50 protein-coding genes, 4 tRNA genes and 3 rRNA genes (2 of these 57 only partly in view) are annotated in these 57671 nt (G+C 60.3%); 19 read left to right on the plus strand and 38 right to left on the minus strand.

Translation table 11 applies throughout. From position 1 onward, the window contains the following. From rpoB to tyrS, 19 genes are all read right to left on the minus strand, one after another. Positions 1–3740, minus strand: partial view of a DNA-directed RNA polymerase subunit beta gene (rpoB, locus tag J3A71_RS26590; protein ID WP_016484650.1) — the 5' portion only. The gene continues 334 nt to the left of window position 1, outside the view; 3740 of the gene's 4074 nt are visible here — the first part of the coding sequence; it begins with the start codon at positions 3738–3740; its stop codon lies off the left edge, out of view. Positions 3741–3960: 220 nt separating this feature from the next. Next, positions 3961–4326 (minus strand): 50S ribosomal protein L7/L12, encoded by a 366-nt coding sequence (gene rplL, locus J3A71_RS26595; protein ID WP_007957596.1) that lies wholly within the window; start codon positions 4324–4326, stop codon positions 3961–3963. A gap of 77 nt (positions 4327–4403) precedes the next feature. Then, positions 4404–4904 (minus strand): 50S ribosomal protein L10, encoded by a 501-nt coding sequence (rplJ, locus tag J3A71_RS26600; protein WP_016484649.1) that lies wholly within the window; start codon positions 4902–4904, stop codon positions 4404–4406. Between the two features lie 197 nt (positions 4905–5101). Beyond that, positions 5102–5797 carry a 50S ribosomal protein L1 gene (gene rplA / locus J3A71_RS26605; RefSeq protein ID WP_016392127.1) on the minus strand — a complete coding sequence of 232 codons (696 nt, stop codon included), beginning with the start codon at positions 5795–5797 and terminating at the stop codon, positions 5102–5104. After that, positions 5797–6228 (minus strand): 50S ribosomal protein L11, encoded by a 432-nt coding sequence (rplK, locus tag J3A71_RS26610; RefSeq protein WP_003255500.1) that lies wholly within the window; start codon positions 6226–6228, stop codon positions 5797–5799. Before rplK ends, rplA begins: the two co-directional genes overlap by 1 nt. Before the next feature lie 119 nt (positions 6229–6347). Continuing rightward, the gene (nusG, locus tag J3A71_RS26615) at positions 6348–6881 is read right to left on the minus strand and encodes a transcription termination/antitermination protein NusG (protein ID WP_003255501.1); all 534 of its coding nucleotides are present in this window, start codon (positions 6879–6881) and stop codon (positions 6348–6350) included. A 9-nt stretch (positions 6882–6890) separates the two neighbouring features. Next, positions 6891–7259 (minus strand): preprotein translocase subunit SecE, encoded by a 369-nt coding sequence (gene secE, locus J3A71_RS26620; RefSeq protein ID WP_016484648.1) that lies wholly within the window; start codon positions 7257–7259, stop codon positions 6891–6893. Positions 7260–7303: 44 nt separating this feature from the next. Continuing rightward, positions 7304–7379, minus strand: a tRNA-Trp gene (locus J3A71_RS26625). 54 nt (positions 7380–7433) lie between these two features. After that, positions 7434–8627 carry an elongation factor Tu gene (tuf, locus tag J3A71_RS26630; protein ID WP_016484647.1) on the minus strand — a complete coding sequence of 398 codons (1194 nt, stop codon included), beginning with the start codon at positions 8625–8627 and terminating at the stop codon, positions 7434–7436. Between the two features lie 78 nt (positions 8628–8705). Then, positions 8706–8781 (minus strand) — tRNA-Thr (locus J3A71_RS26635). 29 nt (positions 8782–8810) lie between these two features. Further along, positions 8811–8884 (minus strand) — tRNA-Gly (locus tag J3A71_RS26640). Positions 8885–8908: 24 nt separating this feature from the next. Continuing rightward, positions 8909–8992 (minus strand) — tRNA-Tyr (locus J3A71_RS26645). Positions 8993–9144: 152 nt separating this feature from the next. Continuing rightward, positions 9145–9570 (minus strand): hypothetical protein, encoded by a 426-nt coding sequence (locus tag J3A71_RS26650; RefSeq protein ID WP_016484646.1) that lies wholly within the window; start codon positions 9568–9570, stop codon positions 9145–9147. 7 nt (positions 9571–9577) lie between these two features. Beyond that, complete coding sequence (locus tag J3A71_RS26655; RefSeq protein WP_016484645.1) at positions 9578–10327, minus strand: pantothenate kinase; 750 nt, start codon at positions 10325–10327, stop codon at positions 9578–9580. Then, positions 10317–11276 carry a bifunctional biotin--[acetyl-CoA-carboxylase] ligase/biotin operon repressor BirA gene (gene birA / locus J3A71_RS26660; RefSeq protein ID WP_031312439.1) on the minus strand — a complete coding sequence of 320 codons (960 nt, stop codon included), beginning with the start codon at positions 11274–11276 and terminating at the stop codon, positions 10317–10319. The genes J3A71_RS26655 and birA overlap by 11 nt, the downstream gene beginning before the upstream one ends. A 260-nt stretch (positions 11277–11536) precedes the next feature. Further along, positions 11537–11652, minus strand: a 5S ribosomal RNA gene (gene rrf, locus J3A71_RS26665). 134 nt (positions 11653–11786) lie between these two features. Then, positions 11787–14678, minus strand: a 23S ribosomal RNA gene (locus J3A71_RS26670). Positions 14679–14995: 317 nt separating this feature from the next. After that, positions 14996–16532, minus strand: a 16S ribosomal RNA gene (locus J3A71_RS26675). Together the 16S, 23S and 5S rRNA genes form the textbook arrangement of a ribosomal RNA operon. A gap of 680 nt (positions 16533–17212) precedes the next feature. Beyond that, positions 17213–18412: a tyrosine--tRNA ligase gene (gene tyrS / locus J3A71_RS26680; protein ID WP_095116696.1), complete on the minus strand. Its 1200-nt coding sequence runs from the start codon at positions 18410–18412 to the stop codon at positions 17213–17215. 212 nt (positions 18413–18624) lie between these two features. Here tyrS and J3A71_RS26685 point away from each other — a divergent pair, with 212 nt between their 5' ends. Then, complete coding sequence (locus J3A71_RS26685; RefSeq protein WP_016484642.1) at positions 18625–20046, plus strand: peptidoglycan DD-metalloendopeptidase family protein; 1422 nt, start codon at positions 18625–18627, stop codon at positions 20044–20046. A gap of 4 nt (positions 20047–20050) precedes the next feature. Then, positions 20051–21142 (plus strand): anhydro-N-acetylmuramic acid kinase, encoded by a 1092-nt coding sequence (locus J3A71_RS26690; protein ID WP_060517955.1) that lies wholly within the window; start codon positions 20051–20053, stop codon positions 21140–21142. A 59-nt stretch (positions 21143–21201) separates the two neighbouring features. On the opposite strand, the gene erpA is transcribed toward J3A71_RS26690, so the two are convergent. Both erpA and argC read right to left on the minus strand, forming a co-directional pair. Further along, entirely contained in the window at positions 21202–21552 is a 351-nt protein-coding gene (erpA, locus tag J3A71_RS26695) for an iron-sulfur cluster insertion protein ErpA (protein ID WP_003255511.1), read from the minus strand. Positions 21553–21698: 146 nt separating this feature from the next. After that, positions 21699–22733 carry an N-acetyl-gamma-glutamyl-phosphate reductase gene (argC, locus tag J3A71_RS26700; protein WP_096425504.1) on the minus strand — a complete coding sequence of 345 codons (1035 nt, stop codon included), beginning with the start codon at positions 22731–22733 and terminating at the stop codon, positions 21699–21701. Positions 22734–22875: 142 nt separating this feature from the next. Between argC and hemJ the strand changes: the two genes are divergently transcribed. From hemJ to J3A71_RS26730, 6 genes are all read left to right on the plus strand, one after another. Further along, positions 22876–23301 carry a protoporphyrinogen oxidase HemJ gene (hemJ, locus tag J3A71_RS26705; protein ID WP_016484639.1) on the plus strand — a complete coding sequence of 142 codons (426 nt, stop codon included), beginning with the start codon at positions 22876–22878 and terminating at the stop codon, positions 23299–23301. Between the two features lie 28 nt (positions 23302–23329). Further along, positions 23330–24286 (plus strand): nitronate monooxygenase family protein, encoded by a 957-nt coding sequence (locus J3A71_RS26710; RefSeq protein ID WP_096425503.1) that lies wholly within the window; start codon positions 23330–23332, stop codon positions 24284–24286. 67 nt (positions 24287–24353) lie between these two features. Continuing rightward, positions 24354–25136 carry an SDR family oxidoreductase gene (locus tag J3A71_RS26715; RefSeq protein ID WP_016484637.1) on the plus strand — a complete coding sequence of 261 codons (783 nt, stop codon included), beginning with the start codon at positions 24354–24356 and terminating at the stop codon, positions 25134–25136. Between the two features lie 63 nt (positions 25137–25199). After that, positions 25200–25538, plus strand: a complete 339-nt coding sequence (locus J3A71_RS26720) for a histidine triad nucleotide-binding protein (protein ID WP_016484636.1) — start codon at positions 25200–25202, stop codon at positions 25536–25538. 65 nt (positions 25539–25603) lie between these two features. After that, positions 25604–26251 (plus strand): 2-polyprenyl-3-methyl-6-methoxy-1,4-benzoquinone monooxygenase, encoded by a 648-nt coding sequence (gene coq7 / locus J3A71_RS26725; protein WP_016484635.1) that lies wholly within the window; start codon positions 25604–25606, stop codon positions 26249–26251. A 10-nt stretch (positions 26252–26261) separates the two neighbouring features. Next, the gene (locus J3A71_RS26730; protein WP_096425502.1) at positions 26262–27302 is read left to right on the plus strand and encodes a DUF2157 domain-containing protein; all 1041 of its coding nucleotides are present in this window, start codon (positions 26262–26264) and stop codon (positions 27300–27302) included. A gap of 39 nt (positions 27303–27341) precedes the next feature. On the opposite strand, the gene J3A71_RS26735 is transcribed toward J3A71_RS26730, so the two are convergent. Then, positions 27342–27764 carry an OsmC family protein gene (locus tag J3A71_RS26735; RefSeq protein WP_004376171.1) on the minus strand — a complete coding sequence of 141 codons (423 nt, stop codon included), beginning with the start codon at positions 27762–27764 and terminating at the stop codon, positions 27342–27344. A 190-nt stretch (positions 27765–27954) separates the two neighbouring features. Between J3A71_RS26735 and crp the strand changes: the two genes are divergently transcribed. Next, positions 27955–28599 carry a cAMP-activated global transcriptional regulator CRP gene (gene crp, locus J3A71_RS26740; protein WP_024717954.1) on the plus strand — a complete coding sequence of 215 codons (645 nt, stop codon included), beginning with the start codon at positions 27955–27957 and terminating at the stop codon, positions 28597–28599. On the opposite strand, the gene J3A71_RS26745 is transcribed toward crp, so the two are convergent. From J3A71_RS26745 to J3A71_RS26760, 4 genes are all read right to left on the minus strand, one after another. Next, a complete protein-coding gene (locus J3A71_RS26745) occupies positions 28596–29300 on the minus strand; it encodes a lipoate--protein ligase family protein (RefSeq protein WP_096425501.1) in 705 nt (234 codons plus the stop codon). The genes crp and J3A71_RS26745 overlap by 4 nt on opposite strands. 149 nt (positions 29301–29449) lie before the next feature. Next, positions 29450–30283 (minus strand): indole-3-glycerol phosphate synthase TrpC, encoded by an 834-nt coding sequence (trpC, locus tag J3A71_RS26750; RefSeq protein ID WP_016484631.1) that lies wholly within the window; start codon positions 30281–30283, stop codon positions 29450–29452. Then, complete coding sequence (trpD, locus tag J3A71_RS26755; protein WP_023048031.1) at positions 30280–31329, minus strand: anthranilate phosphoribosyltransferase; 1050 nt, start codon at positions 31327–31329, stop codon at positions 30280–30282. Before trpD ends, trpC begins: the two co-directional genes overlap by 4 nt. Positions 31330–31338: 9 nt before the next feature. Then, positions 31339–31932, minus strand: a complete 594-nt coding sequence (locus J3A71_RS26760) for an aminodeoxychorismate/anthranilate synthase component II (RefSeq protein WP_016484629.1) — start codon at positions 31930–31932, stop codon at positions 31339–31341. A gap of 368 nt (positions 31933–32300) precedes the next feature. Here J3A71_RS26760 and estP point away from each other — a divergent pair, with 368 nt between their 5' ends. Beyond that, positions 32301–34190, plus strand: coding sequence for an esterase EstP (estP, locus tag J3A71_RS26765; RefSeq protein WP_096425500.1), 1890 nt, complete (start codon positions 32301–32303; stop codon positions 34188–34190). Between the two features lie 32 nt (positions 34191–34222). On the opposite strand, the gene trpE is transcribed toward estP, so the two are convergent. From trpE to J3A71_RS26810, 9 genes are all read right to left on the minus strand, one after another. Continuing rightward, a complete protein-coding gene (gene trpE, locus J3A71_RS26770; RefSeq protein WP_096425499.1) occupies positions 34223–35704 on the minus strand; it encodes an anthranilate synthase component I in 1482 nt (493 codons plus the stop codon). Between the two features lie 69 nt (positions 35705–35773). Beyond that, positions 35774–36592, minus strand: a complete 819-nt coding sequence (locus J3A71_RS26775) for a phosphoglycolate phosphatase (RefSeq protein WP_016484626.1) — start codon at positions 36590–36592, stop codon at positions 35774–35776. Continuing rightward, on the minus strand, positions 36589–37263 hold the full coding sequence (gene rpe, locus J3A71_RS26780) for a ribulose-phosphate 3-epimerase (RefSeq protein WP_016484625.1): 675 nt from the start codon (positions 37261–37263) through the stop codon (positions 36589–36591). The genes J3A71_RS26775 and rpe overlap by 4 nt, the downstream gene beginning before the upstream one ends. Before the next feature lie 240 nt (positions 37264–37503). Then, positions 37504–38331, minus strand: coding sequence for an ABC transporter permease (locus tag J3A71_RS26785; RefSeq protein WP_003260880.1), 828 nt, complete (start codon positions 38329–38331; stop codon positions 37504–37506). Between the two features lie 11 nt (positions 38332–38342). Continuing rightward, the gene (locus tag J3A71_RS26790; protein WP_016484624.1) at positions 38343–39590 is read right to left on the minus strand and encodes an ABC transporter permease; all 1248 of its coding nucleotides are present in this window, start codon (positions 39588–39590) and stop codon (positions 38343–38345) included. A gap of 202 nt (positions 39591–39792) precedes the next feature. After that, the gene (locus J3A71_RS26795) at positions 39793–40827 is read right to left on the minus strand and encodes an ABC transporter substrate-binding protein (RefSeq protein ID WP_016484623.1); all 1035 of its coding nucleotides are present in this window, start codon (positions 40825–40827) and stop codon (positions 39793–39795) included. A 40-nt stretch (positions 40828–40867) separates the two neighbouring features. Continuing rightward, entirely contained in the window at positions 40868–41992 is a 1125-nt protein-coding gene (locus J3A71_RS26800; RefSeq protein WP_016484622.1) for an ABC transporter ATP-binding protein, read from the minus strand. A gap of 295 nt (positions 41993–42287) precedes the next feature. Continuing rightward, complete coding sequence (locus J3A71_RS26805) at positions 42288–42920, minus strand: response regulator transcription factor (protein WP_172455960.1); 633 nt, start codon at positions 42918–42920, stop codon at positions 42288–42290. 7 nt (positions 42921–42927) lie between these two features. After that, a complete protein-coding gene (locus J3A71_RS26810; protein WP_096425498.1) occupies positions 42928–45315 on the minus strand; it encodes a sensor histidine kinase in 2388 nt (795 codons plus the stop codon). A 95-nt stretch (positions 45316–45410) separates the two neighbouring features. On the opposite strand from J3A71_RS26810, the gene J3A71_RS26815 reads away from it, so the two are divergent. Next, positions 45411–46406 carry an alpha/beta hydrolase family protein gene (locus tag J3A71_RS26815; protein ID WP_016484619.1) on the plus strand — a complete coding sequence of 332 codons (996 nt, stop codon included), beginning with the start codon at positions 45411–45413 and terminating at the stop codon, positions 46404–46406. A gap of 134 nt (positions 46407–46540) precedes the next feature. Here J3A71_RS26815 and J3A71_RS26820 read toward each other — a convergent pair whose 3' ends face one another. From J3A71_RS26820 to J3A71_RS26830, 3 genes are read right to left on the minus strand one after another with little or no spacing between them, the layout of a single operon-like run. Next, on the minus strand, positions 46541–47308 hold the full coding sequence (locus tag J3A71_RS26820) for a TerB family tellurite resistance protein (protein ID WP_016484618.1): 768 nt from the start codon (positions 47306–47308) through the stop codon (positions 46541–46543). 1 nt (position 47309) lies between these two features. Beyond that, positions 47310–47981: an N-acetylmuramate alpha-1-phosphate uridylyltransferase MurU gene (murU, locus tag J3A71_RS26825; RefSeq protein WP_016484617.1), complete on the minus strand. Its 672-nt coding sequence runs from the start codon at positions 47979–47981 to the stop codon at positions 47310–47312. Then, complete coding sequence (locus J3A71_RS26830) at positions 47978–48997, minus strand: phosphotransferase (RefSeq protein ID WP_016484616.1); 1020 nt, start codon at positions 48995–48997, stop codon at positions 47978–47980. The genes murU and J3A71_RS26830 overlap by 4 nt, the downstream gene beginning before the upstream one ends. 130 nt (positions 48998–49127) lie before the next feature. On the opposite strand from J3A71_RS26830, the gene J3A71_RS26835 reads away from it, so the two are divergent. The 8 genes from J3A71_RS26835 to J3A71_RS26870 all read left to right on the plus strand — a co-directional run. Beyond that, positions 49128–51935 carry an LPS-assembly protein LptD gene (locus J3A71_RS26835; RefSeq protein ID WP_024717956.1) on the plus strand — a complete coding sequence of 936 codons (2808 nt, stop codon included), beginning with the start codon at positions 49128–49130 and terminating at the stop codon, positions 51933–51935. Further along, positions 51916–53235: a peptidylprolyl isomerase SurA gene (surA, locus tag J3A71_RS26840; protein ID WP_033731906.1), complete on the plus strand. Its 1320-nt coding sequence runs from the start codon at positions 51916–51918 to the stop codon at positions 53233–53235. The genes J3A71_RS26835 and surA overlap by 20 nt, the downstream gene beginning before the upstream one ends. Then, the gene (gene pdxA, locus J3A71_RS26845) at positions 53232–54221 is read left to right on the plus strand and encodes a 4-hydroxythreonine-4-phosphate dehydrogenase PdxA (RefSeq protein ID WP_096425497.1); all 990 of its coding nucleotides are present in this window, start codon (positions 53232–53234) and stop codon (positions 54219–54221) included. The genes surA and pdxA overlap by 4 nt, the downstream gene beginning before the upstream one ends. Then, positions 54218–55018, plus strand: coding sequence for a 16S rRNA (adenine(1518)-N(6)/adenine(1519)-N(6))-dimethyltransferase RsmA (gene rsmA, locus J3A71_RS26850; RefSeq protein ID WP_016484612.1), 801 nt, complete (start codon positions 54218–54220; stop codon positions 55016–55018). The genes pdxA and rsmA overlap by 4 nt, the downstream gene beginning before the upstream one ends. A 205-nt stretch (positions 55019–55223) precedes the next feature. Continuing rightward, on the plus strand, positions 55224–55604 hold the full coding sequence (apaG, locus tag J3A71_RS26855; protein ID WP_016484611.1) for a Co2+/Mg2+ efflux protein ApaG: 381 nt from the start codon (positions 55224–55226) through the stop codon (positions 55602–55604). Continuing rightward, positions 55604–56470, plus strand: a complete 867-nt coding sequence (locus J3A71_RS26860; protein ID WP_096425496.1) for a symmetrical bis(5'-nucleosyl)-tetraphosphatase — start codon at positions 55604–55606, stop codon at positions 56468–56470. Before apaG ends, J3A71_RS26860 begins: the two co-directional genes overlap by 1 nt. A 14-nt stretch (positions 56471–56484) precedes the next feature. Further along, positions 56485–56817, plus strand: a complete 333-nt coding sequence (gene glpE / locus J3A71_RS26865) for a thiosulfate sulfurtransferase GlpE (protein ID WP_096425495.1) — start codon at positions 56485–56487, stop codon at positions 56815–56817. Between the two features lie 284 nt (positions 56818–57101). Further along, positions 57102–57671, plus strand: the start of a protein-coding gene (locus tag J3A71_RS26870) for a PrkA family serine protein kinase (RefSeq protein WP_016484608.1). Its footprint extends 1353 nt past the window's final position; only the first 570 of its 1923 coding nucleotides appear in the window; its start codon is at positions 57102–57104; its stop codon lies off the right edge, out of view.

The following is a 57671-nucleotide window of genomic DNA, read 5'->3' on the forward strand; positions in this document are numbered from 1 at the left end:
ATGTACATGTAACCAACGGTCACCGGACGCTCGAACTTGTTGCCGGTGCGGCCATCGAACAGCACCATCTGGCCGCTCTCTGGCAGATCAGCCAGCTTCAGCATGGCCTTGATCTCGCTTTCCTTGGCACCATCGAAGACCGGAGTAGCCATCGGCACGCCCTTCTTCAGGTTGTGTGCCAGGGCCAGGATCTCTTCGTCGGTGAACTCGGCGAGGTTTTCCTGACGACCGCCGATCTCGTTGTAGACCTCGGTCAGGAATACGCGCAGCTCAGCAGCCTTGCGTTGCTCTTCGATCATGCGGTCGATCTTTTCGCCCAGGCCCTTGGCCGCGAGGCCCAGGTGGGTTTCAAGGATCTGACCAACGTTCATACGCGAAGGTACACCCAGCGGGTTCAGTACGACGTCGACCGGAGTACCGTTGGCATCGTGCGGCATGTCTTCAACCGGCATGATGACCGAGACAACACCCTTGTTACCGTGACGACCAGCCATCTTGTCACCCGGCTGGATGCGACGGCGAATTGCCAGGTAGACCTTGACGATCTTCAGTACGCCCGGAGCCAGGTCATCGCCCTGCTGCAGCTTGCGCTTCTTGTCTTCGAACTTGTCGTCCAGCAGACGGCGACGGTCGACGATGTACTGTTGAGCCTTTTCCAGCTGCTCATTCAGTGCATCTTCAGCCATGCGCAGTTTGAACCACTGGCCGTGCTCCAGACCGTCCAGCACTTCGTCGGTGACCACGGTGCCTTTCTTCAGGCCCGCGCCACCGTCGACCACCTGGCCGTTCAGGGCAGAACGCAGACGCTCGAAGGTTGCACCTTCGACGATGCGGAACTCTTCGTTGAGGTCCTTGCGAATCTCGTCCAGCTGCATCTTCTCGATGGCCAGAGCGCGGCTATCGCGCTCGACGCCATCACGGGTGAAGACCTGTACGTCAATGACAGTGCCCTTGGTGCCAGTTGGCACGCGCAGGGAGGTGTCTTTAACGTCGCTCGCCTTCTCACCGAAGATTGCGCGCAGCAGTTTTTCTTCCGGAGTCAGCTGGGTTTCGCCTTTTGGCGTGACCTTGCCAACCAGGATGTCACCAGCGCCGACTTCAGCACCCACGTAGACAATACCGGCTTCGTCCAGTTTGTTCAGTGCAGCTTCACCCACGTTCGGGATGTCCGCAGTGATTTCCTCTGGGCCAAGCTTGGTGTCACGCGCCACACAGGTCAGTTCCTGAATGTGGATGGTGGTGAAGCGATCTTCCTGGACCACACGCTCGGACAGGCAGATGGAGTCTTCGAAGTTGAAGCCGTTCCACGCCATGAACGCGATGCGCATGTTCTGACCCAGTGCCAGCTCACCCATGTCGGTGGACGGGCCGTCGGCCATGATGTCGCTACGCTGAACCTTGTCACCCTTGCTGACCAGCGGACGCTGGTTGATGCAGGTGTTCTGGTTCGAGCGGGTGTACTTGGTCAGGTTGTAGATATCTACACCTGCTTCGCCGGTTTCCACCTCGTCGTCGTTGACGCGAACAACGATACGGCTGGCGTCGACCGAGTCGATCACGCCACCACGGCGAGCAACCACGCAGACACCGGAGTCACGGGCAACGTTGCGCTCCATGCCGGTACCTACCAGCGGCTTGTCAGCACGCAGGGTCGGTACAGCCTGACGCTGCATGTTCGAACCCATCAACGCACGGTTGGCGTCGTCGTGCTCGAGGAACGGAATCAGCGACGCAGCAACGGAAACTACCTGCTTCGGCGAAACGTCCATCAGGGTGACGTCTTCCGGCGCCTTGACGGTGAATTCGTTCAGGTGACGAACAGCTACCAGCTCATCGATCAGTTGCTTCTTGTCGTTCATCGCGGCCGAAGCCTGGGCGATGACGTGATCCGCTTCTTCGATTGCCGACAGGAACACGATGTCGTCGCTGACAACGCCTTCCTTCACCACACGGTACGGGCTTTCCAGGAAGCCGTACTGGTTGGTGCGGGCATAGGCCGCCAGGGAGTTGATCAGACCGATGTTCGGACCTTCAGGGGTCTCGATCGGGCACACACGGCCGTAGTGAGTCGGGTGTACGTCACGGACTTCGAAGCCAGCACGCTCACGGGTCAGACCGCCCGGGCCGAGCGCAGAGACGCGGCGCTTGTGGGTGATCTCGGAGAGCGGGTTGTTCTGGTCCATGAACTGGGACAGCTGGCTGGAACCGAAGAACTCTTTCACCGCCGCCGCAACCGGCTTGGCGTTGATCAGGTCCTGCGGCATCAAGCCTTCGCTTTCCGCCATCGACAGACGTTCCTTGACCGCGCGCTCTACACGCACCAGGCCAACGCGGAACTGGTTCTCGGCCATCTCGCCGACGCAACGTACGCGACGGTTACCCAGGTGGTCGATGTCGTCGACGATGCCTTTGCCGTTACGGATATCGACCAGGGTCTTGAGGACCTCGACGATGTCTTCCTTGCTCAGCACGCCTGAACCTTCGATCTCGGTACGACCGATACGACGGTTGAACTTCATGCGACCGACAGCGGACAGGTCGTAACGCTCGGCGCTGAAGAACAGGTTGTTGAACAGGGTCTCGGCGGCATCCTTGGTCGGCGGCTCGCCTGGACGCATCATGCGGTAGATCTCGACCAGGGCTTCCAGCTGGTTGCTGGTGGTGTCGATCTTCAGGGTGTCGGAGATGAACGGACCGCAATCAATGTCGTTGGTGTACAGGGTCTCGATACGGACGACCTGTGCCTTGGCGACTTTGATCAGCAGATCAGTGGTCAGCTCGGTATTGCACTCAGCCAGGATCTCGCCAGTAGCCGGGTGCACGATGGCCTTGGCAGTGGTGCGACCCAGGACGTATTCCATTGGAACGTCCAGCTGCTTGACGCCGGCCTTCTCGAGCTGGTTGATGTGGCGCGCAGTAATACGGCGGCCCTGCTCGACAATGACCTTGCCGGTTTCGTCATGGATGTCCATGACCGCAACTTCACCACGCAGACGCTGCGGCACGAGTTCCAGGCTGAGTTTTTCGCCGGAAATGTGGAACACGTTGGTGGTGTAGAAGGTGTTCAGCACTTCTTCAGTGCTGTAACCCAGGGCGCGCAACAGCACCGACGCCGGCAGTTTGCGGCGACGGTCGATACGTACGAACACGCAGTCTTTCGGGTCGAATTCGAAGTCCAGCCAGGAACCGCGGTAAGGGATGATGCGAGCGGAGTACAGCAGCTTGCCGGAGCTGTGAGTCTTGCCACGGTCGTGGTCGAAGAACACACCAGGCGAACGGTGCAGCTGGGAAACGATCACACGCTCGGTACCGTTGATAACGAAGGTACCGTTCTCAGTCATCAGGGGGATTTCACCCATGTAGACTTCTTGCTCTTTGATGTCCTTGATCGCTTTGTTCGACGATTCCTTGTCGAAGATGATCAGGCGCACCTTGACCCGCAGTGGGACCGCGAAGGTCACGCCACGCAGGACACATTCCTTCACATCGAAGGCAGGCTCGCCCAGGCGATAGCCTACATACTCCAGGGCAGCATTGCCGGAGTAGCTGATGATCGGGAATACCGATTTGAAGGCCGCGTGCAGGCCGACGTCGCGGAACTGATCCTTGGATGCTCCCGCTTGCAGGAATTCGCGATACGAATCCAGCTGGATGGCCAGGAGGTAAGGCACATCCATGACGTCCGGCAACTTGCTAAAGTCCTTGCGGATACGTTTTTTCTCAGTGTATGAGTAAGCCATCAGCGTTCCCCAGCTTGGTCACCTGCTTGTTTGGCTTCTCCCGGCGGGAGCAGCCAGAAAATCGTGCAAACCCCTTGGTTTGCGCCACCCACGTGGGTGTCTTGCAGCTTGTTATCGGGGCCGGCTTGACCGACCGCCAATAACGGAAAAAGGCCGGTGGCATAAGCCACCAGCCATCAGCCTTGTGCTCAACGCTCAGGCTGGCATCGCAAAGTCGAAATTACTTCAGCTCGACTTTAGCGCCTGCTTCTTCCAGCTTCTTCTTAGCGTCTTCAGCGGCTTCTTTCGAAACGCCTTCAGCTACAACCTGAGGAGCGCCATCGACTTTCTCTTTGGCTTCTTTCAGGCCCAGACCGGTCAGCTCGCGAACGGCTTTAATCACGTTCACTTTCTTCTCGCCGGCTTCAACCAGAACAACGTTGAACTCGGTCTGCTCTTCAACAACAGCGGCAGCAGCAGCTGGGCCAGCAGCGGCAACAGCAGCGGTCACGCCGAAGGTTTCTTCCATTGCTTTGATCAGCTCAACAACTTCCAGAACGGTTTTCTGGCCGATTGCTTCGATGATTTGCTCGTTAGTCAGGGACATGACTTAAATCCTGTATTGGGGTGAAGGCCTACGCAGCCATCAAATTAAACAAATGATTTTGAAAGAGTTCGCGTGCCTTAGGCAGCGGTAGCTTCTTTCTGGTCGCGAATGGCTGCCAGAGTACGAGCCAGCTTGCTGGTGGCGCCTTGAATAACGCTCATCAGTCGTGCAATAGCTTCGTCGCGGGTCGGCAGGGTAGCCAACACGTCGATCTGGTTCGCTGCAATGAAATTGCCGTCAAACGCAGCTGCCTTGATCTCGAACTTGTCCTGACCCTTGGCGAACTCTTTGAACAGACGAGCAGCAGCGCCCGGGTGTTCGTTGGAGAAAGCAATCAGGGTCGGGCCTTTGAACGCGTCGTTGAGGACCGAAAACTCGGTGCCTTCAACAGCGCGCTTGAGCAGGGTGTTACGTACGACACGTACGTAAACGCCAGCCTCGCGGGCCTCTTTACGGAGTCCGGTCATTGCGCTTACAGTCACACCACGGGCATCAGCCACAACAGCGGACAGAGCGACTTTGGCAGCCTCGTTGACTTCAGCGACGATGGCCTTCTTGTCTTCGAGTTTAATTGCCACGGGTTTACTCCTGGTTTTTACCGTTTCATCTGGCCGAAGCCGGATGTCGTTTTGGTGTCTGATTCGGTAACGAATCGGGAGCACCATCTGCGTGGGCTGGTGTTTTAAGGCTTGCGCCACCTACGGTCTTGGATAGCCCCCGCCAGGCAGGGACCCCAATTTTTGCTGGCGGCGAGACGAATCGCACCGCCATGTTCTTACACGTTCAGCGAGCTCTGATCGATGACCAGACCTGGGCCCATGGTGGTGCTCAGGGTAACGCGCTTGACGTAGATACCTTTCGACGAAGCTGGTTTGATACGCTTCAGATCAGCGATCAGGGCTTCAACGTTTTCCTTCAGCTTGCCAGCTTCAAAGCCGACCTTGCCAACGGAGGTGTGGATAATACCGTTTTTGTCGGTACGGTAGCGAACCTGACCAGCCTTGGCGTTTTTCACGGCAGTGGCTACGTCTGGGCTAACGGTACCAACTTTCGGGTTAGGCATCAGGCCGCGAGGACCCAGAACCTGACCCAGCTGACCTACAACGCGCATGGCATCAGGCGATGCGATGACGACGTCATAGTTCAGATCGCCGGCTTTCATTTCGGCAGCCAGATCGTCCATACCTACGCGGTCAGCGCCGGCAGCCAGAGCGGCTTCAGCAGCTGGACCCTGGGTGAAGACAGCAACGCGAACGGTCTTGCCAGTGCCGTGTGGCAGCACAGTAGCGCTACGAACGACCTGGTCGGATTTACGCGGGTCAACACCGAGGTTAACGGCGATGTCGTAGGACTCGACGAACTTGGCAGCAGGCAGCGAGGCCAGCAGAGTTGCCGCTTCTTCGAAGTTGTAGGCCTTGCCTGCTTCGATTTTTTCGGCGATTGCCTTTTGGCGTTTGGTCAGCTTAGCCATTACACACCCTCCACGTTCAGGCCCATGCTGCGGGCAGAGCCAGCGATGGTGCGTACAGCAGCGTCCAGGTCAGCAGCGGTCAGATCAGCCTGTTTTGCCTTGGCGATATCTTCCAGCTGAGCACGGGTAACGGTACCGACTTTAACGGTGTTCGGACGAGCCGAACCACTGGTCAGGCCAGCAGCTTTCTTCAGCAGAACCGAGGCAGGGGTGCTCTTGGTCTCGAAGGTGAAGCTACGGTCGCTGTAGACAGTGATGATCACAGGAGTCGGCAGGCCGGCTTCTTGACCCTGGGTACGGGCGTTGAAGGCCTTGCAGAATTCCATGATGTTCACACCGTGTTGGCCCAGTGCTGGACCAACGGGTGGGCTTGGGTTGGCCTGGCCGGCCTTAACTTGCAGCTTGATGTAAGCCTGAATCTTCTTAGCCATGAGCTACTCCAAAATCGGGTACGAACGCCTGATGGCTCCCCGGATGACTTGCGTTTTATCCCAGTGACGACAAAACCCCGCAACACACAGGGCTGCGGGGTTTGGGATGCTTCGTCCGCCTAGACCTTTTCGACCTGGCTGAACTCGAGCTCCACCGGAGTAGAGCGACCGAAAATGAGCACCGCCACCTGGAGGCGACTCTTTTCGTAGTTAACCTCTTCGACACTACCATTGAAGTCAGCGAACGGACCGTCAATGACACGAACCACTTCACCTGGCTCGAACAGTGTCTTCGGCTTCGGCTTGTCGCTACCGTCAGCAACGCGACGCAGGATAGCTTCAGCTTCTTTATCGGTGATCGGTGCAGGCTTGTCTGCGGTACCGCCAATAAAGCCCATCACACGAGGGGTGTCCTTGACCAAGTGCCAAGTCCCTTCGTTCATCTCCATCTGGACCAGTACATAGCCAGGGAAGAATTTACGCTCACTCTTGCGCTTCTGGCCGTTGCGCATTTCGACGACTTCTTCGGTCGGAACCAAGATCTCGCCGAAACCGTCTTCCATGCCAGCCAGCTTGACGCGCTCAATCAGGGAGCGCATTACATGCTTCTCGTAACCCGAGTAAGCATGCACAACATACCAACGCTTAGCCACGGGACACCTTTAGCCAACGATCAGGGAGACCGCCCAGCCGAGCAGGGAATCTAGACCCCACAGCAGCAGTGCCATAACCAGCACGACAGCCACGACAATCAGCGTGGTCTGGGTGGTTTCCTGGCGGGTCGGCCACACGACTTTACGGATTTCGGTACGAGCTTCCTTCGCCAACGCAAAGAACGACTTGCCCTTCGCAGTCTGCAGAGCTACAAAGCCTGCGACAGCAGCCAGGACGAGAAGTGCGAGAACGCGATACAGGATCGGAGAGGCGGAGTAATATTGATTACCCACAACAGCTACAACCACCAAAGCAACTACAGCCAGCCACTTGAACAGATCAAAACGCGATTCTTGGGCTTCAGTTTTGGGAGTCATCAAGGAGGATCCTGTGAGAAGAAAGCCATCACACCGAAGTGAAATGGCAGGTCAGGAGGGAATCGAACCCCCAACCTACGGTTTTGGAGACCGTCGCTCTGCCAATTGAGCTACTGACCTGTAACGCTGTATCAGGCCGGCCATTATACCGGCCTGATCAAGTAAATCAACTACTTATTCAATAATTTTTGCTACGACGCCGGCGCCGACGGTACGACCGCCTTCACGGATAGCGAAGCGCAGACCGTCTTCCATTGCGATGGTCTTGATCAGGGTAACAGTCATCTGAATGTTGTCACCTGGCATTACCATTTCAACGCCTTCCGGCAGTTCGCAGTTACCGGTCACGTCAGTGGTACGGAAGTAGAACTGAGGACGGTAGCCTTTGAAGAACGGAGTGTGACGACCGCCTTCTTCCTTCGACAGGACGTAGACTTCTGCGGTGAACTTGGTGTGCGGCTTGACCGAACCTGGCTTGACCAGAACCTGGCCACGCTCAACGTCGTCACGCTTGGTACCACGCAGCAGAACGCCGCAGTTCTCGCCAGCACGACCTTCGTCCAGCAGCTTGCGGAACATCTCAACACCGGTGCAGGTGGTGGTGGTGGTGTCACGCAGACCAACGATTTCCAGCGGATCCTGAACGCGGACGATACCACGCTCGATACGACCGGTAACAACGGTACCACGACCCGAAATCGAGAATACGTCTTCGATTGGCATCAGGAACGGCTTGTCGATAGCACGCTCTGGCTCTGGGATGTAGCTGTCCAGAGTTTCAACCAGCTTCTTGACGGCGGAGGTGCCCATCTCGTTGTCGTCTTTGCCTTCCAGCGCCATACGAGCCGAACCGATGATGATCGGGGTGTCGTCGCCTGGGAAGTCATAGGTGGACAGCAGGTCGCGAACTTCCATCTCAACCAGTTCCAGCAGCTCAGCGTCGTCTACCAGGTCAGCCTTGTTCAGGAAGACCACGATGTACGGAACGCCAACCTGACGGGACAGCAGGATGTGCTCACGGGTTTGTGGCATCGGACCATCGGCGGCCGAGCAAACCAGGATCGCGCCGTCCATCTGGGCAGCACCGGTGATCATGTTCTTCACGTAGTCAGCGTGACCTGGGCAGTCAACGTGAGCGTAGTGACGAATGTTCGAGTTGTACTCGACGTGAGCGGTGTTGATGGTGATACCGCGCGCTTTTTCTTCCGGAGCCGAGTCGATCTTGTCGAACTCAACGACTGCCGAACCGAAAACTTCGGAGCAGACGCGAGTCAGAGCTGCGGTCAGAGTGGTCTTACCGTGGTCAACGTGGCCGATAGTGCCGACGTTAACGTGGGGAAGGGAACGATCAAACTTTTCCTTAGCCATCGATACAATCCTCCGCAGAAGAAATAGTCTTGCGCTGATAAAACAAAGGCAGATATTTTCATATCTGCCTTGTTTATATGGAGCTCTTGAGCGGACTTGAACCGCTGACCTCACCCTTACCAAGGGTGTGCTCTACCAACTGAGCTACAAGAGCGAAACACTTTGCGCAAAATCCAGCAAACTTGGAGCGGGTAGCGGGAATCGAACCCGCATCATCAGCTTGGAAGGCTGAGGTTCTACCACTAAACTATACCCGCGGAGCTTGCGGCTCTCGCTAAAACTGGTGGAGGGAGAAGGATTCGAACCTTCGAAGCTCTCGCAACGGATTTACAGTCCGTCCCCTTTGACCGCTCGGGAATCCCTCCAGATGTGGCCGGCATTCTATTTGTCTGCCGTCCCAGTGTCAAGCGTTTTTTCAAATTTTTTCAATCAAATCTGAAACTTAGCTGCTTTGACACCGCTTCCAGTTCTACCACCTGAGTGGTGTTCCCTGTGAAGCGGGCGCCATTCTATCAAGCTATTCACCAGTTGCAATACCCTGGCAGAAAATAATTTTATGTTTTAAGTCTTTGAAATCATTGGAAAGAGCCGAAAGCACCGTTTGGTCCAGCAAACGCTCGCTTTCCGGGGCAACCTTGAGCCAGCGCCCATCTGCTCCAGGCAACTGCCCCACCACTGGCAAAGTGGCAATATCTAGGCTCAGCAAGCGCTGACGCAGTGCATCCAGCTGCTCCTGCCCTGTTACCCCCCCCACCACCAGGCACTCATCACGGCGCCTGGGTGGCGCCGACAGACCCGTTTCACGCAACAGACGGATTTCTTGCTGATTCCCCTTGTACAACGACAGGGGAGCGACTTCCTTGACCTTCAGCGGTGCTTCCTGCTGATGCCAAACGTAATAGAAGACGTTGAGCACCAGTAACAACAGAAACAACCAACGCATAGGCACCTCAATCCAATGGGCAGGCCATGGCCAGACCAACAAAAACCAGGTCAGGGACGACACGCGCCTGCGGCACGGCCTCCCTCACCAGCGGCGCATCGCCCCCGGTGAGGAACACCGTGAATTCATCCCCCCACAGCGCACGCGCCTGCTCGAGCTGCGTACGTGCAAAGCCCTGAAGCATCAACACGCAGCCACGCTCGACCGCTTCGACAGTAGAGCGGCCCGGCGACAAACTGGTCAATGCGCGCTCGGCAGAGTCATCGTCATAACGGATTCGCCGGGTGTGGGTACGCAACTGACTGCGCATCAATGGCATGCCCGGGCAGATGTAGCCACCCAGGTGTTCGCCGTCTGCGGCCACAAAGTCCGCTTTAGCAGCGGTACCAAGGTCGATCACCAGGCACGCGCCCTTGGCCAGGTGAAATGCACCCAGCGCTGCCAGCCAACGGTCCATGCCCAGACGCTGATAGTCATCATAACCGTTGCGCACACCGGCCATGCGCTGGGCCGGATGCGCAACATGCGCCTGCACGGTAAATGCCTGGGCTATCAACGCACAAAGCGCATCGGTTTCTTCCTCGCTGCGCACACTGACGATGCGGCACCCGGTCAGACGTACCGATGCCAGCGCAGCCACTTCAGCCAGCAGCGCTTGATCGGAATCGACGATCCCGCCACCTTCAATCACTGCATCAGCGGTATGGATTACGCGCCACTTGATGAAGCTATTACCGCAGTCGAGCTCAAGAATCATCACGCAACCTCAAACTGAGCTCACCACCACTGAAGCTCTTTTCAACTCCGTCCACCTCAAGGCGCAAGCCGCCCTGCCCGTCGACGCCAAGAACCACGCCATCAATACGCGTGCTACCGGCAACCAGTGAAACAGTGCGCCCCTGCCACAGGTGCGCCTGCTCCCATTCCTCCTGGAATGCGGCAAAACCGTAACGACGATGGCGTGCCAATTCGTGCTGCAATTGCTGATTGAGCGACGCCACCAGGTGGTTGCGGTCTATCGCCGCACCCAGCTCACGCCGCATTGAGGTCCACTCCTGGTCGACTTGGCCATTGACCTGCATGTTCACATTGATACCAATACCCAGTACCACATGACAGACATCGGCCGGGTCACCCACCAGCTCCAGGAGAATGCCAGTTATCTTCTGCCCGCGAACCAGCACGTCATTGGGCCATTTGAGCCCTACATCCTTTACGCCGAATGCCTGCAGAGTACGCATCACTGCAACACCCACCACCAGGCTCAAGCCTTCGAGCTGGCGCATGCCGCCATCCACACGCAAGACAAGGCTGTAATAGAGGTTTTCGGCAAATGGGCTGACCCATTGCCTGCCACGTCGCCCGCGGCCTGCGCTTTGCCGCTCAGCCAAGACGATAAATGGCGCTACCTGCCCTTGATTGGCAAGCCTCAAGCCTTCGGCGTTGGTCGAGTCGATGATTTCGTGGATGAAAACCGGCCACTGCTCGCCTTCGGCAAACCCGGCGATAGCCTGTGCCTCGAGCAAAGCCAGCGGCGCCGCCAGCTGGTAGCCGCGCCCACGAACCTTGTGAATGGTGAGGTTCAGCTCGCTCTCCAGGTGCTGCAGCTGCTTCCAAACGGCGCTGCGACTCACCCCGAGGGCTGCCCCCAGAGCTTCTCCGGAATGGAACCGGCCATCCTTGAGGAGGTTCAACAACTTCAGCATGCCAGTCTCGACTTGGAATAAGGCAGGCATGATAGCCATGGGCTGTTGGCTTGCATAGGAAAAGGGCCTGCATACCTGGCGTGCGCCCTGCCTTGTGGCAGCGGGCGTGCCCGCGAAACAGGCTGCGCGGTGGATGCCACGGGCTTCGCCGTGTTCGCGGGGCAAGCCCGCTCCCACAGGGATTCGAGCTGGGCTGAATTTTTTGCCCACAAAGACAAAACCCCTACCTGCATGCGCAGATAGGGGTTTTGCGAAATGAATCTTGACGATGACCTACTCTCACATGGGGAAACCCCACACTACCATCGGCGATGCATCGTTTCACTGCTGAGTTCGGGATGGGATCAGGTGGTTCCAATGCTCTATGGTCGTCAAGAAATTCTGTAGCCAGAATGTCCAGATGGACAGCCCAGCGAATTCGGATATGTGATGTTTGTGGTTCGTTGCGAACTTTCGGTTCGTATCATCTTCACCACCGCAATCTGCGTCAGCAAATTGCTTGGGTGTTATATGGTCAAGCCTCACGGGCAATTAGTATTGGTTAGCTCAACGCCTCACAGCGCTTACACACCCAACCTATCAACGTCGTAGTCTTCGACGGCCCTTTAGGGGATTCAAGATCCCAGTGAGATCTCATCTTGAGGCAAGTTTCCCGCTTAGATGCTTTCAGCGGTTATCTCTTCCGAACATAGCTACCCGGCAATGCCACTGGCGTGACAACCGGAACACCAGAGGTTCGTCCACTCCGGTCCTCTCGTACTAGGAGCAGCCCCTCTCAAATCTCAAACGTCCACGGCAGATAGGGACCGAACTGTCTCACGACGTTCTAAACCCAGCTCGCGTACCACTTTAAATGGCGAACAGCCATACCCTTGGGACCGGCTTCAGCCCCAGGATGTGATGAGCCGACATCGAGGTGCCAAACACCGCCGTCGATATGAACTCTTGGGCGGTATCAGCCTGTTATCCCCGGAGTACCTTTTATCCGTTGAGCGATGGCCCTTCCATACAGAACCACCGGATCACTAAGACCTACTTTCGTACCTGCTCGACGTGTGTGTCTCGCAGTCAAGCGCGCTTTTGCCTTTATACTCTACGACCGATTTCCGACCGGTCTGAGCGCACCTTCGTACTCCTCCGTTACTCTTTGGGAGGAGACCGCCCCAGTCAAACTACCCACCATACACTGTCCTCGATCCGGATAACGGACCTGAGTTAGAACCTCAAAGTTGCCAGGGTGGTATTTCAAGGATGGCTCCATGAGAACTGGCGTCCCCACTTCAAAGCCTCCCACCTATCCTACACAAGCAAATTCAAAGTCCAGTGCAAAGCTATAGTAAAGGTTCACGGGGTCTTTCCGTCTAGCCGCGGATACACTGCATCTTCACAGCGATTTCAATTTCACTGAGTCTCGGGTGGAGACAGCGCCGCCATCGTTACGCCATTCGTGCAGGTCGGAACTTACCCGACAAGGAATTTCGCTACCTTAGGACCGTTATAGTTACGGCCGCCGTTTACCGGGGCTTCGATCAAGAGCTTCGCTTGCGCTAACCCCATCAATTAACCTTCCGGCACCGGGCAGGCGTCACACCCTATACGTCCACTTTCGTGTTTGCAGAGTGCTGTGTTTTTAATAAACAGTCGCAGCGGCCTGGTATCTTCGACCGGCATGGGCTTACGGAGCAAGTCCTTGACCCTCGCCGGCGCACCTTCTCCCGAAGTTACGGTGCCATTTTGCCTAGTTCCTTCACCCGAGTTCTCTCAAGCGCCTTGGTATTCTCTACCTAACCACCTGTGTCGGTTTGGGGTACGGTTCCCAGTTATCTGAAGCTTAGGAGCTTTTCTTGGAAGCATGGTATCAACCACTTCGTCGCCTAAAGGCAACTCGTCATCAGCTCTCGGCCTTGAAATCCCGGATTTGCCTAAGATTTCAGCCTACCACCTTAAACCTGGACAACCAACGCCAGGCTGGCCTAACCTTCTCCGTCCCTCCATCGCAATAACTGGAAGTACAGGAATATTAACCTGTTTTCCATCGACTACGCTTTTCAGCCTCGCCTTAGGGACCGACTAACCCTGCGTCGATTAACGTTGCGCAGGAAACCTTGGTCTTTCGGCGTGCGAGTTTTTCACTCGCATTGTCGTTACTCATGTCAGCATTCGCACTTCTGATACCTCCAGCAAGCTTCTCAACTCACCTTCACAGGCTTACAGAACGCTCCTCTACCGCATCATCATAAGATGATACCCGTAGCTTCGGTGCATGGTTTGAGCCCCGTTACATCTTCCGCGCAGGCCGACTCGACTAGTGAGCTATTACGCTTTCTTTAAAGGGTGGCTGCTTCTAAGCCAACCTCCTAGCTGTCTAAGCCTTCCCACATCGTTTCCCACTTAACCATGACTTTGGGACCTTAGCTGACGGTCTGGGTTGTTTCCCTTTTCACGACGGACGTTAGCACCCGCCGTGTGTCTCCCATGCTCGGCACTTGTAGGTATTCGGAGTTTGCATCGGTTTGGTAAGTCGGGATGACCCCCTAGCCGAAACAGTGCTCTACCCCCTACAGTGATACATGAGGCGCTACCTAAATAGCTTTCGAGGAGAACCAGCTATCTCCGAGCTTGATTAGCCTTTCACTCCGATCCACAGGTCATCCGCTAACTTTTCAACGGTAGTCGGTTCGGTCCTCCAGTCAGTGTTACCTAACCTTCAACCTGCCCATGGATAGATCGCCCGGTTTCGGGTCTATACCCAGCGACTAAACGCCCTATTAAGACTCGCTTTCGCTACGCCTCCCCTATTCGGTTAAGCTCGCCACTGAATATAAGTCGCTGACCCATTATACAAAAGGTACGCAGTCACCTAACAAGTAGGCTCCCACTGCTTGTACGCATACGGTTTCAGGATCTATTTCACTCCCCTCTCCGGGGTTCTTTTCGCCTTTCCCTCACGGTACTAGTTCACTATCGGTCAGTCAGTAGTATTTAGCCTTGGAGGATGGTCCCCCCATATTCAGACAAAGTTTCTCGTGCTCCGTCCTACTCGATTTCATTGATAAGAGATTTTCGTGTACGGGGCTATCACCCACTATGGCCGCACTTTCCAGAGCGTTCCACTAATCTCAAACCAACTTAAGGGCTGGTCCCCGTTCGCTCGCCACTACTAAGGGAATCTCGGTTGATTTCTTTTCCTCAGGGTACTTAGATGTTTCAGTTCCCCTGGTTCGCCTCTTGCACCTATGTATTCAGTACAAGATAACCAGCTTATGCTGGCTGGGTTCCCCCATTCAGAGATCTCTGGATCACAGTCTGTTTGCCGACTCCCCAAAGCTTTTCGCAGGCTACCACGTCTTTCATCGCCTCTGACTGCCAAGGCATCCACCGTATGCGCTTCTTCACTTGACCATATAACCCCAAGCAATCTGGTTATACTGTGAAGACGACATTCGCCGAAAATTCGCACGTCGCTCTTTCGAGCAGAACTCACAAATTTTACCTTAGCCTGATCCACCAGCAGTGAAACTGGTGTTCAGTCTATTTCTATCACATATCCGAATTTTTAAAGAACGATCTGACAAAAGTCAGAAATCAACATTCGATACAAATGTTCATTTCCAAGTTCTGACCAGGAAAAACGCTAGACCGATACAGGTCTTAATCGCCTTTTTACAATGAATCAAGCAATTCGTGTGGGAGCTCATCAGCAGGCTGATGTCGTCGATTAAGGAGGTGATCCAGCCGCAGGTTCCCCTACGGCTACCTTGTTACGACTTCACCCCAGTCATGAATCACACCGTGGTAACCGTCCTCCCGAAGGTTAGACTAGCTACTTCTGGTGCAACCCACTCCCATGGTGTGACGGGCGGTGTGTACAAGGCCCGGGAACGTATTCACCGCGACATTCTGATTCGCGATTACTAGCGATTCCGACTTCACGCAGTCGAGTTGCAGACTGCGATCCGGACTACGATCGGTTTTGTGAGATTAGCTCCACCTCGCGGCTTGGCAACCCTCTGTACCGACCATTGTAGCACGTGTGTAGCCCAGGCCGTAAGGGCCATGATGACTTGACGTCATCCCCACCTTCCTCCGGTTTGTCACCGGCAGTCTCCTTAGAGTGCCCACCATAACGTGCTGGTAACTAAGGACAAGGGTTGCGCTCGTTACGGGACTTAACCCAACATCTCACGACACGAGCTGACGACAGCCATGCAGCACCTGTGTCAGAGTTCCCGAAGGCACCAATCCATCTCTGGAAAGTTCTCTGCATGTCAAGGCCTGGTAAGGTTCTTCGCGTTGCTTCGAATTAAACCACATGCTCCACCGCTTGTGCGGGCCCCCGTCAATTCATTTGAGTTTTAACCTTGCGGCCGTACTCCCCAGGCGGTCAACTTAATGCGTTAGCTGCGCCACTAAAATCTCAAGGATTCCAACGGCTAGTTGACATCGTTTACGGCGTGGACTACCAGGGTATCTAATCCTGTTTGCTCCCCACGCTTTCGCACCTCAGTGTCAGTATCAGTCCAGGTGGTCGCCTTCGCCACTGGTGTTCCTTCCTATATCTACGCATTTCACCGCTACACAGGAAATTCCACCACCCTCTACCGTACTCTAGCTTGCCAGTTTTGGATGCAGTTCCCAGGTTGAGCCCGGGGCTTTCACATCCAACTTAACAAACCACCTACGCGCGCTTTACGCCCAGTAATTCCGATTAACGCTTGCACCCTCTGTATTACCGCGGCTGCTGGCACAGAGTTAGCCGGTGCTTATTCTGTCGGTAACGTCAAAACACTAACGTATTAGGTTAATGCCCTTCCTCCCAACTTAAAGTGCTTTACAATCCGAAGACCTTCTTCACACACGCGGCATGGCTGGATCAGGCTTTCGCCCATTGTCCAATATTCCCCACTGCTGCCTCCCGTAGGAGTCTGGACCGTGTCTCAGTTCCAGTGTGACTGATCATCCTCTCAGACCAGTTACGGATCGTCGCCTTGGTGAGCCATTACCTCACCAACTAGCTAATCCGACCTAGGCTCATCTGATAGCGCAAGGCCCGAAGGTCCCCTGCTTTCTCCCGTAGGACGTATGCGGTATTAGCGTTCCTTTCGAAACGTTGTCCCCCACTACCAGGCAGATTCCTAGGCATTACTCACCCGTCCGCCGCTGAATCGAAGAGCAAGCTCTTCTCATCCGCTCGACTTGCATGTGTTAGGCCTGCCGCCAGCGTTCAATCTGAGCCATGATCAAACTCTTCAGTTCAATACTGCTTGGGTTTTTAAGAAACCCTAAACTTGGCTCAGCAATCTCAAATGACTATGTGATTTCTCGCATGGTCACTTGTGATGCTGATAATCTTTTTGACTATCAGTCCATACTCACAAGCACCCACACGAATTGCTTGATTCGATTTGTTAAAGAGCGTTTGGTTAAGAGTTTTTCGTCTCAATCGAGGCGCGCATTCTACGCTTTCCTCAGAGCCTGTCAAGCGTTTATTTTGAAGTTTTTTGCGAGAAACTCGTTTAGCTTCAAACACTTGGCTCGCTGCGATCTCTCGCAGCGGGAGGCGAATCATACAGCGTTTAGAAGCGCTGTCAACCACCATTTCAACCGCTTGCGATCATTCGATCGTAGCCCTTTCAACGCCACCTTAACTACCTAACTCATTGAATCTCAAGGAGTTTGTCGTTCCGATGTCGCTGGAAGTGGGGCGCATTATAAGGGGATTCAGAAGGGCGTCAACCCTTAATTTCAAGAAATCGAAATATGAGGGGAAAGACCCTATGAAGGCCACCAGATGTCCGCCACAACACATTCAGCGCCTATGAGATCAAGCGCCCCCGATCTTGCAGCCGCTGAAGACCCCAAGGCGAACACCCAAAAAAACAAAGCGGGGAGGCCTTTCGGCCTCCCCGCTTCTATATAGCTACACCTGCAATCGCTCACTCAGCCTTGAGGGTAACCCGTGCAAACGACTTCTTGCCCGCTTGGCACACATGGGTCGCGCCCAGCGCAAACACGAAGTCACGATCCACGGCCGCACCGTCGACTTTAACAGCGCCGCCACTCAGCAGGTCCCGCGCCTGAGCCGAGTTCTTTACCAGGCCAGCCCGGTTCAGCACGGCAGCAATCGGCAAGTTTTCCGCTGCAACCACTTCGACTTCCGGCAGGTCTTCCGGCAACTCACCTTCTTTCATGCGGTTACCAGCACCACGGTGAGCGTTGGCCGCTGCCTCCTCACCATGGAAACGCGCAACGATCTCTTCGGCCAGCTTGATCTTGATGTCGCGCGGGTTGGCACCCTTGGTGACATCGGCACGGAACTGCTCGATCTCTTCCATCGAACGGAAGCTCAGCAGCTCGAAGTAACGCCACATCAAAGTATCCGGGATAGATACCAGCTTGCTGTACATCACCCCCGGCGCTTCCTGAATACCTACATAGTTGCCCAGCGACTTGGACATTTTCTTCACACCGTCGAGGCCTTCGAGCAACGGCATGGTCACGATGTTCTGCGCTTCCTGACCATAGGCGCGTTGCAGCTCGCGCCCCATCAGCAGGTTGAACTTCTGATCGGTACCACCCAGCTCGACGTCCGCCTTCAGCGCCACCGAGTCATAGCCCTGCACCAGGGGGTAGAGGAACTCGTGAATAGCGATCGGCTGGTTGGTGGTGTAACGCTTGTCGAAGTCATCGCGCTCAAGCATGCGCGCCACGGTGTACTGCGACGCCAGGCGAATGAAGTCGGCCGGGGTCAGCTTGTCCATCCAGGTGGAGTTGAACGCGACCTCGGTCTTGGCCGGGTCGAGAATCTTGAACACCTGCTGCTTATAGGTCTCGGCGTTGTCCAGCACTTGCTCACGGGTCAGCGGTGGGCGCGTGGCGCTCTTGCCGCTGGGGTCACCGATCATGCCGGTGAAGTCACCGATCAGGAAGATGACTTGATGGCCCAGCTCCTGGAACTGACGCAGCTTGTTGATCAGCACCGTGTGACCCAGGTGCAGGTCAGGCGCAGTCGGGTCAAAGCCGGCCTTGATGCGCAGAGGCTGGCCGCGCTTGAGCTTCTCTACCAGTTCCGACTCGACCAGTACTTCTTCCGCGCCGCGCTTTATAAGCGCCAGCTGCTCTTCAACCGACTTCATAGACAAACCCGCAAGGCTCAGATTCAGGGGGAGCCAACCATACAAGATCGGCCGTCAAATACAAGTTTCGCAAAGGAATGTGACCCGGGCACGGGCTTGCGGCGTCTACGCGCCCTTGCGTGAAAATGGATTTGGTTATATTTTATACAGTTATTTCATCTTCATCATGTCATTCATCTTTTCCATTTCACTTTTTCAAAGTCACCTTACCCATGACCAACGAACCGCCTAAAGCGCCCCCGCTTTATCCGAAAAGCCATCTGTTGGCCGCCAGCGGCATTGCCGCCCTGCTCAGTCTGGCTCTGCTGGTATTCCCCTCCAGCGAAGTGGAAGCCAAGAAAACCACCCTCAACCTCGAGCTGGAGAGCCCGGCCGAGCAGCTGAAAGACGAATCCCGTGCTGCCCCCCTGGTGCAGGCAGAAAGTGAGCAAGGCTCGCCCTTCGCCCAGATCGAAGAGGCAGCCCCCAAGACCCAAACGGCCGAGCAGCCAGCCCCTGCCACCGAACCCGTCGCCGAAGCAGCCAAGCAGCCTGGCCACCGCGAAGTCACCGTGGCACGTGGCGACACCCTGTCCACCCTGTTCGCCAAGGTCGGCCTGCCGGCCAATGCGGTACACGACCTGCTGGCCAGTAACAAGCAGGCCAAGCAGTTCAGCCAGCTCAAACACGGCCAGGTACTGCAGTTCGAGCTCGACAAGGATGGCCAGCTCGCCAGCCTGCACAGCAAGGTCAGCAATCTCGAGACCATTCGGCTGACGAAGTCCGCCAAGGGCTACACCTTCAACCGTGAAATCAGCAAACCCGTAGTTCGTACTGCCTATGCCCACGGCGTGATCAAGAGCTCGCTATCGGCTTCGGCCCAGCGCGCCGGTCTCTCCCACAGCATGACCATGGACATGGCCCGGGTGCTGGGTTACGACATCGACTTCGCTCAGGATATTCGCCCAGGCGACGAGTTCGATGTGGTCTACGAGCAGAAGGTCATGGACGGCAAGGTGGTCGGCACCGGCAACATCCTGTCCGCCCGCTTCACCAACCGCGGCAAGACCTACACCGCCGTGCGCTACACCAACAAGCAGGGCAACACCACTTACTACACTGCCGACGGCAACAGCCTGCGCAAGGCCTTCATCCGTACGCCGGTGGACTTTGCCCGTATCAGTTCGCGCTTTTCCGCCGGCCGCAAGCACCCCATCCTGAACAAGATCCGCGCGCACAAAGGCGTCGACTACGCCGCCCCGCGCGGTACGCCAATCAAGGCTGCCGGTGACGGCCGCATCGAACTGGCTGGGCGCCGTGGCGGTTACGGCAACACCGTGATCATCCAGCACGGCAACCGCTACAAGACGCTGTACGGGCACATGCAGGGCTTTGCCAAAGGCATCAAGACTGGCAGTTCGGTAAAGCAGGGCCAGATCATCGGTTACATCGGCACCACCGGCCTGTCTACCGGGCCCCACCTGCACTATGAGTTCCAGGTCAACGGTGTGCACGTCGATCCGCTGAGCCAGAAAGTGCCAATGGCTGATCCAATCGCCAAGAACGAGCGCCAGCGCTTCCTGCAGCAGAGCCAGCCCCTGATTGCCCGTATGGATCAGGAAAAGGCCACCCTGCTCGCAGCGAACAAGCGCTAAGCCCATGGCGCTCTACCTGGGGGTAATGTCCGGCACCAGCCTTGATGGCCTTGACATTGCCTTGATCGAACAAGGCGAGCAGCTTGAACTGCTCGCCACCCATTACCTGCCCATGCCCGGCGACCTGCGCCAGGAACTGCTTGCCCTGTGCAGCAGCGGCCCTGACGAAATAGCCCGCGCGGCGCTGGCCGAAAACCGCTGGGCCAGCCTGGCAGGCGAAGGTATACGCCAACTGCTTGCCCGCCAAGGACTGGGGGCCGAGGCCATCCGCGCCATCGGCAGCCACGGCCAGACTATCCGCCACGAGCCCGCACGCGGTTTTACCGTGCAAATCGGCAACCCGGCGCTGCTCGCCGAGCTAACGGGTATCAGCGTGGTTGCCGATTTCCGCCGGCGCGATGTGGCTGCCGGAGGCCAAGGTGCGCCGCTGGTTCCGGCCTTCCACGAAACCCTGTTCGGCCACCTGGGCCAGCGTCTGGCAATCCTGAATGTGGGCGGCTTCAGCAACCTCAGCCTGATCGAGCAGGACAAGCCGGTCCACGGCTTCGACTGCGGTCCGGGTAACGTGCTGCTGGATGCCTGGATAGAGCGCAAGCGCGGCCAGGCCTACGATGCCGATGGTGCCTGGGCGGCCTCGGGCGTGGTACAGGGGGGCTTGCTGAGTGCGATGCTGGCCGACCCGTTCTTTGCGGGTAACGGCCCGAAGAGCACAGGCCGCGAAGTGTTCAACCTGCCTTGGCTGGATGGCCACCTGGCAGGCCTGCCCGCTTACCCGGACGAGGATGTACAGGCGACATTGCTTGAGCTTACCGCTCGCAGCATCATCGACTCGCTGAGCAATGCCCAGCAAGGCACCGAAGCGTTGCTGGTGTGCGGTGGCGGCGCACGTAACGGTGCCCTCATGGCCCGCCTCGGCCAACTGCTGCCCAAGGCCCGTGTCACCAGTACCGGCGCCCATGGCGTAGACCCTGACTGGGTCGAGGCCATGGCCTTTGCCTGGCTGGCCCACTGCTGCCTCGAAGGCATCAGCGCCAACCGGCCAAGCGTGACGGCGGCCAAGGGTTTGCGGGTACTGGGCGCAATCTACCCGGCCTAACTGCTACACCAGAAAGCAAAACGCCGCGCAATTGCGCGGCGTTTTCGTAGAGCCAGATCTCAGATCGAGAACGAGGACCCGCAACCGCACGTAGTGGCAGCGTTCGGGTTCTTGATCACAAAGCGCGACCCCTCCAGGCCTTCCTGATAGTCCACCTCAGCGCCAGCCAGATACTGGAAGCTCATCGGGTCGACCACCAGCGACACGCCTTCGCGCTCGACGATGGTGTCATCTTCGGCCACATCTTCATCGAAAGTGAAACCGTACTGGAAGCCCGAGCAGCCGCCACCGGTCACGAACACCCGCAGTTTCAGACGTTCATTGCCTTCCTCATTGACCAGGTTCTTCACTTTCTGGGCCGCCCCATGGGTGAATTCCAGACCGGTAGGGGTGAAGGTTTCGACGCTCATGTTGACTCTCCCGGCGCAGTTGCCGCCTTAAAACTCGATGACGCGCATTATCCGCTTTCCCGAGAAAATTGGTCAAGAATTGTGCGGCTTTAGTCGCGACTGACAAAATGGCCCGCGCAAGGCGGGCCATTTCGATCGCAGTTCGCTTACGGTAGCAAGCCTGCGTGGGACAGGCCCATCCGCTCATCCAGGCCGAACAGGATGTTCAGGTTCTGTACCGCCTGGCCGGAGGCTCCCTTGACCAGGTTGTCGATCACCGACAGCACCACCACCAAGTCACCACCCTGCGGACGATGAACGGCAATGCGGCAGACGTTGGCGCCGCGCACACTGCGGGTTTCCGGGTGGCTGCCAGCTGGCATCACATCGACGAACGGTTCTTCGGCGTAGCGCTTCTCGAACAGCGCCTGCAGGTCAACCGAGGTGTCGACAACATTCGCGTACAGGGTGGCGTGGATGCCACGGATCATTGGCGTCAGGTGCGGCACGAAGGTCAGGCCGATGTCCTTGCCAGCAGCCAGGCGCAGGCCCTGGCTGATTTCCGGCAGGTGACGATGGCCCTTGACCGCATAGGCCTTCATGCTTTCGCCGGCCTCGCAGAACAGCGAACCCACTGCCGCACCACGACCGGCACCGCTGACACCCGACTTGCAGTCGGCAATCAGGCGCGACGGGTCGGCCAGGCCCGCCTCCAGCAGCGGCAGGAAGCCTAGCTGGGTGGCGGTAGGGTAGCAACCCGGTACGGCGATCAGGCGCGCCTGGCGTATCTTCTCGCGGTTGACTTCAGGCAGGCCATACACGGCGTCCTTGAGCAGCTCTGGCGCACCGTGCGGCTGACCATACCACTTGCCCCACTCGGTGGCATCCTGCAGGCGGAAGTCGGCCGAGAGGTCGATCACCTTGGTGCCGGCCGCCAGCAGTTCACCGGCCAAGGCATGGGCAACACCGTGCGGGGTAGCGAAGAACACCACATCACAGGCAGCCAGCGCCTTGCTGTCCGGCACGCTGAACGCCAGCCCGTCATAGTGGCCGCGCAGGTTCGGGTACATGTCCGCCACCGCCACGCCCGCCTCGGAGCGCGAAGTGATGACCGCCACTTCGGCCTGTGGATGCTGTGCCAGCAGACGCAACAGTTCGACGCCGGTGTAACCCGTGCCGCCGACGATACCGACCTTGATCATAACGCTTGCCCCTTATCAACGAGCCGTCTGGAAAGCGCACGATGATAGGGGCGTGAAGCGCCTGTAACAACTCTTCGGGTGACCCTTCGGGCGCTTGACCACTACTATCTGACGACCGTGAATACCTGAAGGAACTCCCTCCATGCTTTACCTATGGATCAAAGCGCTGCATATCGTCAGCGTGGTCTGCTGGTTCGCCGGCCTGTTCTACCTGCCGCGGCTGTTCGTCTACCACGCCCAGAGCCAGGACAGCATCAGCCAGGAACGTTTCGTGACCATGGAACGCAAGCTGTACCGCGGCATCATGAACCCGGCGATGATCGCCACCTACGTGTTCGGCGCATGGATGCTCTATCTCACGCCCGGCTGGCTGAGCCAGGGCTGGCTGCATGCCAAGTTGACCCTGGTCATCCTGCTGACCGGCTACCATCACATGTGCGGTGCCCAACGCAAACGCTTCGCCAGCGGCAACAACACCCGCAGCCACGTCTACTATCGCTGGTTCAACGAAGTGCCCGTGCTGTTCCTGCTGGGCATCGTAATTCTGGTGGTGGTCAAACCGTTCTGACATAGCCACCCGCTCAAGGAGCCTTGCCATGTCGCTACCTGCCTCGCTCGAACAACGCCTGCGCTTGCCTGTTGTCGCAGCGCCGATGTTCTTGATCTCCAACCCCAAACTGGTACTGGCGTGCTGCGCCAGCGGCGTAGTGGGTAGTTTCCCGGCCCTGAACCAGCGCGACAGCGCCGGCTTCAAGGCCTGGCTGGAGGAAATCGAGGCAAGCCTGGCGCTATTGGAGGCGCCAGCCCCCTATGCGGTCAACCTGATCGTCCATCCGACCAACCCACGCCTGCAGGCCGACCTGGCTTTGTGCGTGGAGCATCGCGTGCCGATCGTCATCACCAGCCTGGGGGCGGTCAAGGAAGTGGTCGATGCCGTGCATGGCTACGGCGGCCTGGTGTTCCACGATGTCACCACGCGCCGCCATGCCGAGAAGGCCGCGCAAGCGGGTGCCGATGGCTTGATCGCCGTGGCTGCCGGCGCGGGCGGCCATGCAGGCACCTGGAGCCCTTTCGCCCTGGCCGCAGAGATTCGCCAGTTCTTCGACAAGACCCTGCTGCTGGCCGGCTGCCTCAACCATGGCCACGAAATCCTCGCCGCACAATTGCTGGGCGCCGACCTGGCCTACATGGGTACGCGCTTCATCGCCACCGCAGAAAGCCAGGCCCAGGATGCCTACAAGCAGATGCTACTCAATGCCCACGCCGCCGACATCATTCACACCCCGGCAGTGTCCGGCATACCTGCCAGCTTCCTGCGTTCAAGCCTGGAGCAGGCTGGCTACGACATGAACGCCCTCAAGGGCGGCCACGAGCAAGGCAAGCTCAAACCTATCGACGACGAAGCGAAGGCCTGGAAGACCGTATGGTCGGCGGGCCAGGGTGTCGGCGAAATCCATGATCTGCCCAGCGCCAGTGCATTGATCGAACGGCTCCACAGTGAGTACCGGGAAGCCCTGGATCGCTGCCAGATTCTGCGCGCCCGCACCTTGTAGCAAAACGCAACACCTTACCCGGCCAAGCTGTACACTAGGCGCCCTCTTTCGCCCCCAGGAGCCTTGCATGACCCGTTACGCCATGATCACTGGTGCTTCCAGCGGCTTGGGCCTGGCCCTGGCGGAAGCGCTGGCACGGCGCGGGCGCAACCTGATCCTGGTGGCACGTCAGCGGGAAACGCTGGAACCCGTGGCCCTTGAGTTGACCCAACGCTTTGGTGTCGAGGTGCTGTTCCGCGCCTGCGACCTCAGCCAGCCGCTGCGTCTTTCTGGCTTCGTACTGGAACTGGAAGAAGGCGAACGGCGTATCGACCTGCTGGTCAACTGTGCCGGCTTGCGTACCTACGGGCCGTTCCTGGCCCATGAGTGGGCCGACGAGCAGGATCTGCTGGAGGTCAACGTTCTGGCCCTGAGCCGCCTGTGCCACGCCATCGGCAACCTGATGGCCGTGCAGGGTGGCGGCCAGATCCTCAACGTCGCTGGCCTTGCCGGGGTGGCACCCGGCCCGTGGATGGCGGCCTATGCCGCCAGCAAGGCGTACGTGCTGAGTTTTTCCCAGGCCCTGCGCGAAGAACTCAAGCGTACCGGTATCAAGGTCTCGGTATTGTGCCCAGGCCCTGTACGCTCCTCGCGCCGGCGCATTGCGCGGCTCGATGGCAAACCCCGCTGCCTCAGCCCCGAAGAAGTAGCGCTGTATACCGTGCGTGCACTGGACAAGAACCGTGCGCTGATCATGCCAGGCCGACGCAACCGCTGGCTGGCATTGGCCCCGCGCCTGCTGCCGCGCTGGCTGGTGTGCAAACTGGCCGGCGCCATCCACCGCCGCTATTGCCCGGCCGGCATGGAATAGCCACTGGGCGAGCGGCGCTCGGCTGAGTACACTCGGCCCGACCCTCACCATGGAGCAAGTGCTGTGGACGATCTATTCCTCAAAATCATCAACCGGGAAATCCCGGCGGATATCATCTACGAAGACGACCAGGTCCTGGCCTTCAAGGACATTGCACCCGCGGCACCGGTACATTTTCTGGTCATCCCGAAAAAACACATCCGCACGCTCAATGACCTGACCGAAGAAGACAAGGCCCTGGCGGGCCACATCCTGTTCACCGCCCAGCGCCTGGCTGTCGAGCAGGGCTGCGAGGAAGGTTTCCGCGTGGTCATGAACTGCAACCCGAAGGGCGGCCAGACTGTCTACCACATCCATATGCACGTGCTGGGCCAGCGCCAGATGAACTGGCCACCGGGCTGATCCACGGCAAGCGACCCCGCCGCTATTGCGGTAAACTGTCGGGCACATTCTTGCGGAGGTGCCCGATGGCTACCGAACGTCACTACTCGCCGCTCGACCGCTTGTTGCTGCAGGCCGATACCGCCATGCGCACCTTGCTGCCCTTCAGCGGCCAACCCGCCCGGCCATCGCCGGCCATTGTCCAGCCGGACGTCGACCTGGACGAGCAGCAGACCCGCCACATCGCCGGGCTGATGCGTATCAACCACACCGGTGAAGTGTGCGCCCAGGCGCTGTACCAGGGCCAGGCCCTGACCGCCAAGCTGCCCGAAGTACGCAAGGCCATGGAGCATGCCGCCGAGGAAGAGGTGGACCACCTGGCCTGGTGCGAACAGCGCATTCGCCAGTTGAACAGCCACCCAAGCGTGCTCAACCCCTTGTTCTACGGCATGTCGTTCGGCATCGGCGCACTTGCCGGCCTGGTCAGCGACAAGGTCAGCCTGGGCTTCGTCGCCGCCACCGAGCACCAGGTGTGCAAGCACCTCGACGAGCACCTGGAGCAGATCCCGCACGAAGACGAAAAGTCCCGGGCCATTCTCGAACAGATGCGCATCGACGAGGAGCAGCACGCCGAGTCCGCCCTGGAAGCCGGTGGTTATCGCTTCCCGGCCCCTGTCCGCTTTGGCATGAGCTTGCTGGCCAAGGTCATGACCAAGAGCACCTACCGCATCTGAAGGCATCGCCATGACGGACCGTTTCGACGCCAAGGACCTGGCGCGTGCCGTGCAGGCCGGGATTCTCCAGCCGGGCCAGGACCAAAGCCTGTTGGCATTCCTGCGCCAGCAACCGGCGGCACGTGGCAGCTTTCAGCTGGCCCATGTTGCGTTCTACTTCGGCGCCATGCTGATCATGGCAGCCATGGGCTGGTTGCTCACCGAAGCCTGGATGAGCATTGGTGACGGCGCGCTATTGATCATCGCCAGCCTCTATATCCTGCTGATCACCTTGTTCGCCCTCAACCTGCAGCGCCGCGCCCAGCCCGTTGCTGCCGGGGTACTGGCGGCGGTAGCGGTCAGTATCGTGCCACTGGCGGTGTTTGCCATTGAGCGCCTGGCAGGCTGGTGGCCACTGGACGACGCGCAAGCCGAGTATCACCAGTACTACACCTACGTGCAGGGCGGCTGGCTGGCGATGGAAGCGGCCACGGTGCTTGCCGGTTTGCTGATGCTGAGGCTGATCCCCTACCCGTTCGTCGTCATGCCTCTAGCCGTGGCCCTGTGGTTCATGTCGATGGACCTGAGCGAGTGGTTCTTCGGCTCGCCGTTCAGTTGGGAGCAGCGCCGCGAAGTTTCGCTGTGGTTCGGGTTGGGTTTGCTGGTGGTGTGCCTGTTGATAGACGGCCGCACGCAAGAGGACTACGCCCGCTGGGGCTACCTGGCCGGGCTGGCGGCATTCTGGGGCGGCTTGACGCTGCTGGACAGCGGCAGTGAGTTGGGCAAGGCCATGTACTGCCTGACCAACATAGCGCTGATGGGCATGGCCGTGCTGCTGCGCCGGCCGGTGTTCATGGTGTTTGGTGCACTGGGGGTGGCGGCTTACCTGGGGTACCTGTCGTACGAGGTATTTGCCGAATCGCTGCTGTTCCCGGTGGTGGTGACCTTGATCGGGCTGGCGGTTATCTGGCTGGGGCTGGTTTACCAGAAGCGGCGGGAGCGGTTGAGCCAAGTGATGCGGGGATGGTTGCCACGGTGGGTGCAAGCTGCACTGCCCGCACTTCGGAGCTGATAGTGCCGGGGCCGCTTTGCGGCCCCCAACAACGTTGCGTTAACCGAGCTCTACGATTTCATACCCGTGGGTAATCTCAACCCCCGCGCGTTCGAGCATGATCGAAGCCGAGCAGTACTTCTCTGCCGACAGCTCCACTGCCCGCTTGACCTGCGCTTCTTTCAGCCCACGCCCTTTCACCACAAAGTTCATGTGAATCTTGGTAAACACCTTCGGATCTTCGCTGGCACGCTCGGCTTCCAGGAACGCCTCGCAGCTTTCTACCGCTTGGCGCGATTTCTTCAGAATGCTCACCACGTCAAAGCTGCTGCAGCCACCCAGGCCCAACAGCAACATTTCCATCGGGCGCACACCCAGGTTGCGGCCGCCGGCCTCAGGCGGGCCGTCCATCACGACGACATGGCCACTCCCCGATTCGCCGAGGAACATGGCCTCACCGGCCCACTGGATACGTGCCTTCATCTACCCGGACTCCTGATATTCGGAAAAGGGTGTCAGCTTAGACCTTGTAAGGCCGTGCGAAAAGCACGAGACGTATCGGTTTAATACCGAAACATCCGGAGACGTCTGATAAGCTGGCGCCAAATGAATGGCGCTCGCCGCCAGACAACCTTATAAAAAGCCTATGCGGCGCATCGAACAGGATTTCGTGATGGTTGCCTCCGCCCTACCCGCCAAGATCAAGAACATCGACAAACTGTTGGTACACTGCCAGCGCCGCCGCTACACCGCCAAAAGCAACATCATCTGCGCCGGCGACCGCGCCGAGACACTGTCATTCATCATCAAGGGCTCGGTGACCATCCTCATCGAAGACGAGGATGGCCGCGAAATGATTATTGCCTATCTCAACAATGGCGATTTCTTCGGCGAGCTCGGGCTGTTCGAACCGGTTGACGGCGAACAGCAGCGCAGTGCCTGGGTGCGAGCCAAGACCGAGTGCGAAGTGGCGGAAATCAGCTACGACAAGTTTCGCGAACTGGCGCGCCAAGACCCGGAAATCCTCTATGCCCTGGGCGGCCAGATGGCCCAGCGCCTGCGCAACACCACACGCAAGGTCGGTGACCTGGCGTTTTTCGACGTCACCGGCCGGGTTGCCCGTTGCCTGCTGGAATTGTGTAAACAACCCGACGCCATGACCCACCCCGACGGCATGCAGATCAAGATCACCCGTCAGGAAATCGGCCGAATCGTCGGTTGTTCCAGGGAAATGGTCGGCCGCGTCCTCAAGGACCTTGAGGAACGCAGCCTGGTGCAGGTCAAAGGCAAGACCATGGTGGTCTACGGTACCCGCTAGTCCCTGGGCAGGTCTGCAAGCACCTTGGCGTAGGCCTGCGACAAGCGCTCAAACCAGGGTGCTGCGGGCGCCACTTCATGCAAGGCGATATGTGCATCAGCGCGGCAGCGTTGCTCAAGCTCGCAGCACTCATTAAAGCGGTTGACCGCTGCCACCATCGACTCCCGCTCGTTGTCCAGCAGCAACGCACCGTGTACCAGTACCACCGGGCGCTTGCCGCCCAGGCCCTGGCGCCAGCGCTGGGCGGTGCCCACCAGCTTGCGGCCATTGAGGTTGACGTTGTAGCGACCATCGCAGAACGCCCCGTCTATCTCCCCCACCGACGCCACCCCGCCCCACTCGCGCAGTACATCGCACAGCGGCAGGCACAGGCGCTCGTAGGCGCTTTCGATACGGCCGTGATCACCTTCGCTGCGCGGGGCAACGTAGACCAGGGCAACGTTGACAGTGGAATGGGACTGAGGCACCGGCTCACCGCCAGTCTCGCGCAGCAGCACCGGCCAGCCGGCAATCGCCAGCTCCGCACAGGCGGCCTCGAAGTTTTCCAGACGGCTCATGCGCCGGGGCATGACCAGCGCATGGTCGGTGGGTCGCCAGAACAGCACACCGTTTTCGCGTTCGCCGCGGCAAACGGCGGCCAGCAGTTCCTGTTCGGTGTGCAGGCCTTGTTCGACGGTCAGGGCCAGGGGTTGATCGGTCATTGATCCACCTTTGATGTTGTTTTTGATGGCCTCTTCGCGGGCTAGCCCGCTCCTACAGAGGGAGCACACCCACTGTAGGCGCGGGTTTACCCGCGAAGCGGCCCTGGCAGGCATACAAAAAAGCCGGCAAAAAAGCCGGCTTCATTTGATCAGTCAAGATGCTGAACAGTCTTCTTCACCTGTTCCGGGAAGAACAACCGCTGCAACTCCAGCCCAGGCTGCTCGGCGCGCATGAACGCTTCGCCCACCAGGAACGAGTAAACCTCGTTGATTGCCATCAGCTCGACATCGGCCCGGTTGAGAATACCGCTCTCGGTAATCGCCAGGCGATCACGCGGAATGCGCGGCAGCAGGTCAAGGGTGGTTTCCAGGCTGACCTCGAAGGTGTGCAGGTTGCGGTTATTCACCCCCACCAGCGGCGTATCCAGGGTTTTCAGCGCGCGCTCCAGCTCATCGCCATCGTGCACTTCCACCAGCACGTCCAGGCCGACGTCTTTTGCAGTCGCGGCCAGCTCGGCCATCTTCACGTCATCCAGTGCCGAGACGATCAGCAGCACGCAATCCGCGCCCAAGGCCCGGGCTTCGACGATCTGGTAAGGGTCGACCATGAAGTCTTTGCGGATCACCGGCAGCGAAACTGCCGCGCGGGCCTGCTGCAGGTACTCATCGGCACCCTGGAAGTAATCGACATCGGTCAGCACCGACAGGCAGGTAGCACCGCCCTTCTCGTAGCTGACAGCGATTTCCGCCGGCACGAAGTGCTCGCGGATCACGCCCTTGCTCGGCGAAGCCTTCTTGATCTCGGCGATCACCGCTGGCTGCTTGCGCCTGGCCTGTTCGATCAGCGCGTTGGCGAAACCACGCGGGGCATCGGCGGCCTTGGCCAGGCCTTCCAGCTCGGCGAGGCTGACGCGCGCGCTGCGCTCGGCCACTTCCTGGAACTTGCGGGCAATGATCCTTTCCAGCACCGTCGGCACACTCATGCTTCGTTCTCCACCTTGAATACTGCAGTAAAGGCACCCAGTTCCTGCAGCTTCTCCCAGGCCAGCCCGGTGTGCAGTACGTCGTGGGCCAGTTCCACACCTTGAGCCAGGCTCATCGCATGATCGGCGGCATACAGTGCCGCGCCCGCATTGAGCACGATCATTTCCGCAGCCTTCTGGCCGTTTTCGGTCTTGCGACGGCCCAGAGCATCGCGAATCAGCTCCAGCGAAGCCTGTGGGTTTTCGACGGCAAGGCCATGCAAGCTCTGGCTTTTCATGCCGAGGTCTTCCGGTTCGACCCAGTATTCAGTAATTGTGTCGTTCTTCAGTTCGGCAACAAAGGTGGGGGCAGCCAGGCTGAACTCATCCAGGCCGTCCTTCGAATGCACCACCAGCACATGCTTGCTACCCAGGCGTTGCAGCACCTCGGCCAACGGGCGGCACAAGGTCTGGGCGAAAACGCCAACCACCTGATGCTTCACTCCGGCCGGATTCGTAAGCGGGCCGAGCATGTTGAACAGGGTACGCAACCCCAGCTCACGACGCGGACCGGCGGCATGCTTCATGGCGGAGTGATGGCTTTGCGCGAACATGAAGCCGATGCCCAGGCTGTCAATGCAGCGAGCCACCTGGGTTGGCGTCAGGTTAAGATAGATGCCGGCAGCTTCCAGCAGGTCGGCACTGCCGCTCTTGCCGGAAACCGCGCGGTTACCATGCTTGGCAACAGTACAGCCCGCCGCCGCCAGGACGAACGACGACGCGGTGGACACGTTGAATATATTGGCGCCATCACCGCCGGTGCCGACGATATCGACCACGCCATCCAGGCTTTTCAGCTCAACCTTGTCGGCCAGCTCACGCATCACCGACACCGCGCCGACGATTTCGTCGATGCTTTCACTCTTCATGCGCATGCCCATCAGAAAGGCGCCGATCTGCGCCTCGCTGCACTGGCCGGTCATGATCTGGCGCATGACATCGCGCATTTCTTCGGTAGACAGGTCCAGGTGGCCGACGATACGGCTCAATGCGCTCTTGATATCCATGTTCGATCCTTAGCGGCGGCCGCCGGTCTGCTGGAGAAAGTTGGCGAACAGCTCGTGGCCCTGCTCGGTCAGGATCGACTCGGGGTGGAACTGCACCCCTTCGATATTCAGGGTTTTGTGGCGAAGGCCCATGATTTCGTCCACCGAGCCGTCTTCATGGGCGGTCCAGGCAGTCACTTCCAGGCAATCGGGCAAGGTTTCGCGCTTGACCACCAGCGAGTGGTAGCGGGTAACGGTCAGCGGGTTGTTGAGGCCGGTGAACACGCCCAGGTCGCGGTGGTGTACCGGGCTGGTCTTGCCGTGCATCACCTGGCGGGCGCGCACCACGTCACCGCCAAAGGCCTGGCCGATGGACTGATGCCCCAGGCACACGCCCAGAATCGGCAGCTTGCCAGCAAAATGCAGGATGGCCTCGATGGACACACCCGCCTCGCTCGGCGTGCAAGGGCCTGGGGATACCACGATCCGCTCGGGGTTGAGGGCTTCAATCTGGGCAATGGTCATTTCGTCATTGCGAATGACCTTGACCTCGGCACCCAGCTCGCCAAGGTACTGGACGACGTTGTAAGTGAATGAGTCGTAATTGTCGATCATCAGTAACATGGTGTTAAACCTCTTGAATTTACTGACTTCAGAATTCGAACCTTCTTGCCACCGCCACAGGCACGGCTTCGCCACACAGGGCAGTAAAGAAGAAGGCAAACGGGGGCGAGCCGGGCGGGCCGGCAGGGGATAAAGTCAGGCGCGCCAACGCCAACGGGCGTGGGCCTTGATTACGCGCATCAAGAGTTTACTGACGATCAACACAGGATAGGTCTCGCTCATACGTTCCGGCACAGTAGCCTACCGGGGCGGCGGGCGCAATATGCCTGCAAACACGGGGAAACGAATGGACTTGGGAGGGATGCACTGCGATTTGCTAAGGTCGATCAGGCAGTCCTTGATAAAAACAAAGAAAAGGATGTTCCCTGATGCGAAAAGCCCCGTTAATGCGCTTTACCCTCGCTTCATTGGCCTTGGCCTGCAGCCAGGTATTCGCAGGTCCCTCACCTTATTCCACGCTGATCGTGTTTGGCGACAGCCTCGCCGACGCCGGGCAATTTCCCGATTTGACTGGCGGTACCCCAGGCGCCCGGTTTACCAACCGCGATGCCGACGGTAACTTTGCCCCGGTGTCACCGATGATCCTCGGTGGCCGACTGGGCGTTGCACCCGATGACCTGAACCCGTCGACATCGACAGGCATCCGGCCCGATGGCAACAACTGGGCTGTCGGTGGCTATACCACCCAGCAGATCCTGGATTCGATCACGACAACTTCCGAGACCGTCATCCCGCCAGGAAACCCCGGCGCCGGCCTGGTGCTGCGTGAAAAGGCGGGCTACCTGGCCAACGGCCTGCGTGCCGACCCCAACGCGCTTTACTACCTGACGGGCGGCGGCAACGACTTCCTCCAAGGCCTGGTAAACAGCCCGGCCGACGCCGTGGCCGCCGGCGCCCGCCTTGCGGCCAGCGCCCAGGCACTGCAACAAGGTGGCGCCCGATACATCATGGTCTGGCTGCTGCCCGACCTCGGCCAAACGCCCAACTTCAGCGGCACGCCGCAACAAAACCCGCTGTCACTGCTGTCTGGCGCATTCAACCAGTCGCTGCTCAGCCAACTGCGGCAGATCGATGCCGAGATCATCCCGCTGAACATCCCTGTGCTGCTGAGCGAGGCACTGGCCAGCCCCAACCAGTTCGGCCTGGCCAGCGACCAGAACCTGGTCGGCACCTGCTACAGCGGCAACAGCTGCGTGGAAAACCCGGTGTACGGTATCAATGGCACAACCCCGGACCCGACTAAACTGCTGTTCAACGACTCGGTGCACCCGACCATCGCCGGCCAGCAACTGATTGCCGACTACGCCTATTCGATCATCTCCGCCCCCTGGGAACTTACCCTGCTCCCCGAAATGGCACATGCCAGCCTGCGCGCCCATCAGGATGAACTGCGCAACCAATGGCAGACACCCTGGCAAGCAGTTGGCCAATGGCAGGCCTTCGTCGCCACCGGTGCCCAGGACCTGGACTTCGACGGCCAGCACAGCGCGGCCAGCGGCGATGGCCGCGGCTATAACCTGACACTGGGCGGCAGCTACCGTTTGAACGACGCCTGGCGCCTGGGCCTGGCCGGCGGCGCGTACCGGCAAAAGCTGGAGGGCGGCGCCAATGATTCGGACTACAAACTAAACAGCTACTTGGCCAGCGCCTTCGCCCAATACCGCCAGGACCGCTGGTGGGCCGATGCTGCGCTGACCGCCGGGCATCTGGACTACAGCGACCTCAAGCGCACCTTCGCCCTTGGCGTGAACGAGCGCAGCGAAAAGGGCGACACCGACGGCGAGGCCTGGGCGATGTCCGGGCGGCTGGGCTACAACCTGGCGGCAGAAAGCAGCAATTGGCAGCTGGCGCCATTCATCAGTGCCGACTATGCGCGCGTGAAAGTGGATGGGTACAACGAGAAGAGCGGGCGCTCGACAGCACTGGGCTTCGATGACCAGGAACGCACGTCACGCCGCTTGGGCCTGGGGTTGCTGGGCAGCGTGCAGGTGCTGCCAGGTACCCGGCTGTTCGCCGAGGTGGCGCAGGAGCATGAGTTCGAGGATGACCAGCAGGATGTGACCATGCACCTGACCAGCTTGCCCGCCAATGACTTCACCCTGACCGGTTATACGCCGCACAGCGACCTGACCCGTGCGAGCCTGGGGGTGAGCCATGAAGTGGTCGCAGGGGTGCATTTGCGCGGGAACTACAACTGGCGCAAGAGTGATGAGTTGACGCAGCAGGGGGTGAGCCTGGGGGTGAGCGTGGACTTCTGAATTGATGGGGCTGCTTGGCAGCCCCAATCTGTTTATTTAGCCAACGTCTGCTCTGCAAGCGCCACGGCACGGAACATCGCCCGGCGCTTGTTGATGGTTTCTTCCCACTCCAGCGCCGGCACCGAGTCGGCAACGATGCCACCACCGGCCTGCACATGCAGTTCACCGTCCTTGATCACGGCAGTACGGATGGCGATCGCGGTATCCATGTTGCCGTTCCAGGCAAAATAGCCGACTGCACCACCGTAGACCCCACGTTTGACCGGCTCCAGTTCGTCGATGATTTCCATTGCACGGATCTTCGGCGCACCCGACAGGGTGCCAGCCGGCAGGATCGCCCGCAGCGCATCCATCGCCGTCAGCCCTTCACGCAGCTGGCCGGTGACGTTGGAGACAATGTGCATCACGTTGGAGTAACGCTCGATCACCATCTTCTCGGTCAGGCGCACGCTGCCGGTCGAGGACACACGGCCAACGTCGTTGCGGCCCAGGTCGATCAGCATCAGGTGTTCGGCGATTTCCTTGTCGTCCGACAGCAGGTCGTCTTCCAGCGCGCGGTCGGCTTCTTCAGTCGCGCCACGCGGGCGGGTACCGGCAATCGGGCGCACGGTGACCAGGTTGTCCTCGACCCGCACCAGCACCTCGGGCGAGCTGCCGACCACATGGAAGTCGCCGAAGTTGAAGAAGTACATGTACGGCGTCGGGTTGAAGCAGCGCAGCGCACGATACAGGTCGATGGGCGCAGCCTTAAAGTCGATCGACATGCGTTGCGACGGCACCACCTGCATGCAGTCGCCGGCCAGGATGTACTCCTTGATACGGCCGACCGCGTTCTCGTAGTCGTCGCGGGTATAGCTGGAGCGGAATTCCGGCTCGGCGGCCTGCGGGCCACTCAGGTCCAGGCCTCGGCGCGGGGTGATCGGCTGGCGCAGCGTTTCCAGCAGGCCTTGCAGGCGTGCCTGGCCCTGTTCAAAGGCCTGATCTTCAGCCGGGTCGACCAGCACAATCGCGTGCATCTTGCCTGCCAGGTTGTCGAACACCACCACCGCATCGGACACCATCAGCAGGATATCCGGCACGCCCAACGGGTCTGGGTTGGGGCTGGCGCCAAGGCGCTTTTCCACGTAACGCACACAATCATAGCCAAAGTAGCCGACCAGGCCGCCGTTGAAGCGCGGCAGACCAGGGATGTCAGCGACCTTGTAACGGTCCTTGAAACTTTCGACAAAGGCCAGCGGGTCTTCGACATCATAGCTTTCCACCTCGACGCCATCCTGCAGGATACTGACGTGATAGCCGTGCACCCGCATCACCGTGCGCGATGGCAGGCCGATCATCGAGTAGCGGCCCCACTTCTCGCCGCCTTGCACCGATTCGAGCAGGTACGAGTTGGGCTGGTCAGCCAGTTTCAGGTAGATCGACAGCGGCGTGTCGAAGTCGGCCAGGGTTTCGCAGGCCAGTGGAATGCGGTTGTAGCCGGCAGCGGCCAGGCGCAGGAATTCTTCGCGGTTCATGAGTAGCCTCGTGGCAAGCAGCAATAGGTCAGGCAAACGGACGGGCCGGCACGCGCCGGCAGGCTGAAGTCAGGCGCGCCAACGCCAACGGGCCAGGGCCTTGATGACTTTCATCCAGAATTTGCCAGTAACCACCACGGTGGGCTCTCTGTCTTGTGAGGCTTGAAGGTTGGCCAACGTTATCCCAGTGGCCGGGTCTGCGCAACCGGGCAGCAGTGCGCGCAGGTCGTCGATCACCAGGTTGGGAGATTCGTCCTGGATCGGCCGGCCATGGTTGTAGCCATAGGTCAGCCCTACGCACTGCACGCCAGCCGCCTTGGCCGCCAGCACGTCGCTGCGCGAATCGCCGACAAACAGCGACTGCTGCGGGGTAACGCTGGCCATCTGCATGACGAAGAGCAAAGCCGCCGGGTCGGGCTTTTTCTGCGGCAGGGTGTCGCCGCCAATGATCCAGCGGAAGTAGCGGCCGATTTTCATCTGGTCCAGCAGCGGGCCGACGAAGCGCTCGGGCTTGTTGGTGATCAGCGCCATTTCCACGCCCTGCTTGCGCAGCCAGCGCAGGGTGTCCTGCACACCGGGATAGACCACCGTCAGCTCGTGGCTTTCAGCATAAGCGTCCATGAACAGCGCCAGCGCCTGGTCGGCCAGCGCATCGTCCACCGCGGCGTGGTCGATGCCACCTGCAAGCGCCCGGCGCACCAGCACCTGGGCGCCGTTGCCGACCCAGTGGCGGACTGCCTCAAGGCCTGCGGGCGGGCGCCCCAGTTCGAGCAGCATGCGGTCCACGGCGGCAGCCAGGTCTGGCACGGAATCGATCAGGGTACCGTCCAGATCGAACATCACCAGCCTGGGCAGCGTCCCCGGGAACAGCTGCTCGAAGCCACTCATGGGCGGGCCTGAGCCAGTTCGGCGCGCATCTTGGCGATGACTTCCTGGTAGTCCGGGGCGTTGAAGATCGCCGAACCGGCCACGAAGGTGTCAGCGCCAGCGGCAGCGATTTCGCGGATGTTATTGACGTTGACGCCACCGTCGATTTCCAGGCGGATATCACGGCCGCTGGCGTCGATCAGCGCACGCGCCTCGCGCAGCTTGTCGAGGGTGCCAGGGATGAACTTCTGCCCGCCAAAGCCTGGGTTGACGCTCATCAGCAGCACCATGTCGATCTTGTCCATCACGTACTTCAGGGCATCCAGGCTGGTGGCCGGGTTGAACACGAGGCCGGCCTTGCAACCGCCGTCCTTGATCAGTTGCAACGAACGGTCGATGTGCTGCGTGGCTTCCGGGTGAAACGTGATGTAAGTGGCGCCGGCTTCGATGAAGTCGCCGATGATGCGGTCGACCGGGCTGACCATCAGGTGCACGTCGATCGGTGCGGTAACACCGTACTTGCGCAGGGCGGTGCAGACCATCGGGCCAATGGTCAGGTTGGGAACGTAGTGGTTGTCCATGACATCGAAGTGGACGATGTCGGCACCCGCAGCCAATACCTTGTCGACGTCTTCACCCAGGCGGGCGAAATCGGCAGAGAGGATGGAGGGGGCAATAGCGTAGGGCTGCATGGCGCACCTGTTGGCAGAATCACGGTGGCGCGCATTGTAACCCAGGCGAACGGATGAGGGCTGATTGGTATCACATGATCCCGACCGATACCCAAGAGCCTTGCACTGCCTGAGCTGGCCTCATCGCCGGCAAGCCAGCTCCCACAGGGTTCTCCACAGGCCTTATGAGATGCAGGGTCCTGTAGAGATCTCTGTGGGAGCTGGCTTGCCGGCGATGAGGCCAGCGCAGACGCCTGAAAATCAGGCCGGCTGCTGAGTTCTCAGCTTCTCGCTGCGCCCACGCAACCACTCCAGGGTCAGCAGCAACACCACCGAGAAAGCAATCAGCAAGGTCGCCGCCGCAGCAATGGTCGGGCTCAGGTTTTCGCGGATACCACTGAACATCTGCCTCGGTAGGGTTGCCTGCTCCGGCCCGGCCAGGAACAGCGTCACCACCACCTCGTCAAACGACGTCGCAAAGGCGAACAGCGCCCCTGAGATCACCCCGGGTGCAATCAGCGGCAAGGTCACGCGGCGGAAGGTCAACAGCGGCGACGCACCCAGGCTGGCAGCCGCCCGCACCAGGTTGTAGTTGAAGCCCTGCAAGGTTGCCGACACGGTAATGATGACAAACGGCACACCCAGCACCGCATGCACCAGAATCAGCGAGGTAAAGCTGTTGCCCATGCCCAGCGGGGCGAAGAACAGGTAGCTGGCCACACCGATGATCACCACCGGCACCACCATCGGTGAAATCACCAGCGCCATCACCAGCGACTTGCCGGGAAAATCACCACGGGTCAGGCCAATGGCTGCCAGGGTGCCAAACACCATGGCCAAGACCGTGGCCGCCGGGGCGACGATGATGCTGTTCTTCAGCGCCCGCATCCACTCGGCCGAGCCGAAGAAGTCCTGGTACCACTGCAGCGAAAAGCCCTGCAGCGGGTACACCAGGAAGCTGCCACTGTTGAACGACAGCGGCACGATCACCAGCACTGGCAAGATGAGGAACAGCAGGATCAGACCGCAAAGAATGCGCAGGCTGTAGAACCAGACCCGCTCCACGGGCGACATGTATGGGCTCAGCATGACAAGGCTCCTCAGCTCAGGCGCAGGCGGCTGGCGCCGACCAGCCAGCTATAGATCAGGTACAACAGCACGGTAGCCAGCAGCAACAGCCCGCCCAGTGCGGTGGCCATGCCCCAGTTGATGCTGGTGTTGGTGTAGAAGGCAACGAAGTAGCTGACCATCTGGTCGTTCGGGCTACCCAGCAGCGCCGGGGTGATGTAGTAGCCGATTGCCAGGATGAACACCAGCAGGCAACCCGCGCCAACACCGGCATAGGTCTGCGGGAAGTACACCCGCCAGAAGCTGGCGAACGGGTGGCAGCCCAGCGAGATCGCGGCACGCATGTAGCTCGGCGAAATGCCCTTCATCACGCTGTACAGCGGCAGGATCATGAATGGCAGCAGAATGTGCACCATGGAGATGTACACACCGGTGCGGTTGAACACCAGTTCCAGCGGCTGATCGATGATACCCATGGCCATCAGTGCACTGTTGATCAGGCCACCCGATTGCAACAGCACGATCCACGCCGCCACCCGCACCAGGATCGAGGTCCAGAAGGGCAGCAGCACCAGAATCATCAGCAGGTTGCTTTGCCGGGTCGGCAGGTTGGCCAGGAGGTAGGCCAGCGGGTAAGCCAGCACCAGGCAGATGGCGGTAATCACCACACCCATCCACAGGGTGCGGGCAAAGATATCCAGGTAAATGGCCTGGTCCGGGGTGGCCTTGGCCAGCTCGCCCAGGTCGTCGATGCGATGGTCCACCGAAGCCAGCAGGTAGAAGGAGGTCACGGTACTGGTGTTGCGGCGTATCGCCTGCCAATAGGCCGGGTCGCCCCAACGTTCGTCGACGGCCTGCAAAGCGTCTTTATAAGAGGCAGGTTCTGCCTTGAATGGCAGTGCCCGGGCTGTCTTGGTCAACAAGCTGCGGTAGCCGGCCAGTTCCATGTTCAAGCGTTTGGACAGGTCGCCAAGGGTCTGGTTCTTGCGTGACTCGGCCAGGTCCTGGCTCAGCGCCTTGTACACATCCTCGCCCGGCAGGCTCTTGCCATCCCACTGGGTGATGATGTCTACCGTGCGTGGCAGGCCGCCCACCACTTCCGGGTTGCCGACACTCTTGTACAGCAGCGCCGCAATCGGCACCAGGAACACCAGCAGAAGAAACAGCGCCAGCGGCGCGATCAACGCCTGCGCCTTCCAGCGGTTGACCCGCTCGGCGTGTTTCAGGCGCTGCTTGAGACTTGGACCTGCGCCTTCGTTGAGGGGCACTGCAATGGCCATGGCGAACTCCGCGATACGAACTGAAAATGGGGCTGCTGTGCAGCCCATCGCCGGCAAGCCAGCGCCCACAGGTACTGCACCGGCTTCAAGACTTCTGATCCCTGTCCCTTACAGGCACTGCACCGGCTTGGGGGATTACACGTTCCCTGTGGGAGCTGGCTTGCCGGCGATGGGCCGCATGGCGGCCCTGCTTTGCGGTTTGTTACTTCTTCGCCGCCCAGGCGTTGAAGCGTTGCTCCAGCTGCTCGCTGTTGTCGGCCCAGAAGGCCACGTCGATCTGCACCTGATTGGCGATGTTTTCAGGCGTGGTCGGCATGTCCTTCTTCACCTCGTCCGACAGCAGGCTCACGGCCTTGGAATTGGCCGGGCCATAGGCGATGTTCTCGGAGTAGATCTTCTGCTGCTCGGGCTTGACGCTGTAGGCGATGAATTTCTTCGCCTCTTCGACGTTTTTGGCACCTTTAGGAATTGCCCAGGCGTCAAAGTCGTAGATGCCGCCGTTCCACACCACCTTGAGGTTGCTCTCTTTCTGCACAGCGGCAATACGGCCGTTGTAGGCAGAGCTCATGACCACGTCGCCTGAAGCCAGGAACTGCGGTGGCTGTGCGCCAGCTTCCCACCACTGGATGCTGGGCTTAAGTTCATCGAGCTTCTTGAACGCGCGGTCTTGGCCTTCCTTGGTCGCCAGCACTTTGTAGACGTCCTTGGGCGCAACGCCATCGGCCATCAATGCGAATTCCATCGTGTATTTGGCGCCCTTGCGCAGGCCACGCTTGCCTGGGAACTGCTTGGTGTCCCAGAAATCGGCCCAACTGGTAGGTGCGGTCTTGAGTTTGTCGGCGTTGTAGGCCATGACCGTGGACCAGACGAAGAAGCCAACGCCGCAAGGCTGGATGGCACCCGGTACATAATCGGCCTCGTTGCCGAACAGGGCGGGGTCGAGCTCTTCGAACATGCCCTCATCGCAACCGCGCGCCAGCTCTGGCGACTCAACCTCTACCAGGTTCCACGACACGCTCTTGGTGTCGACCATCGCCTTGACCTTGGCCATTTCGCCGTTGTATTCACCGGCGACGATCTTGCCGTTACCCGCCTTCTCCCATGGCTCGTAGAACGCTTTGACCTGGGCGGCCTTGTTGGCGCCTCCGAACGAGATCACGGTAAGGTCTGCGGCCATGGCCTGGCCAGCGGCGAACAGCCCCAGGGCCAGGGCGGTCAATTTCAACTGCTTGCGCATTCTTATTCTCTCCACAGTACAGGGTTGGTGAAGCAATCCATCAATGGGCTTCGGCAATCGGATCGAGCGCGCGGGCGTGCTCCACCTCCCAGCCCAGCGGTACCACATCGCCCACGGCCAGGGCCGGGTCGAGCTCGGCAATCGGCTGTTTCACGAAGAAATCGGCCTTGCCGCAAACTTCCAGACGCACCCGCACGTGGTCGCCCAGGTAAATGAATTCGGCCACCCGGCCAGAGAAGCGGTTGACGCAGCTCTCGCTGTGGCCATTCAGGCGCACACGCTCCGGGCGGATCGACAGGGTGACCGGCTCGCCGGCCTGGCCGACGTTCACCGCCAGCGCCTCGACCCGCTCGCCACGCGGCAGCTGCACCTGGCAGCGCTTGCCATCGCTGGCCAGCAGGGTGCCGTTGATGCGGTTGTTCTCGCCGATGAAGTTTGCAACGAAGGTATTGCAGGGTTCTTCGTACAGCGTGCGCGGGTCGGCGATCTGCTGGATCTCGCCCTGGTGGAACACCGCCACGCGGTCGGACATGGTCAGCGCTTCGCCCTGATCGTGGGTCACGTACACCACGGTCACACCGAGGCGCTGGTGGATGTGCTTGATCTCCATCTGCATGTGTTCACGCAGTTGCTTGTCCAACGCGCCGAGCGGTTCGTCCATCAGCACCAGTTGCGGCTCGAACACCAGCGCACGGGCCAAGGCCACCCGCTGCTGCTGGCCACCGGAAAGCTGGCCGGGGTAGCGCTTGGCGAAAGCATCAAGCTGGACCATGTTCAGCACGCGTTTGACCCGCTCGCTGACGTCGGTCTTGCTCAGGTTGCGTACGGTCAGCGGAAAGGCCAGGTTCTCGGCCACGGTCATGTGCGGGAACAGCGCGTAGTTCTGGAACACCATGCCGATGTCGCGCTTGTGCGGCGGCACGTTGTTGATCGAGCGCCCGGCCAGCTGGATTTCACCGGCGGTAGGGGTTTCGAAGCCGGCCAGCATCATAAGGCTGGTGGTCTTGCCGGAGCCGGACGGGCCAAGCAGGGTGAGGAACTCGCCCTTGCGGATGTCCAGGTTGAGGTCTTTGACGATCAGCGACTCGCCGTCGTAGCTCTTCTGCACACCACGGAAGCTGACCAGCGTTTCGCTGGTTGCAGCGTTCGACTTCGCCTCGCTCATGCCTGCACCTTCTTGTTGGATGACTGCGTAGGCCAAAGCGTAGAAGAGGCGCAAGCGCCCGGAAATCGGGGGCACTGAGAGAATGCCATCATCCGGATGGAAGATTTGTTGTAGGGATTGCCCTACAAAGATGGCGGGATTGGAATGCCCTTGCGAGCCAACCACTAAACCTGTGGGAGCGGGCATGCCCGCGAAGAGGCCGGCTCAGCCATAGAGATCAGCAGGCCAGGCCCTTTCGCGGGCATGCCCGCTCCCACGGAGGGTTCGGCAAGCTTCGGGCACGGGGATGTCGCAATCAGACCAGCTTGTGTTCCATGGCGTACTTCACCAACTCCGCCAGCGAGTTCACTTTCAGCTTTTGCATCAAGCGCGCCTTGTGGGTGCTGATGGTCTTGCTCGACAGCGCCAGCTGCTGGGCAATGTCGTTGACGTTGGCCCCTTGGGCCAGGCGCTCGAACACCGAGAACTCCCGCTCCGACAACAGCGTGTGCAATGGTCGGGACTCGGTCAGGCCCACTTCGAACACCATGCGGTCGGCCAGCGACGGGTCGATGTAACGCCCACCCCCCGCTACCCGGCGAATTGCAGTCAGTAGCAGCGCCGGGTCACTGTCCTTGGTGGCATAGCCCGCTGCACCGGCTTTAAGCGCCCGCGCCGCCATCTGGGCCTCGTCGTGCATCGACAGCATCAGGATTGCCGGGGCATCGTGCAATGCACGGATCCGCGGGATCGCCTCCAGGCCGTTCACACCTGGCATCGAGATATCCAGCAGCACCACCTCGCACGGTGTGTAGCGCAGGGTTTCGAGCAGTTGCTCGCCATTCCCGGCCTCCCCTACCACCTGCATGTCCTTGGCCAGGCCAATCAACTGCTTGATGCCTTCACGGACAATGGTGTGGTCTTCGGCCACCAGTACTCGAATCACGATTGCTCTCCTACTCCAACGGAATGGCCACACTCAGGCTGGTGCCTTCGCCTGGTTCACTGTCCAGCACCATGCTGCCCCCCAGCATCAGCACCCGCTCGCGAACACCCACCAGGCCAAATGAAGTGGGCCGGGTCTGCTCGCGGCAAAAGCCTCGGCCATCATCGCTGACCGTCATACGCAGCCGCCCCTCTTCACGCACCAGTTCGATCTCCACGCTGTGCGCCTGAGCGTGACGCATCACGTTCGTCAGCGCCTCCTGCAGGATACGAAACAGGCCGGTGGCCTTGGCATCGCTCAATGCTGGCAGATTATCCGGCACTTGTACCAGGCAGGGGATCTGCGTGCGGGCTTCGAAGCGCCGTGCCTGCCATTCGATGGCCGAAGCAATGCCGGCATCGAGGATCGGCGGACGCAAGGCAGTGGCAACATCACGTACCAGCTGGAACAGCTGGGCGATCAAGCGCTTCATGCTTGCCAGGCGCTCATTCAGGCCGGGGTCCAACTCGGCAAACGCCAGCTCGCACATCGACACCTCCAGCTTAAGCACAGTCAGCATCTGCCCCAGCTCGTCATGCACTTCCCGGGCGATGCGGGCTTTTTCTTCCTCGCGCACGCTTTCCAGGTGGGCCGACAGCTCGCGCAACTGTTCCTGGGAACGGGCCAGTGCCAGTTCTGCCCGTTTGCCCTGAGTGATGTCCCATACCACACCGTCCCATACCACCTGGCCGTTGGCCAGTCGCCGGGTACTGGCCTTGATGTCCGCCCAGCGTTGTTCACCCTGGCGAGTCAGGATGCGCCCCTGCCAGGACCAGTCCTGGTCGCTGGCCAAAGCCAGGTCCTGGACGCGGTGGTAATCGGCGCGGTCTTCGGGGTGAACCAGGTTGCGCAGGCCCATCTGTGGGTGTTGGATCTCGGCCGGCGCATACCCCACCAGCGCCTCGCTGCCCTCACTGATGTAGGGGAATTCCAGCTCGCCCTCGGCCGGGTCACGCTCCAGGCGAAACACCAGCCCCGGCACGTTGCCGGCAATGCCCTTGAGCCGCGCCTCGCTTTCTCGCAGTGCCGCCAGGGCGCGGCGGCGCTCGGTGACATCGGCAAGGTAGACCACCAGATATTCGGAATCACGAAAGCGCAGAAAGCTCAGGGACAGCTCGACCGGCAACAGGCTGTGGTCGGCCCGCCGGCACTGCGCCTCGAACTGGCCGACACCGCCCTCCCCCGTGCGAGCGCCTTTCCACAACTCCAGCCAACGGTCCATGGTCAGGCTTGGCTCAAAGGCGCTCAGCGGCCGCTCCAGCAGCTCGCCGTCGCCATAACCCAGCATGCGCTCGGCGGCATGGTTGGCGTAGCGTACGTGGCTGTCCCAGTTGACCCAGAGGATGCCCACCGTGCTCTGGTCGATGGCGAACTGGCTCAGGCGCAAGGCCTCTTCACGCACCTGTCGCTCCGCCAGGCTTTCCCGCGTGGCCAGCAGGCTGCGCTCCAGCTGGCGCTGCTGCCGGCGTTGCCACACCAAGGTGGCCAAGGCACACAACAGCAACAAACCGAACAGCAACGCCAGGTTCTGCCAGAAGCCCGGCGACTCACTCAGGCGTGGGTATTTCGGCTGTAGCCAACGTTGGTGCAGCTGCTCCAGCTCTTTCGCCGGCAGCGCCTGCAGGCCACGTTCGAGCACATCGGCCAGCAGCGGCCAGTCGCGTCGCGAGCCGATGCGCAGCAGCTGCGGCAGGCCGATATCGCCGACTACCGCCAGCTCGCTGAACTCACTCTCGCGTGACAAGCGGCTGAGCTGGGCTTCATCCAGCACCGCAAAACTGGCCTGGCCACCCACCACCAGTTGCAAGGCCTCGCGCTCGTTGGGCACCCCCTGCAGGTTGAGGTTGCTGTAGTTGCCGCGCAGGTAATCGGCCAGCTGGCTTGGCATGCGCACGGCCACCCGCTGCTCGGCTTCAAGCTTTTCCAGCTCCACCGCCATGGCGCCGGTGCGCGGCCCCACCACCAGCTGCGGCACGCGCATGTACGGGTCGCTGAACAACCATAGGCGCAGGCTGGCCGGCGTCTGGGTAAGGCCAGGGGCGAAGTCGATTTCACCGCTCTGCAGGGCGTGTTCAAGGCTGGCCTGGTCGTTGAAGTTGCGCCAGGTGAGGTCCAGGTGCAGTGCCTGCGCCAGGCTGTTCACCAGTTCTACGTTGGCCCCGTACAGTTGCTGCAGGCGCCGGTCGAACTGGGCGTAGGGTGCCTGCAGCACCAGGCCGACGCGCACGTTGCGGTGCGCATCCAGCCACTGCTGCTGCGCAGGCTCCAGCGTAACGGTGGGCACCGCCTCGGGCCTGGCCAATGCAATCAAGGGCAGCCACAAGCAGCCGATAACCAACAGGCGACGTACTCGCTTCATCTAAACGCTCGTCTTGGCAAAGGCGGCCATGCAGCATGGCCGTCACGGGCAAATACTATTAGGCTGCCGGTATCATTCTGGCCCTGGGTTGACTCATGTCCACACTTTATCGCACGACGCTGGCAATGTGCTGCCTGGCCTCGATCCTTCCACTCGGCGCCTTGGCCGCCGATGCCGAAAAAACCACTACCACCGAGGCTCCAGCCGCCGAAGCCCCGCGCCCGCCCCTGCTGGAGCGCAGCCAGGAAGATGCCCAGGCGCTGGAGCGGCTGGTGCCAAAGGCTGAGCAGCAAACCCTGCAGGCCGGTGCCGACAGCTTTCTGGCCCTGTGGAAACCGGCTAACGACAACGACCCGCAAGGGGCCGTCATCATCATCCCAGGTGCAGGCGAGACCGCCGACTGGCCCAATGCGGTCGGCCCGCTGCGGCAGAAATTCCCTGATGTCGGCTGGCACAGCCTGAGCGTCAGCCTGCCCGACCTGCTCGCCGACAGCCCGCAAGCGCGGGTCGAGGCCACCCCGCCTGCCGAGCCTGCGAAAGACCAAGGCGAAAGCGCCCCGGCCAAGGACGTGCCGGCCGATGCCAATGCCAACGTCGCCCAGGCCACGGCGGCCGATGCCGATGCGGCAGAAAGCACTGACGCCGAACAGGCCAGCGAGCAGGCGGACCCTGCAGATGCCGAGCGTATCTTCGCCCGCCTGGATGCCGCCGTGGCGTACGCCCAGCAACACAACGCTCGCAGCATCGTGCTGATCGGCCATGGTAGCGGTGCGTATTGGGCGGCCCGCTATCTGAGCGAGAAGCAGCCACCCCAGGTACAAAAACTGGTGATGGTGGCCGCACAGACACCGGCGCGGGTTGAGCATGACCTGGAAAGCCTGGCGCCGACCTTGAAGGTGCCGACGGCCGATATCTATTACGTCACCCGCAGCAGCGACCGCAACGCGGCCGCGCAGCGTCTGCAAGCCAGCAAGCGGCAGAAGGACAGCCAGTACCGGCAGTTGTCGTTGATTGCCATGCCGGGGAACAAGGCTGCGGAACAGGAGCAGTTGTTCCGCCGGGTGCGGGGGTGGATGAGCCCGCAGGGTTGAGCTGAAACCGATGGGGTGCCGTGCACCCCCATCGCGACACAAGGCCGTTCCCACAAGTACTGCGCCCCCTCGGGCTTTGCGCGAACTTGTGGGAGCGGCCTTGTGTCGCGATGGGCCGCACAGCGGCCCCATTTTCACAGGCCCCGGCGCTTACGGATCATGGCGTAGGCCTGATGCAACTCACGGGTACGCTCGGTCGCCTCACGCACCTGCACCTCGCTGGCACCGGTACCCGCCAGCTTGTCCGGGTGATGCCGGCTGACCAGCCGGCGATACGCCTGCTTGACCTTGTCCACATCCGTGTCCGCCTCAACTGCCAGCAAGCGCAACGCTGCGGCATAGGTCATGGCTACCCCTTCCGTTCCGGCTACCTTGCGCGGCTCGTACTCCAGCGACATCGCCTGCACCTGGCGCCGGCTGAGGCCCAGCTTCTGCCCCCAATCCAGCAGCAACTCACGTTCCTTGTTGCCCATCTTGCCGTCGGCCCAGACCATGCGCCAACACGCACGCAGGGTGCCTTCAGCCGCATGCGGCTGCTGGCGAATGCGGCGCAAATGGCTGCCCAGCCGGTCCTTGCCTGCCTTGCCGCGATTGAACGCGGCTATCGCGCGTAGCCGGGCCGCTTCGGCCAGGTCCAGGCGCACCATTTCTTGGCGCGCCTGCCGGATATGCTGCTCGACCACCCGGCCATCGCACTTGGCCAGGCGCCCGAGCATCACGAACAGCAGCTCGTCGTCGCGCAACGCCGAGCGACCGCCCAGGCGTTCGCGCATGTCTTCCCAGCCTTGCAAGCGCAGGCGGCGGTCCATGGCTTGCCCTAACAGCCCCCCGAGCAAGGCCCCCGGAATGCTGGCAACAGCAAAACCGGCACCCATTCCAATCACCGTGCCTGGCCACCACATGTCAGGCGCGCTCGCCAATCAAACGCTCAGCCTCGGCCAGGCGCTCAGGCGTGCCAACATCTACCCAGTGTCCACGGTAGTGCTCGCCAGTGACCTTGCCCTGCGCCATGGCCTGACGCAGCAGCGGCGCCAGCTTGAAGGCACCCGGCCGACAACCGTCGAACAGCGCCGGGTGCAGCACCGAAAGGCCACTGAAGGTCAGCGTGCCCGATGCGGCATCACCATCGACGACCTGCTCGCCTACCAGGCAGAAGTCACCGCGCCCGTGATGGCCAGGGTTGTCGACCAGTACCAGGTGAGCAAGGCCTCGCAAGGGGGCCTGCAGGCCTTTGAAGTCGTAGTCGCTCCAGACATCGCCGTTAACCAGCAGGAACGGCGCGTCACCCAGCAATGGCAAGGCCTTGAAGATGCCGCCACCGGTTTCCAGCGGCTCGCCCTCGGGTGAATAACGGACACTCAACCCGAAGCGGCTGCCATCGCCCAGGTGGTCTTCGATCTGCTGGCCGAGCCAGGCATGGTTGATCACCACCTCGGTAACGCCCGCCGCGGCCAGGGCGTGCAGGTGGTACTCGATCAGCGGCTGGCCGGCGACCGGGATCAGCGGTTTGGGGGTATGCAGGGTCAACGGGCGCATGCGCTCGCCTTTGCCCGCTGCCAGGATCATTGCCTTCATGCACGAGCTCCGGCCTGCAACTCGGCAATCAGCTCACCCAGCTCCGCCAATTCGGGCCGGCGGCCGATCACTTCTTCTATATAGGCGAAGAAACGCGGCACGTCGCCCAGGTAGCGTGGCTTGCCATCACGGTGGCAAATGCGGGCGAAAATGCCGATGACCTTCAGGTGGCGCTGCACCCCCATCAGGTCGCTGGCACGCTGGAATGCTTCAAAGTCACCCTGCACCGGTATGCCGGCTGCCTTCGCCCGCTGCCAGTAGTCTCGCAGCCAGCCTTCGACCCGTGCTTGCGGCCAGCTGAGGAAGGCGTCCTTGAACAGGCAGGTGATGTCGTAGGTGACGGGGCCGTACACCGCGTCCTGGAAGTCCAGTACACCGGGGTTAGGGGTGCTTTGCATCAGGTTGCGCGGCATGTAGTCGCGGTGCACCAGCACTTGGGGCTGGGCCAGGGCGCTGTCGATCAGCAACTGGCTGACGCGCTGCCAGGTGGCTTTCTGTGCTTCGCTCAAAGCTACGCCAAGCTCCCGCCCCACGTACCACTCGGGGAACAGCTCGACTTCACGGCGCAGCAGGGCATCGTCGTAGCTGGGCAGCGGCGCGCCCATTGGCAGGCGCTGGAAGGCAAGCAAAGCCTCGATGGCATCGGCGAACAATCCGTCGGCGTTGTCGGCATTGATAATGTCGAGGTATGTCTCGGTACCCAGATCGCCAAGCAGCAGGAAGCCGCGCTCCAGGTCCTGGGCATGGATCAGCGGCACATGTACACCAGCGGTGGCCAGCAGGTGATCGATGGCGACGAACGGTCGGCAGTTTTCCTGCGGCGGGGGTGCATCCATGACCACGAAGCTATGGCCCGCGCCCTGCCAACGGAAGTAGCGGCGGAAGCTGGCGTCACTGCTGGCGGCGGTCAGGCTGCCTGCAGGCACTTCGCCCCAGGCGTTGTTCCGGAAAAGATCATTGAGCTGCTCATCGAGCCAGACCGTTAGTTGTTGCAGGCGTACATCGTGTTCAGGCATTACAAGGGTCTCCGACGGCCCTAGCCGTCAAGCGGGTCATGCTTTATTATCCAGCATCTTTTTCAGACCATCGAGAGGCGTGCGGCCCCACACGCGGGCAGATGGCACGCAGGAAGCCCGGACTAATAAGATGGCATTGAAATCCCCCGCGTTTCGTAGAAAGTTTCCGTTGCTGGTAACCGGCGGTCTGCTGGCCCTGCAACCTCTGGCCACCTCATATGCAGTGGCAGCCGAACAATTCGACTGCCAAGTGTCCGCCTCCGGTGGTTGGGACTGCAAGCCCAAAGCGCCAGTCAACAACCTGCCACCGCGCCCGGTGCACGAAGGTGCGGCCGTCAGCTCCGGCACAGAAGCCGCGAGCGAAGCCGACACCGCAGACCGGCCAATGCTGGTCACCGAGGCCAAAGGCCGCGGCCTGAAGTCGCGCAGCGAAGACTACAGCCACCTGGACTGGGTACCGCGTGAAAAGCTCACCGCCGCGCAGCTGGCCGAAACCGGCCCGTACTGCGGTGGCGCGTATGTCGAGCCAACCCGCCCGGGCATGGCTGATACCACGCCGAAGGACGAGTCGCCGACCTACATCAACGCCAAGGTGTCCAAGTACCAGCAGGAGCAGCAGATTGCTACCCTCGCCGGTGACGTGGTGATGCGCCAGGGCAGCATGCAGGCCGAAGCCGACGAGGCAAACCTCTACCAGACCGAAAACCGTGGCGAGCTCAAGGGTAACGTCAAGATTCGTGACAACGGTTCGCTGGTGGTCGGTGACCAGGCACAGATCCAGCTCGACACCGGCGAAGCCCAGGTCGACAACGCCGAATACGTGATGCACAAGTCGCACATCCGCGGCAGTGCGCTGTATGCCAAGCGTGGTGAAAACGCCATCATCCGCCTCAAGGACGGTACATACACCACCTGCGAACCGGGCAGCAACGCCTGGCAGCTGAAGGGCAACAACATCACCCTGAACCCGGCCACCGGTTTCGGTACCGCGACCAACGTTACGCTGCGGGTCAAGGATTTCCCGGTGTTCTACACACCGTACATCTACTTCCCGATCGACGACCGTCGCCAGTCCGGCTTCTTGCCGCCATCGTTCAGCAGCAGCAGCGACACCGGCTTCATGCTGGTCACGCCGTACTATTTCAACCTGGCGCCCAACTACGACGCCACGTTGTACCCGCGTTACATGACCAAACGCGGCTTGCTGATGGAAGGCGAGTTCCGCTACCTGACACCTTCGAGCGAAGGCCAGTTCGGCGGCGCCTACCTGAACGACAAAGACGACGACCGCAAAGACCAGACTGACTACAAAGAACAGCGCTGGATGGTCAACTGGCAGCACAAAGGCGGTTTGGACGAGCGCCTGATGACCGAGGTGAACTACACCGACATCAGCGACCCGTTCTACTTCCAGGACCTGGAATCCGACCAGATCGGCGTTGAAAGCAAGGACTTCCTTGACCAGCAAGGTGCGTTGACCTACCGCGGCGACAGCTACACCGCGCGGTTGAACGTGCACGCCTACGAGGCGGCGACCATTTCGCAGATCACGCCTTATGATCGCCTGCCGCAGATTACCTTCAATGGTGTACTGCCCTATCAGCCGGGTGGGTTGAACTTTGCTTATGAAACCGAGGCGGCACGCTTCGAACGTGACTTGAAGAATGACTTCGTTCGAGACAAAGATGGCAACCCGGATTTCTCTGCCGGGGCAGCCGGTCGCCGGCTTGACGAAAACATCCAGGGTATTGAACGTGCCAACGGAACACGTCTGAACGTCGCGCCGTCCATCAGCTACCCGATGACAGCCAGCTACGGTTTCATCACACCCAAGCTGAAGTATGCCTATACCCAGTACGACCTCGACCTGGACAGCAAAGGCAAAGCAGATGCAATCGCCTTGCAGAACGCGAACCCAAGCGCCTACGGCAGCTATGACAGCTCCGTGAATCGCGATGTACCGATCTTTAGCGTGGACAGCGGACTGTACTTCGACCGCAACACGTCGCTGTTCGGTACCAATTACAAGCAGACCCTCGAGCCGCGCCTGTACTACCTCAACGTCCCGTACAAGGACCAGAAGGACATTCCGCTGTTCGATACGGGCGAAACCCTGTTCAGCTACGACTCGCTGTTCCGGGACAACCGCTTCAGTGGCACCGACCGCATCGGCGACGAGAACAAGCTGTCGCTGGGTGTGACCACCCGCTGGATCGAAGACAACGGCTTCGAGCGCCAGAACTTCAGCATTGGCCAGGCTTACTACTTCAAGGACCGCAAGGTCCAGTTGCCTGGGATCGACTACCGCACCCGCAAAGATTCGCAGTCTGACGTGTCGCCGTATGCACTGGTGTACAACTACTACTTCAACCGCGACTGGCGCTTCAATTCGGACTTCAACTGGGACCCGGACAGCCGCAGCACCCGCTCGGGCAGCGCGATGTTCCACTACCAGCCTGAAGACAACCCGAACAAGGTGGTCAACCTCGGCTATCGCTACCGTAATGACACCATTGCCTTCGACTCGACCACAGGTACCTGGAAAGTGGGTGGCGGTGACTACGGCACCCCGGGCGATCCGAACTACATCAAGGACTACTACAAGATCCAGCAGCATGACTTCTCGGTCATCTGGCCGATCGTTCCGCAGTGGAGCGTCATCGCCCGCTGGCAGCATGACTACAACCGCAACCGTACCCTGGAAGCCATGGGTGGTTTCGAGTACGACAACTGCTGCTGGAAGCTGCGCCTGATCAACCGTTACTGGATCGATTACGACGACTTCAGCCAGGCGCTTCCGCAGAACGAAAAAGGCGACCACGGCATCTTCCTTCAGATCGTTCTGAAAGGCCTCGGTGGCGTAGTGGGCAACAAGGTCGAATCTTTCCTCGACCAAGGCATTCAAGGTTACCGTGAACGTGAAGACCAAGCTTATTGATCGTCTGCGCCCAGTGTTGCTGGGCGCCGCTTTGCTGAGTGGCGCGGTGCATGCCGCGGTACAACCTCTTGATCGCGTGGTGGCCATCGTCGACAACGACGTGGTCATGCAAAGCCAGCTGGACCAACGCGTCCATGAGGTACAGCAAACCATCGCCAAGCGCGGCGGCGGCGTGCCGCCGACCAGCGCCCTTGAACAGCAGGTACTGGAACGCCTGATCGTCGAAAACCTGCAGCTGCAGATCGGCGAGCGCTCTGGCATCCGCATTACCGACGAAGAGCTGAACCAGGCCATCAGCACCATTGCCCAGCGCAATGGCATGTCGCTGGACCAGTTCCGCGCCGCCCTGGCCCGTGACGGCCTGTCGTTCGATGACGCTCGCGAGCAGGTCAAGCGCGAGATGATCATCAGCCGCGTGCGTCAGCGCCGTGTGGCCGAACGCATTCAGGTGTCGGAGCAGGAAGTGAAAAACTTCCTCAATTCCGACATGGGCAAGATGCAGATGTCGGAAGAGTACCGCCTGGCCAACATCCTCATCCCGACCCCGGAAGCCGCCAGCTCGGATGATATCCAGAAGGCAGCGCGCAAGGTGGGTGACGTGTACCAGCAGCTGCGCCAGGGCGCCGACTTCGGCCAGATGGCGATTGCCAACTCCGCCAGCGAAAACGCCCTGGAAGGCGGCGAGATGGGCTGGCGTAAAGCCGGCCAGCTGCCACCCGACTTCGCCAAGATGCTCAGCAGCATGCCGGTCGGTGAAATTACCCAGCCTATTCGCATCCCTAACGGCTTCATCATCCTCAAGCTCGAGGAGAAGCGCGGCGGGAGCGAGAACGTGCTGCGTGACGAAGTGCATGTACGCCACATTCTGATCAAGCCAAGCGAAATCCGCAGCGAAGCGGCCACCGAGCAACTGGCCGAGCGCCTGTACGACCGCATCAAGAACGGCGAAGACTTCGGCGAGCTGGCGAAAAGCTTCTCGGAAGACCCGGGTTCGGCGCTCAACGGCGGCGACCTCAACTGGGTAGACCCGAACAGCCTGGTACCGGAATTCCGCGAACAGATGGCCAACGCCCAGCAAGGCGTAGTCACCAAACCGTTCAAGACCCAGTACGGCTGGCACGTTCTGGAAGTGCTGGGCCGCCGCGCCACCGACAGCACCGAACAGGCACGTGAGCAACAGGCCCAGAGCGTCCTGCGCAACCGCAAGTACGACGAAGAGCTGCAAACCTGGCTGCGCCAGATTCGCGACGAAGCCTACGTTGAAATCAAGCTGCCTGGCGCTGACCAGGCCGCCCAGTGAAGCCCCTGCGCTTCGCCGTCACCCCCGGCGAGCCGGCCGGCATAGGCCCTGACCTGTGCCTGCTGCTTGCCGCAGACGCCCAGCCCCACCCCCTGATCGCCATCACCAGCCGTGACCTGCTCGCCGAGCGGGCCACGCAGCTGGGGCTGGCTGTCAGCCTGCTGCCAGTCGTCCCGGGCCAATGGCCCGACCGACCGGCACCGGCGGGCAGCCTGTACGTGTGGGATACCCCTCTCGCCGCCCCGGTGGTGCCAGGCCAGCTCGACAAAGCCAACGCGGCGTTCGTGCTGGAAACCCTGTCCCGCGCCGGGCAAGGCTGCCTGGATGGGCATTTTGCCGGGATGATCACCGCCCCTGTGCACAAGGGCGTGATAAACGAAAGCGGTATTGCCTTCTCAGGGCATACCGAATTCCTTGCCGAGCTGACCCACACCGCGCAGGTGGTAATGATGCTGGCCACCCGCGGCCTGCGCGTGGCCCTGGTGACCACCCACCTGCCGCTGCGTGATATTGCCGACGCCATCACTGCCGAGCGCGTCGAACGTGTAACCCGTATCCTGCATGCCGACATGCGCGACAAGTTCGGCATTGCCAACCCGCGCATACTGGTGTGTGGCCTTAACCCGCACGCGGGCGAGGGCGGCCACCTGGGCCGCGAGGAAATCGACATCATCGAGCCGACCCTGGCCCGCCTGCGCACCGAAGGCATGGACCTGCGCGGGCCGCTGCCGGCCGATACCCTGTTTACCCCCAAATATCTGGAGCACTGCGACGCGGTGCTGGCGATGTACCACGACCAAGGCCTGCCTGTACTCAAGTACAAAGGCTTCGGCGCTGCAGTCAACGTGACCCTGGGCCTGCCGATCATCCGTACGTCGGTCGACCACGGCACCGCCCTGGACCTCGCCGGCACCGGCAACGTCGACACCGGCAGCCTGCGCGTCGCGCTGGACACCGCCTACCAGATGGCCGAGAACCGACCATGAACGAGCAATACCAACACCGGGCGCGCAAGCGCTTCGGCCAGAACTTCCTGCACGACGCCGGCATCATCGACCGCATCCTGCGTGCCATCAATGCCAAGGCTGGCGAACACCTGCTGGAAATCGGCCCAGGCCAGGGCGCCCTGACCGAAGGCCTGCTGGGCAGCGGTGCACAACTGGACGTGGTGGAGCTGGACAAGGACCTGGTGCCGATCCTGCAGCACAAGTTCGCTGGCCGCACTAACTTCCGCCTGCACCAGGGCGACGCCCTGAAGTTCGACTTCAACCAGTTGGGCGTACCGCCGCGCAGCCTCAAGGTGGTTGGCAACCTGCCCTACAACATTTCCACCCCACTGATCTTCCACCTGCTCAGCCATGCCGGGCTGATCCGCGACATGCACTTCATGCTGCAAAAGGAAGTGGTCGAGCGCATGGCCGCAGGCCCAGGCGGTGGTGACTGGGGGCGCTTGTCGATCATGGTGCAGTACCACTGCCGCGTCGAGCACCTGTTCAACGTGGGCCCTGGTGCCTTCAACCCGCCGCCAAAAGTGGACTCGGCCATCGTGCGCCTGGTGCCGCACGAGGTGCTGCCGTTCCCGGCCAAGGACCACCTGCTGCTGGAGCGCGTCGTTCGCGAAGCGTTCAACCAGCGTCGCAAGACACTGCGCAACACCCTCAAAGGCCTGCTCGACAGCGCGGCCATCGAGGCAGCCGGCGTGGATGGCAGCTTGCGTCCCGAACAACTGGACCTGGCGGCCTTTGTGCGCCTGGCTGACCAGTTGGCTGATCAGCAAGCCTGATATCGCTTGTACCGGCCTCTTCGCGGGTAAACCCGCTCCCACAGGTACGCCACAGCCTTCGAATACTGTGCAATTCCTGTGGGAGCGGGTTCACCCGCGAAGAGGCCGGCGCTGACAACAAAGACCACAAGCCCCACACCGCTGGCCCTCCCCCCTCCCAATGGCCTAGACTGCATTATTGCGTCAGCTCGCCCAAGGCCCTTGCATGTCCGACCCCCGCTATCAAATCGACGTCAACGTCGTGACTCGCTACCTGAAAGAACAATCCGACCCGGAAAACAGTCGTTTCGCTTTCGCCTACACCATCACCGTCCAGAACAAAGGCTCGCTGAAAGCCAAGCTGCTGTCACGCCACTGGCTGATCACCAATGGTGACGGCGAGGTCGAGGAAGTACGGGGTTCAGGCGTGGTGGGCCAACAGCCCAACATCGACCCGGGCCAGAGCCATACTTACAGCAGCGGTGCGGTGATCACCACCCGGGTGGGCACCATGCAAGGCAGTTATCAGATGTTCGCCGAAGACGGTAAGCGCTTCGACGCCGAGATCGCCCCCTTCCGCCTCGCAGTGCCCGGGGCGCTGCACTGATGGCAACCTACGCCGTCGGTGATCTGCAGGGCTGCCTGCAGCCCCTCAAGTGCCTGCTGGAACGTGTCAGTTTCAACCCGGCCGTTGACCGCCTGTGGCTGGTCGGTGACCTGGTCAACCGCGGCCCCGATTCACTGGAAACCCTGCGTTTTCTGTATTCGATACGCCAGTCGCTGGTGTGCGTGCTCGGCAACCATGACCTGCACCTGCTGGCCGCCTGGTACAACGTCGAGCGCCTGAGGAAAAGCGACACGCTGCGCGAGATCATCGAAGCACCGGATGCCGACCAGCTGTTCCACTGGCTGCGCCAGCAAAAACTGCTGCATTACGACGAGGCAAGGGGTATCGCCATGTCGCACGCCGGCATCCCGCCGCAGTGGACGCTCGGCCAGGCCCTTGGTCTTGCGGCTGAGGTGGAAGAAGTATTGCGCGACGACGGCCGCCTGAAGCTATACCTCGACGGCATGTACGGCAACGAGCCGAACAAGTGGAGCAAGAACCTCTCCGGCATCGAACGCCTGCGGGTCATTACCAATTACTTCACACGCATGCGCTTCTGCACCGCCGAGGGGAAACTTGACCTCAAGAGCAAGGAAGGCCTGGGCACCGCGCCCAAGGGCTACAAGCCCTGGTTTGCCCACAAGGACCGCCGCTCGCGGCATGTGAAGATCATTTTCGGCCACTGGGCTGCCCTCGAAGGCCGGGTCAACGAGCCAGGCGTCATCGCCCTGGACACCGGCTGCGTGTGGGGCGGCGCCATGACCCTGTACAACGTCGACAGCGGCCAATACCACCGTTGTGACTGCGCCGACGACGGCACCCTGCGCCAGCCGGCACAACCCACTACACTCAACGACCACACCTGAAGGAAGTAGTACCCATGAGCGAATTCAAGCGCATCCCTCCCGAGCAGGCCTTGGAGCTTCGCAAGCAAGAAGGTGCGGTCGTCGTCGACATTCGCGACTCCCAAGCCTTCGCCGCCGGTCATATCACCGGTGCCCGGCACCTGGATAACCATTCGGTTGCCGATTTCATCCGCAACGCCGACCTCGATGCACCTACCCTGGTGGTCTGCTATCACGGCAATTCCAGCCAGAGCGCTGCCGCCTACCTGGTCGGCCAGGGCTTTTCCGACGTGTACAGCGTGGACGGCGGCTTTGAACTGTGGCGCGCCACCTACCCGGCCGAGACCGCCCAAGGCACCGTCGAATAAAAATTTTCATTTCTACTGCAGCCCGCGCCCTGTGCGGGCTTGCGGCTTATCTGACGAACGGTAGTTCGCAACTTCTCCGCCCCTCCCCCTTGAACTTGCCGATAACCAACTATTCTTAAGCGCAGGCCATCCAGAAAAAGGGGAGAGCCGGTACACCGGCGTGCGGGTCATCGGTAGCGTTACAGGGTGTTCTGGGGGGTATACAGCAGCCGGCAAAACCGGTTGCATGCCAGCATCAGCTGACTGATCCGGCGTCGTCTCCACGTATCGAGCGAGGTGACGTCATGAGTATTTTTAGCCACTTCCAACAACGTTTCGAGTCCACGCGCCAGGAAGAACTCTCGCTGCAGGAGTACCTCGAGCTGTGCAAAGAGGATCGCAGTGCCTACGCATCGGCGGCCGAACGGCTGTTGCTGGCCATCGGTGAGCCAGAGCTGATCGACACCTCTACCAACTCCAGGCTGTCGCGCATCTTCTCCAACAAGGTTATCCGCCGCTATCCGGCCTTTGCCGACTTCCATGGCATGGAAGAGTGCATCGACCAGATCGTGTCTTATTTCCGCCACGCCGCCCAAGGCCTGGAAGAAAAGAAACAAATCCTCTATCTGCTGGGCCCGGTGGGCGGCGGTAAATCGTCGCTGGCCGAAAAACTCAAGCAGCTGATGGAAAAGGTACCGTTCTATGCCATCAAGGGCTCGCCGGTATTCGAGTCGCCCCTGGGGCTGTTCAACGCTACCGAAGACGGGGCCATCCTCGAGGAAGAGTACGGCATCTCGCGGCGCTACCTGAACACCATCATGTCGCCCTGGGCCACCAAACGCCTGCAGGAGTTCGGCGGCGACATCAGCAAGTTC

It is taken from the genome of Pseudomonas sp. PvP089 (assembly GCF_017875165.1).
Lineage (GTDB): Bacteria > Pseudomonadota > Gammaproteobacteria > Pseudomonadales > Pseudomonadaceae > Aquipseudomonas > Aquipseudomonas fortuita.

Coding starts and splice junctions, on each gene's coding strand:
- rplL (WP_007957596.1), bottom strand. CDS start 4,326: ATGTCCCTGACTAACGAGCAAATCATCGAAGCAATCGGCCAGAAAACC.
- rplA (WP_016392127.1), bottom strand. CDS start 5,797: ATGGCTAAGCTGACCAAACGCCAAAAGGCAATCGCCGAAAAAATCGAA.
- rplK (WP_003255500.1), bottom strand. CDS start 6,228: ATGGCTAAGAAGATTCAGGCTTACATCAAGCTGCAAGTTAAGGCCGGC.
- secE (WP_016484648.1), bottom strand. CDS start 7,259: ATGACTCCCAAAACTGAAGCCCAAGAATCGCGTTTTGATCTGTTCAAG.
- tuf (WP_016484647.1), bottom strand. CDS start 8,627: ATGGCTAAGGAAAAGTTTGATCGTTCCCTTCCCCACGTTAACGTCGGC.
- J3A71_RS26650 (WP_016484646.1), bottom strand. CDS start 9,570: ATGCGTTGGTTGTTTCTGTTGTTACTGGTGCTCAACGTCTTCTATTAC.
- J3A71_RS26655 (WP_016484645.1), bottom strand. CDS start 10,327: ATGATTCTTGAGCTCGACTGCGGTAATAGCTTCATCAAGTGGCGCGTA.
- birA (WP_031312439.1), bottom strand. CDS start 11,276: ATGCTGAAGTTGTTGAACCTCCTCAAGGATGGCCGGTTCCATTCCGGA.
- tyrS (WP_095116696.1), bottom strand. CDS start 18,412: ATGAAGTCGGTTGAAGAGCAGCTGGCGCTTATAAAGCGCGGCGCGGAA.
- J3A71_RS26685 (WP_016484642.1), top strand. CDS start 18,625: ATGACCAACGAACCGCCTAAAGCGCCCCCGCTTTATCCGAAAAGCCAT.
- J3A71_RS26690 (WP_060517955.1), top strand. CDS start 20,051: ATGGCGCTCTACCTGGGGGTAATGTCCGGCACCAGCCTTGATGGCCTT.
- erpA (WP_003255511.1), bottom strand. CDS start 21,552: ATGAGCGTCGAAACCTTCACCCCTACCGGTCTGGAATTCACCCATGGG.
- argC (WP_096425504.1), bottom strand. CDS start 22,733: ATGATCAAGGTCGGTATCGTCGGCGGCACGGGTTACACCGGCGTCGAA.
- hemJ (WP_016484639.1), top strand. CDS start 22,876: ATGCTTTACCTATGGATCAAAGCGCTGCATATCGTCAGCGTGGTCTGC.
- J3A71_RS26710 (WP_096425503.1), top strand. CDS start 23,330: ATGTCGCTACCTGCCTCGCTCGAACAACGCCTGCGCTTGCCTGTTGTC.
- J3A71_RS26715 (WP_016484637.1), top strand. CDS start 24,354: ATGACCCGTTACGCCATGATCACTGGTGCTTCCAGCGGCTTGGGCCTG.
- coq7 (WP_016484635.1), top strand. CDS start 25,604: ATGGCTACCGAACGTCACTACTCGCCGCTCGACCGCTTGTTGCTGCAG.
- J3A71_RS26730 (WP_096425502.1), top strand. CDS start 26,262: ATGACGGACCGTTTCGACGCCAAGGACCTGGCGCGTGCCGTGCAGGCC.
- J3A71_RS26735 (WP_004376171.1), bottom strand. CDS start 27,764: ATGAAGGCACGTATCCAGTGGGCCGGTGAGGCCATGTTCCTCGGCGAA.
- crp (WP_024717954.1), top strand. CDS start 27,955: ATGGTTGCCTCCGCCCTACCCGCCAAGATCAAGAACATCGACAAACTG.
- J3A71_RS26745 (WP_096425501.1), bottom strand. CDS start 29,300: ATGACCGATCAACCCCTGGCCCTGACCGTCGAACAAGGCCTGCACACC.
- trpC (WP_016484631.1), bottom strand. CDS start 30,283: ATGAGTGTGCCGACGGTGCTGGAAAGGATCATTGCCCGCAAGTTCCAG.
- trpD (WP_023048031.1), bottom strand. CDS start 31,329: ATGGATATCAAGAGCGCATTGAGCCGTATCGTCGGCCACCTGGACCTG.
- J3A71_RS26760 (WP_016484629.1), bottom strand. CDS start 31,932: ATGTTACTGATGATCGACAATTACGACTCATTCACTTACAACGTCGTC.
- estP (WP_096425500.1), top strand. CDS start 32,301: ATGCGAAAAGCCCCGTTAATGCGCTTTACCCTCGCTTCATTGGCCTTG.
- trpE (WP_096425499.1), bottom strand. CDS start 35,704: ATGAACCGCGAAGAATTCCTGCGCCTGGCCGCTGCCGGCTACAACCGC.
- J3A71_RS26775 (WP_016484626.1), bottom strand. CDS start 36,592: ATGAGTGGCTTCGAGCAGCTGTTCCCGGGGACGCTGCCCAGGCTGGTG.
- rpe (WP_016484625.1), bottom strand. CDS start 37,263: ATGCAGCCCTACGCTATTGCCCCCTCCATCCTCTCTGCCGATTTCGCC.
- J3A71_RS26785 (WP_003260880.1), bottom strand. CDS start 38,331: ATGCTGAGCCCATACATGTCGCCCGTGGAGCGGGTCTGGTTCTACAGC.
- J3A71_RS26790 (WP_016484624.1), bottom strand. CDS start 39,590: ATGGCCATTGCAGTGCCCCTCAACGAAGGCGCAGGTCCAAGTCTCAAG.
- J3A71_RS26795 (WP_016484623.1), bottom strand. CDS start 40,827: ATGCGCAAGCAGTTGAAATTGACCGCCCTGGCCCTGGGGCTGTTCGCC.
- J3A71_RS26800 (WP_016484622.1), bottom strand. CDS start 41,992: ATGAGCGAGGCGAAGTCGAACGCTGCAACCAGCGAAACGCTGGTCAGC.
- J3A71_RS26810 (WP_096425498.1), bottom strand. CDS start 45,315: ATGAAGCGAGTACGTCGCCTGTTGGTTATCGGCTGCTTGTGGCTGCCC.
- J3A71_RS26815 (WP_016484619.1), top strand. CDS start 45,411: ATGTCCACACTTTATCGCACGACGCTGGCAATGTGCTGCCTGGCCTCG.
- J3A71_RS26820 (WP_016484618.1), bottom strand. CDS start 47,308: ATGTGGTGGCCAGGCACGGTGATTGGAATGGGTGCCGGTTTTGCTGTT.
- murU (WP_016484617.1), bottom strand. CDS start 47,981: ATGAAGGCAATGATCCTGGCAGCGGGCAAAGGCGAGCGCATGCGCCCG.
- J3A71_RS26830 (WP_016484616.1), bottom strand. CDS start 48,997: ATGCCTGAACACGATGTACGCCTGCAACAACTAACGGTCTGGCTCGAT.
- J3A71_RS26835 (WP_024717956.1), top strand. CDS start 49,128: ATGGCATTGAAATCCCCCGCGTTTCGTAGAAAGTTTCCGTTGCTGGTA.
- rsmA (WP_016484612.1), top strand. CDS start 54,218: ATGAACGAGCAATACCAACACCGGGCGCGCAAGCGCTTCGGCCAGAAC.
- apaG (WP_016484611.1), top strand. CDS start 55,224: ATGTCCGACCCCCGCTATCAAATCGACGTCAACGTCGTGACTCGCTAC.
- J3A71_RS26860 (WP_096425496.1), top strand. CDS start 55,604: ATGGCAACCTACGCCGTCGGTGATCTGCAGGGCTGCCTGCAGCCCCTC.
- glpE (WP_096425495.1), top strand. CDS start 56,485: ATGAGCGAATTCAAGCGCATCCCTCCCGAGCAGGCCTTGGAGCTTCGC.